Here is a 57,009-nt window from a genome sequence, read left to right as displayed (position 1 = left end):
GCGAGCAGGGCAGCGGCACCGATCAGGCGCAGACGTTTCATGTGAGTTGCTCCGAACGAAGTCAGCGTAGACGGCCGCATCCGCGCGGCCGTGTCAACGCTGAGACTAACCAACTGTGCGCCACGTCACCAGCGGCTCAGCGCCAGAAAGGTTTCGAAATCTCTACGTAGCGTTCGCTCGGGCTGATCGCCAGGTCGGCGAGGTCGTGTTCGGACATTTGCGCAAGATGCTTGCGCGATTGAGCGTTTTGTCGCCAGGAATTCAATTTTTCCAACAGGGCGGCGAGATGTGGATGGGCGGCCGGGAGACCGCTGGAACTCCCGGCGTGCGGGTGCGGGGATGTCCTCATCGTGCGTTCCTTCCCATCCCGGGGATGGGGGCGGGGTGTGGAACCTCATGATGCGCCGGGACCGCTGGCTTGCTCAGGGGCAACCACGCGGGAGTTGGACGGAACAGTTCGGTGGCCCCGGCAACTGTTCCGCCCGGCTGTAGCGGAACTGTTCCGGTGTTTCTACGCCTGGGCGGGCTTGCGCGCGATGATCACCTGGCTCTTGGCGACCACGGCGTCCAGGGCCTGCTTGATGGCCGGGCCGCGCGGCGAGTCGAGCAGCGCCTGCCAGGTCCTGGCCCAGTGTTCGAGGAGGGGATGGTCGGGATTGCCGAAATCGACCTTGGCCTCCCAGAACAGCAGCATCCACAGCGACCAGTAGAAGCCGTAGCGGCTGTGGCTGAGGATTTCCAGGCCGGCTTCGCGCACCAGTGCGGCGAACTGCTCCTCGCCGAGCACGCGGATGTGGTTGGGCTTGCGGAAGTATTCGTCGGCGGCGAAGTCTTTCTGCAGGTCTTCCGACGTGGGATGCGGCACGCTGAGCAGATAGAGTGCGCCGGGCTGGCCGACCCGTACCAGCTCGGCGAGGAACTGCCGCGGATCGTCGACGTGCTCGATGACCTCGGTGGAGACCACCCGGGTGGCCGTGGCGTCAGCCAGGGGCAGCGGGTCGCAGTCGCTGACCAGGCATTCCAGTTCGCGGGCCGGGGTATCGGCCAGGCGCTCGCGGGTCCTGGCGATCTTTTCCGCGTCGATGTCGGCGATGATGATGCGAGCGCCGCGCATGGCGCAGAAATGAACGTTGCCGCCGTCGCCGCACCCCACGTCGAGCACGGTGTCCTCGGCGGAAATCGGAAAGCCGCTGAACAGCTCGTCGGTCTCCTGGTTGAACCAGCCGCTGAGCACCGCGTCGCGCAACCCGAGCATGTACGGGTCGACCGGCGCGGGGGCGGGTGGCGCGGCGACGGGCTCGGTGGCGGGGCTGGGCGGCGAGACGATCTTCTTGAGGAAGTTCAGCATGAGGTGGCTCCGGAAGTGGTGGCGACGCGGCGGGCGGCGCTCAGGCGCTTGACCAGGCGGGAGCCCAGGTCGCGGCAGGGGCTCTCGACGAAGCGGTAGTTGAGCTCGCTGAGTACGACGATCAGGACCAGGCTGGTGCCGAGCAGCGACAGGGGCCGCTCGCCGGCGTCCCAGCCCAGGCGGAAGCAGAGTTCGCGACTGAGATAGAACGCCGGGATGTGGATCAGGTAGATCGCATAGGAGCGCGCGCCGACCCAGACCAGCAAGCGCTTCAGCGGCCCGTTGGAGAGCAGGTAGTCGCGGTCGTAGGAGGCTATCCACACCAGCAGTCCGCACAATAGCGCGATGGCGCCGATCCGCACGGCGACCAGGCTGTACGCTTCGCTGGCCAGCACGCCCAGGGCCGCGGCCACGGCGGCCAGCAGCAACGGCCCGCTCCAGGCGCGGCCCAGCAGGGTGGGGTTCCAGCGGGCATAGCCAGGCTGCAGGGAGGCGAGGGCGAGTAGTACGCCGATGGCCAGGGCGTCGGTGCGCAATACCATCAGCAGCGGCGTGCGCAGGCTGAAGAACTGGACCAGCACCAGCGCCAGGAGGGCCCAGCCTAGGTAGCGACGCAGGCAGAGGATCAGCAGCGGCAGCAGGAGGTAGAACTGTTCCTCCAGGGAAAGGCTCCAGTAGACGAAGCTGGCACCGTATTCGTAGCGGTAGAAACTGTCGGCGAAGCGGAAGTTGGCGACCTGGAGGAAACCGGCGAGGCTCGCCGCGAGGTTGGCCGACAGGCTGCCGAAGGCTCCGGAGCGGTTCAGCAGCAGGCAACAGGCCAGGATCAGCGCCAGCCACAGCCAGGCCGAGGGCAGCAGGCGGAAGGCGCGGCGGATCCAGAAGTACCGCGCCTGTTCCCAGAATGCCTGGCGTGTGGGCGCCTCGCGCAGTTGCGGGATGAGGGTGCGGGCGATGACGAAGCCGGAGATGGCGAAGAACAGGTCCACGCCCCACCAGAACTGGACGCGCTGGTTGATGCCGTCCAGCAGTGCCGGGGAGCCGCTGAACAGGTTGCCGTGCAGATGGTGGAATACCACGCCGAGCACGGCCAGCCCGCGCAACAGTTCGATGTCGAGGATGCGTTTGCCGCTCATGTCCGCGACGATCCGGGGTCGAGCGGCTTGCGCGCGATGATCACCTGGCTCTTGGGCATGAAATGGTCGAGCAGGTGCTTGATCTCCAGACCGTCGGGGCGGGCCAGGAGGTTTTCCCAGAGCCGTGCCCAGTCTTCCATCAGCGCCGGGTAGGGCGGCTGGATACGGTCGCGGACGGCGCCGCCGAGCTCACGGCCGGCGGCCCGTTCGCTGGCCCAGAAGAAGATCATGCCCATCACCCAGAAGAAGCCGCTGGCCTGGCGGTGCTCGATGACCAGCCCGGCGTCCTGCACCAGGCGCGCGAAGTCGTCACGGGAAAAGATGTGGATGTGGTTGGGCGCCCGGAAGTAGTCGGCCGGGGCGATGCCCTGCTGCAGGTGTTCGCCGACCGGGTCCGGCACGCTCAGCAGGTACTGCGCGCCAGGGCGGCCGAGACGCACGAGTTCGGCCATCACCCGCGCTGGGTTGGCCACGTGTTCGAGCACTTCCATGCACACCAGCTTGTCGGCGCAGGCGTCGCGCAGCGGCAGCGGGTCGCTGTCGCTGACCAGGCCGGTGAAGGGCCGCCGGGCCACCGCCTCGACCTGCTGCGCCAGGCTCCGCACCTTGTCCTCCTCGCTGTCGGTGAAGATCACCGAAGCGCCCTGGCGGGCGGCGAAGAGGGTGGCGACGCCTTCGCCACAGCCGAGATCGAGCAGGGTGTCCTGGGCGCCGATGGCGAAGCCGGCGAGCAGTTCGCCGGTTTCGCTGCGGAACCAGCCATCCAGCACCGCATCGCGCAGACCGCACATGCGTGGAGACACCGGTTCGCTCGCCGCAGCGGGACGGGTACGCCAGCGTTGGAGCAGGGCGCGGATCATGCCGGGATGCTTTGCAAGGCGGCGGGGTCGCCTTGTGCCGCTTCGTCGAGGAAGCGACGCAGGCGCTCCACGGCCAGCTTGCGGCTGCAGAAGCGTTCGAGGCTGGCGCTGGCATGCGCGGACATGCGTGCGTAGCGCTCCGGCTCCTGGCGAGCGACCTCGAAACTGGCCCGGTAGGCCCGGCACAGCGACTCCCAGTCGGTGATGTAGCGCAGCGTGCGGTAGGCCGCACGCGGGTCGTGGGGCCAGGCGGTGGCTTCTTCCGAGGAGTCGACGATGAAGGCGTTGTCGGCGTCGATGTAGTCGATCATCGCGGTATTGCGCGGAGCCACGGCCGGCTTGCCGCTGGACATGAATTCCATCAGCGGCAGGCATTGGCCTTCGCCGTAGGAGGTGTTCACCACGTAGCTGGTGGCCTCGACCAGCCGCTCGTAGTCCGGGTCGGCGAGGTAGCCGTGGATCAGCACGATGCGGCAGCGGTAGGACTGGTTCTTGTACAGGTGGTGAAGCATGTCGGCCAGCGCTTCGCCGACGTTGTGGTGGGTCAGTTTCAGCACCAGGGTGGCGTCGGGCTCGTCGCGGAAGGTGGCGCAGAACGCGCTGATCATGTCCTGCCAGTTCTTGCGCCCGTCGTAGGGGTTGAACACCGAGGTGTAGATGACCCCGTCGAGGCTCAGCTCGACCTGTTTCGCCGCGCGGTCCGGCAGGGCCAGGACCTCCGCCGACGGCTCGGGGTCGGCATGGACGGCCAGGTCCAGCTGGCGGCTGTCCACCAGCAGGCCGTCCAGGCGCAGGCGCACATCCCGGGCTTCGGGACGGCCCGCCTGCTGCGAGGCGCGGTTGGCAAAGCGATCCCAGACCGGCGCCGGCACGCTCAGTACCGGGTAGTCGCGACCCATGGCGGCGCGCACCACGTCGACCGTGAAGCTGGAGTGGGTGATGGCCCGTCCGCTGTGGCGCAGCACATGTCGCCAGTCGTGGCGCGGTTCGCCGTGCCAGGTTTCGCTGGGGAGGGTGCTGAACTCCCAGGCGAACACCGGGATGGTCGGGCAGGCATGGTGGATCGGCGTGCGATGGGGCGGCGAGAAGGAGAGGAAGACGCAGGGTTCGCCGCGCTTGCGGCAGTCGTGGTAGAGGCGGTCCACCAGTTCGTCGGGATCGCTGACTTCGACCACCTGGCCGATCTCTTCCAGCAGCGGACGGAATTCCTTGAGGACGAAGTAATAGCTGTACTCCGGGCGCCCGAGGTTCTGCCGGATGGTGGTCTTGTTGGTCTCGGAGTGGATGATGATCAGCATGGAACGTTGCCTGTGGCGGTGGCCGCCAGTTCGACGCCGGGCGCAGGGGTTGCCTTGCGGGCGGAAAGGAAGGGTTCCAGGCGCTGGCGGACCACGTCGCCGGCGCAGTAGCCGCGCATGCGTTGGTTGGCCGCGGCGGACAGTTGCCGATAGCGCTCCGGCTGTTCCCGGGCTACCCGGTAGCTCTCCAGGTAGGCCTCCTTCAGGGACTCCCAGCTCGGCCGGTAGCGCCGGGTGCTGTACAACCGGCGCGAATCCTGCGGCCAGGCCGCGGGCTCCTGGCTGGAGCGGACCACGAAGCCCACCTGGGCGTCCATGTAGTCGGCCATCGCCGAATGGTCCGGAGCGATCGCCGGGGTGCCGCAGGACATGAATTCCATCAGCGGCAGGCACAGGCCCTCGCAGCGCGAGGCGTTCACGTAGTAGCTGGCGGCTCCGTACAGGCGGGCGTACTCCGCGGCATCGAGATAGCCGTGCAGGGCGATGACCCGGCAGGCGAATGGCGACAGTTGGGAAAGCAGGGTGAGCAGTTCGACGTGGTAGGTCGTCAGGTCGCTCTGGGTCATCTTCAGCACCAGCGTGGCATCGCTGGTGTCGCGGAATGCCCAGCAGAAGGCGGTGATCAGCTGATGCCAGTTCTTGCGCCCGTCCAGCGGATTGAACACCGAGACGTAGACCACCCCGTCCACGACGACCTGCTGGTGCTGGTCGACGTCCGGCAACAGCGCCGGCGGATGCTCGGGCTCGGCGGGCGGCATCGGCTCGATGGCCTGGGGCAATGGCTCCGGCAGCGTTTCCAGCGCCGTTGGCGGGGGCGGCAGCGGCCGGCGCAGGTGACGGAACAGCCAGCGGCGTACCGGTATGGGTACCAGGTCGCTGACGGCTTCCCGGTACCACAGCAGCAGGTAGTGCTTGCTGATGACCAGTCGGCGCCTCCAGTCGAGAGGAACCGGCTCTGGCTCTGGCTCTGGCTCAGGGACCGGTTCGGGCTCGGGCTCGGCGGGCGTCTCGGGGAGGACCTCGAGGATCTCGTCCTCGGTCTCTTCCCTGATCGGTGCGATGAGGCCGTCGGCGGAAAGGCCCAGCAGGCGGCTGTCGATGACGCAGCCCTTGAGTTGCAGGGTCTCGCCGGACTTGACCGGATTCCGTTCGCCTTGCTGGCGGATCGCGGCGAAGTCCTCCCAGATCGGCGTCGGCAGCGCCAGCACTGGAAAATCTTCGCCCAGCACCCGGCGAACCGCGCGGGCAGTCTGCTCGGAGAGGGTGATGGCTGCGCCATGGCCGGCCAGGACCTGGCTCCAGTCCTGCGCCGGATCGCCGTCCCACGCCACGTCGGGAATCGACTCGAACTCCCAGGCGACCACGCACAGCATCGGGCATTGCAGGCCCCGCGCCGCCTTGTGCGGCGGGGTGAAGGAGAGGAACAGGCAGTCTTCGCCCTGTTCATGCAGTTGCCGGTAGAGCGGGTCGACTTCGTCCGTGCTCTGTACCAGGTGGACCTGTCCCAGCGATTCGAGGATTGGCCGGTAGGCCTTGAGGACGAAGTAGTAGCTGTATTCGGGGCGACCGAGGTTGTGGCCGATCGAGCGCTCGTTGATATCCGAGTAAAGGATGAAATTCATGGCATCTCGTGATGAAACTGCCCGTTCGACAGCTTGGTGGTGATGAGCGAGGCCAGGCGCTGCTTCGTTGTCCGGAAGCCTTCCCGGCGGACTGGTCGACCCATCGTGTTCTTGTTCTGTTATCGCGACCGCGACCTGTTCGATCAACAGAACAGGAGGCAGTCAAGCACGAAATCGAGAGGCATTCTAAACATACCTTTCGCAAAAACGTGAAGGCTGACGGAGAAAACGTCATGCCGTTCGAATGAGAACCTACCGGTCACGAATAAGCGGTTGAAATCGGCGCATTCTTGGCACAGATTGGAGCGCGATAATCAGAACAACACGCTATCCGGCATGACCTCTGGAACGTCGTATTCCTAGGAAGAGCGTCGCCGAGCGTAGCATCAGATAAAAGGCCCGCTTCCTTGACTCAGCGTCTGTTCGTCACCGGGCTCTCCGGTTTCGTAGGCAAGCATCTTCAAGCTTATCTGGCAGCGGCCCACACGCCGTGGGCGCTCCTTCCCGTACCGCATCGTTACGACCTGCTGGAGCCGGATTCGCTGGGCGACCTCTGGCCGGAGCTGCCGGATGCGGTCATCCACCTGGCCGGGCAGACCTACGTGCCGGAGGCCTTCCGCGATCCTGCGCGGACCCTGCAGATCAACCTCCTTGGCACCCTGAACCTGCTCCAGGCGCTTAAGGCGCGGGGTTTCTCCGGTACCTTCCTGTACATCAGCTCCGGCGACGTCTACGGCCAGGTGGCCGAGGCGGCGTTGCCGATCCACGAGGAACTCATCCCCCACCCGCGCAATCCCTATGCGGTCAGCAAGCTGGCGGCCGAGTCGCTGTGCCTGCAGTGGGGTATCACCGAAGGCTGGCGGGTGCTGGTGGCGCGACCGTTCAACCATATAGGGCCGGGGCAGAAGGACAGCTTCGTGATCGCCAGCGCCGCGCGGCAGATCGCCCGGATGAAGCAGGGCTTGCAGGCCAATCGGCTGGAAGTGGGGGACATCGACGTCAGCCGTGATTTCCTCGATGTCCAGGACGTGCTGTCAGCCTATCTGCGCCTGCTCTCCCACGGCGAGGCGGGCGCCGTCTATAACGTCTGTTCCGGGCAGGAGCAGAAGATTCGCGAGCTGATCGAACTGCTGGCGGACATCGCCCAGGTCGAGCTGGAAATCGTTCAGGACCCTGCCAGGATGCGCCGGGCGGAACAGCGGCGGGTTCGCGGCAGCCATGCGCGACTGCATGACACCACGGGCTGGAAGCCTGAAATAACCATAAAACAGTCCCTGCGGGCGATCCTGTCCGACTGGGAGTCACGGGTACGAGAAGAATGACAAGAAGTGCACTGGTAACTGGGATCACCGGTCAGGACGGAGCGTACCTGGCCAAGCTGCTGCTGGAGAAGGGCTACCGGGTCCACGGCCTGGTGGCGCGGCGCAGCAGCGACACGCGCTGGCGCCTGCGCGAACTGGGGATCGAAGGCGATATCCAGTACGAGGACGGCGACATGGCCGATGCCTGTTCGGTGCAGCGCGCGGTGATCAAGGCGCAGCCGCAGGAGGTCTACAACCTGGCGGCACAGAGCTTCGTCGGGGCTTCCTGGAACCAGCCGGTGACCACCGGCGTCGTCGACGGCCTGGGCGTGACCCACCTGCTCGAGGCGATCCGCCAGTTCAGCCCGGAAACGCGCTTCTACCAGGCTTCCACCAGCGAGATGTTCGGCCTGATCCAGGCCGAGCGCCAGGACGAGAACACGCCGTTCTACCCGCGCAGCCCCTACGGCGTGGCCAAGCTCTATGGCCACTGGATCACCGTCAACTATCGCGAGAGCTTCGGCCTGCACGCCTCCAGCGGCATCCTGTTCAACCACGAATCGCCGCTGCGCGGCATCGAGTTCGTCACGCGCAAGGTTACCGACGCGGTGGCCCGCATCAAGCTCGGCAAGCAGCAGGAATTGCGCCTGGGCAACGTCGACGCCAAGCGCGACTGGGGCTTTGCCGGGGACTACGTCGAAGCCATGTGGCTGATGTTGCAGCAGGACAAGGCCGACGACTACGTGGTGGCCACCGGTGTCACTACCACCGTGCGCGACATGTGCCAGATCGCTTTCGAGCATGTGGGCCTGGACTACCGCGACTTCCTCAAGATCGACCCGGCGTTCTTCCGGCCCGCCGAGGTCGACGTGCTGCTGGGTAATCCGGCCAAGGCCCAGCGTGTGCTCGGCTGGAAGCCCAGGACCAGCCTGGACGAGCTGATCCGGATGATGGTCGAGGCGGACCTGCGACGCGTTTCCCGGGAGTAAGCCATGCTGATTCCCGTGGTGCTTTCCGGCGGCGCCGGTACCCGCCTTTGGCCGGTGTCGCGTGAAGGACAGCCGAAGCCGTTCATGCGCCTGCCCGATGGCCAGACCCTGCTGGGCAAGACCTACCGACGTGCCGCCGGGCTCCTGGCCGGGCATGGCGAAATCGTCACGGTGACCAACCGCGAGCATTACTTCCAGAGTAAGGACCAGTTCCAGGCGGCCCGCCTGGGGCGGCATCGGGGATATTTCATCCTCGAGCCGACCGGGCGCAACACCGCTCCGGCGATTGCCGTCGCCGCCCTGGCGCTGCAAGCCGAACATGGCGACGCGGCGGTACTGGTGGTGATGCCGGCGGATCACCTGATCCGCAACGAGGAGGCCTTCCGCGAGGCGGTAGGGCATGCCGCGCGTCTCGCCGTCGCCGGGCACCTGGTTACCTTCGGCGTGGTGCCGGACGCAGCGGAAACCGGTTTCGGCTATATCGAGCTGGGCGACCGGCTGGACGAGCAGGGGGCGGCCAAGGTGCGCCGCTTCGTCGAGAAACCCGATGAGGAAACCGCCCGTCGCTACGTGGAAAGTGGCGGTTTCCTGTGGAACTCCGGGATGTTCTGTTTCACGGCCTCGACCCTGGTCGACGAGCTGGCGCAGCATGCCCCGGCCCTGCTGGAGCAGGCCAGGGCCTGCCTGGCCGCCAGTGCGGCGGTGAAGATGGCCGATGGCATCCAGCATGAGCTGGCGGGCGAAGCCTTCGCCGCGCTGCCGGACATTTCCATCGACTATGCGCTGATGGAGCGCTCCGCGCGGGTCGCCGTGGTGCCGGCGGCCTTCGACTGGAGCGATATCGGTTCCTGGGGCGCGATGAGCGCGCTGCTCGACGCGGACGCAGAGGGCAATCGCGGCAGCGGCGACACCCTGTTCGTCGACACCCGTAACACCTTCGTGCAGAGCGACGGGCGCCTGGTCGCCACGGTCGGGGTCGACGACCTGGTCGTGGTGGATACTTCCGATGCGCTGCTGATCGCCCGCGCCGACCGGGTCCAGGAGGTGCGCAGGGTGGTGCAGCGGCTGAAGGACGAGCGGCACGAGGCCTATCGGCTGCATCGGACCGTCAACCGTCCCTGGGGCAGCTATACCGTCCTCGAGGAGGGGCCGCGCTTCAAGATCAAGCGAATCGTGGTCAGGCCGGGAGAGCGCTTGTCGCTGCAGATGCACCATCACCGCAGCGAGCACTGGATCGTGGTGCAAGGCATGGCCAGGGTCACCAATGGCGATGGCGCGCGGCTGGTCAACAGCAACGAGTCGACCTACATTCCCGCGGGCCACCGGCATCGCCTGGAAAACCCGGGGGTCATCGACCTGGTGATGATCGAGGTGCAGAGCGGCGAATACCTGGGAGAGGACGACATCGTCCGCTTCGAGGACCAGTACGGCAGGGTGGTCTGATGCTTCTTGGCTTGTCTCGTTCCTTGTGGGGCTATCGTGGCTTCGTTCTCGGCAGCGTCAAGCGCGAGTTCCAGTCGCGCTACCGCGGGTCGCTGTTCGGCGCGTTGTGGACGGTGCTCAATCCGCTGTCGATGATCGTCGTCTACACGGTGATCTTCTCCCAGGTGATGCGCGCGCGCCTGCCGGGGGTCGACGACGGCCTGGCCTACAGCGTCTATCTCTGCGCCGGCCTGCTGACCTGGGGCCTGTTCGCGGAAATCACCTCGCGCAGCCAGAGCATGTTCATCGAGAACGCCAACCTGCTGAAGAAGATCAGCTTCCCGCGCATCTGCCTGCCGGTCATCGTACTGCTCAACGCCGGGGTCAATTTCGCCATCATCCTCGCCTTGTTCCTCGGCTTTCTCGCCCTCAGCGGGCGCCTGCCGGGCGCGGCATTGCTCGCGCTGGTGCCGCTGCTGGCGATCCAGGTGCTGTTCGCGGCGGGACTGGGGATGATCCTCGGGGTGCTCAACGTGTTCTTCCGCGACGTCGGCCAGTTGTTCGGCATCTGCCTGCAGTTCTGGTTCTGGCTGACGCCGATCGTCTATCCGATCGGCATCCTGCCCGAGGGTATCCGCTCGCTGATCGAACTCAACCCGATGACCGCGCTGATGCGCAGCTACCAGCAGCTGTTCCTCCACGGGCAATGGCCGGACTGGCCTTCATTGCTGCCGATCACCCTGCTGGCGCTGCTGCTGTGCGCGCTCGGCCTGCGTCTGTTCCGCCAGCGGGTCGGCGAAATGGTGGATGAACTCTGATGGGACAGATACGCGTATCCGGCCTCGGCAAGGCCTACAAGCAGTATCCCAATCGCTGGAGCCGGTTGTTCGAATGGCTGGTGCCTTTCAGTCCTTCGCGCCACCACCTGCACTGGATCCTGCGCGAGGTCGAGTTCACCATCGAGCCGGGCGAAGCGGTCGGCATCGTCGGGGTCAACGGCGCCGGCAAGAGCACCTTGCTGAAGATGATCGCCGGCACCACCCAGCCGACCTGCGGTGAGATCCGCGTGGCCGGCCGGGTCGCCGCGCTGCTCGAGCTGGGCATGGGCTTCCACCCGGACTTCACCGGCCGGCAGAACGTCTTCATGGCCGGGCAACTGCTGGGCATGCAGGTCGAGGAAATCCAGGCGCTGATGCCGGATATCGAGGCCTTCGCCGAAATCGGCGAGGCCATCGAGCAACCGGTGCGCACCTACTCCAGCGGCATGCAGATGCGCCTGGCGTTCAGCGTGGCGACTGCCCGGCGGCCGGACATCCTGATCGTCGACGAGGCCCTGTCGGTCGGCGATGCCTATTTCCAGCACAAGAGCTTCGAGCGCATCCGCAGTTTCCGCAAGGCCGGCACCACCCTGCTGATCGTCTCCCACGACCGCTCGGCGATCCAGTCCATCTGCGACTCCGCGATCCTCCTGGAGCAGGGACGGATGGCCATGCGCGGGCGGCCGGAAGAGGTGATGGACTACTACAACGCCCTGCTCGCCGAGCGCGAGGGGCAGACCGTGCGCCAGGAAATGCTCGCCGACGGCCAGGTGCGGACGATTTCCGGCACCGGCGAGGCAGCGATCCTCGACGTACGGATGGTCGACCAGCGGCAGCGCGCGCTGGAGGTGGTCGAGGTAGGCCAGGCGGTGACGCTGGAAGTCGAGGTCGAGGTTCGCCAGGACATCGAGCGGCTGATCCTCGGCTTCATGATCAAGGACCGCCTCGGCCAGCCGATGTACGGGATCAATACCCACCGCCTGGACAAGGCGCTCACCGACCTGAAGGCCGGCGAGCGCATCACCTACCGCTTCGCCTTCGACATGCGCCTGGGCAAGGGGCACTACTCGGTGGCGCTGAGCCTGTCGCGGCTGGACTCGCACCTGGACCGCAACTTCGAATGGCGCGACTACGGCCTGGTCTTCCATGTCATCAACAACCGCCAGGAAGACTTCGTCGGTTGCTCCTGGCTGGGCGCCGAAACCCATATCAGCCGCTTCGGCGAGGCGGCTCTGGACCCCACTTCCGCGGAGAGCACTCCATGACGCGTCTGTTGGTCGAATGCACCTATGTGTTCGAGCATCCCAAGGTCAATTCCGGTATTCAGCGGGTGGTGCGCAACGTCATCCGCGAGTTGCCGGAAGCCGACGAGACGGTGGAGTGCATCCCGGTGGCAATGCTCGACGGCACCCTGTATCAGGTCCACAGCCTGGCGCCGCTGGACCCGCGGCCGCATTCGCCGCTGGTACGCCTGCGCATCCTGGTGGAGCGAGCCGCCAACTACTTCTGGCTGGGCCAGCGCACCCTGGAAAAGCGCCGCCCGTTCCGTTCCTCGCCGTGGGCCCGGCGCCTTCTCTATGTAGCCTGCCGCCTGTTCGCCTTCGCCTTCCTCAGCATTCCGCTGCGCCTGCTCGACCGCATCCTCGGCAAGCAGCAGCCTGCACCCGTGCGCGCGACCCCGCTCGAACATCGGGCCGGCGACCAACTGGTCTTGCTGGACTCCTCCTGGCACGCCGATTTCTTCCCGCTGGCGGAACGCCTCAAGAGCGAGGGCGTGGGCATCGTCTCGGTGATCTACGACCTGATTCCCCTGACCCATCCGCAATTCTGCGATGCCGGACTGGTCAAGGTGTTCAACCACTGGTTCGACTGGATCGCGGCCACCGCCGACGGCTACGTCGCGATTTCCGAGACCATCCGCGACGAAGTGCGCGCGGAGATGCTGCGGCGCATCGGCCCGGAGAAGGTCGCGCAACGCTGGTTCGATTATTTCCACCTGGGTTCGGAGCTGGACCTGGTGGAGGACGGCGCCTCCGTCGAGCCCGATCTGCTGCGCATGTTCAAGGCCAAGGCGCCGGTATTCCTGATGGTCAGCACCATCGAGCCGCGGAAGAACCACGGTTACCTGCTGGATGCCTTCGAGCGTGCCTGGGCCCAGGGTTCGCAGGCGCGGTTGTGCATCGCCGGACGCATCGGCTGGAAGTGCGAGGCGCTGGTGGAACGGGTGCGGCAGCATCCGGAGCTGAACAAGCGCCTGTTCATGTTCAACGACCTCTCCGACAAGAGCCTGGAGTACGCATACTCCCATGCCGCATCGCTGGTCTTCCCGTCCTATGTGGAAGGTTTCGGCCTGCCGCTGGTGGAGGCCATGCAGCGCGGCCTGCCGGCGATGGGCAGCGACATCCCGGTGTTCCGCGAGATCGGCGGCGAATTCATGGCCTACTTCGACCTCGCCGATCCGCAGACCCTGGCGAACCTGGTCACCCGCTTCGAAGCCACGGGCGAGTTCCCGGCCGAGCGACCGGTCGGCGAATGGCGCTGGATCGGCTGGCACGAGGCGAGTCGGCAACTGATCGCGCGGATCCTGCTCGCCCTCGGCAAGGCCCCGGCGCATGGCGAGGCAGTACATGCGGATTGCGGTTAACGCGCGGATTCTCCAGGCGCCGCGGACCGGCATCGGGCATTACCTGGTCGAGTTGCTGGGCGCGTTGCAGGCGCACGCGGACTTCGAGTTTTCCCTGTTCCATGGCTGGGGCTGGAGCGGCGACCTGCCGGCGGCGGCGCTGCCCGGCTATTCGCGTCTGTCGCCCTGGCTGCGCAACCTGCCCGGAGCCTACCGGGCACGACGCTGGCTGGAGCAGCGGCGTTTCGATAGCGGTCGGCCGCCGGTCGATCTCTACCATGAGCCCAGTCTCTGGCCGCTGGACTTCGACGGGCCGATGCTGATGACCCTGCACGACCTGACCCACCTGCATTATCCGGCGACGCAACCCGCCGCCCGCTTGCGCGAAATAGAACGCCGGCTGGCGCGCGGGATGGAAAAGGCGCGGTTGATCCTGACCGACTCGCAGGCGATCGCCGACGAGGCGCAGGCGTATTTCGGCCTGCCGCGCGAGCGCTTCGTGGTGGCGCCCCTTGGCCATGCCGCGCGGTTCCGTCCGCGGGACCGGGAGTCCCTGCGCGAGCCCTTGCGCGCGCATGGCCTGGTGCCGCGCGGGTATTTCCTCTGCGTAGGAACCCTCGAACCGCGCAAGAACCTGTCGCTGGCCCTGCGCGCCCATGGGCAACTGCCGGCGGCGGTCCGCCAGCGTTTTCCGCTGATGATCGTCGGCATGCCGGGATGGGAAAGTCGCTCGCTCGACGACGAACTGCGCCAGGCGCTGGCTTCGGGAACGGTGCGGCTGCTCGGCTACCTGCCGGACGAGCGGGTCGCCGAGTTGATGTCGGGCGCTCGGGCGCTGGTCTTCCCCTCGATCTACGAAGGCTTCGGCCTGCCTGTGCTGGAAGCCATGGCCAGCGGCACGCCGGTATTGCTCACGCGACTCTCCGCAATGCCGGAGGTGGCCGGCGAGGCGGGCAGCTATATTGACCCGGATGATGCCAATGGGCTATCTGACATGCTGGTCCGCATGACCGAGGATACCGTCTACTGGGAGTGCTGCCGGGAAGCCGGCCTGCGACGGGCGGAGCAGTTTTCCTGGAAGCGTTGCGCGAATCTCACCGCTGCAGCCTATCGTCGTGCCGTGGAGGGCTGAATGCGGGTACTGCACTTCTACAAGACCTACCTGAGCGAAACGGTAGGCGGGATCGAACAGGTGATCTTCCAGCTTTGCGAGAGCAGCGGGTCGTGGGGGATCGACAACCACGTCCTGACCCTGAGCAGCGACCCGCATCCGCCTGTCGTGCCCTTCGGCGGACATGTGGTGCATCGCGCCAGGCTCGACCTGCAGCTCGCTTCCACCGGGTTTTCCCTGAGCGTGTTCAAGCAGTTCCGCGAGCTGGCGGCGGAGGCGGACGTGGTCAACTACCACTTCCCCTGGCCGTTCATGGACCTGGTGCATTTCCTCACCGGTATGAACAAGCCGAGCGTGGTCACCTACCATTCGGACATCATCCGCCAGCGCGTCCTGTTGAAACTGTACCGGCCGCTGATGAGTCGTTTCCTCCACAGCGTGGATCGCATCGTCGCAGCCTCGCCCAACTACTTCAGTACCAGCGACGTGCTCCGCCAGTACCGAGAAAAGACCCGGGTGATCACCTACGGCCTGGACAAGGACGGCTACCCGAAGCCTGCGACACAGCGTCTGGAGCACTGGCGAGAGAAACTCGGGCCGCGGTTCTTCCTGTTCGTCGGGGTGATGCGCTACTACAAGGGCCTGCATATCCTGCTGGATGCGTTGCAGGGCACCGATTACCCGGTGGTGATCGTCGGTGCCGGGCCGTTGCAGGCCGAGCTGTATGCCCAGGCCGCGGCGCTGGGGTTGCGCAACGTGCACTTCCTCGGGCGGGTGGACGACGAGGACAAGGTCGCCCTGCTGCAACTCAGCTACGCCATGGTCTTTCCGTCGCACCTGCGTTCCGAGGCGTTCGGCATCTCCCTGCTGGAGGGCGCGATGTACGGCAAGCCGATGATCTCCAGCGAGATCGGCACCGGCACCAGCTACATCAATATCCATGGCGAGACCGGCCTGGTCGTGCCGCCCAGCCAGCCGGCCGCGTTTCGCCAAGCGATGCGCTGGCTCTGGGAGCATCCGCAGCAGGCGGAGGAAATGGGCAGGAACGCGGAGGCCCGCTATCGGCAACTGTTCACCGCCGAAGAGATGGGGCGTCGCTGGAGCGAGCTGTACCGTGAACTGCTGGAGGAAAAGGCTTCTTCCAGATACGTGAAGGCCGCTCGGTAAGGAGCGGCCTACGGTACAGTTCAGGCTGGGCCGAACCGGGGCGTTACAGTATCGCTTAGCGCCAGAACGGCTTGTTCAGCTCGGCGTAGCGCTGGGCTTCGCTGATGCCGGCGTCGGCGAGCAGGCGGGAGTCCAGGCGGGCCAGCTGGCGACGGCTCTGGATGCGGCGCTGCCACAGTTTCATGGTGCCCAGCAGGCTGCTGCTGCGGCGGTTGGAGCGAGCGATGTCGAAAGTGTTGGAACCGAGGGTACGTTCCATGATGTGTCGATCCTTCCCACTTGTGGTGGGTAGTCAGGTTGCTAGTGATTAACTGAGCAATATGATCTGACTAACAGGTCAACAAGAACAGGAACAGTTGCGGAGAATTGCGTTGGATCACCGGGGTGTGTTTCCGAACTGTATGGGTTGTTTCGGTGCGTAACTGTACCGCTCTGCACCGTCATGGTGCGTTACCGAAAGAAACAACGAAGTGTTACAGCAGGAAAAGCGGAAGGGCCGAGTCGGCGTGTTGCGATGGCGGCAAGAGAAAAGGCCGCCGAAATATGTTTTTACGTGGTTTTTTCTGCCCTGTCCAGACGCCCGGAAGAATTAATCGTCCGGGCGCTGGAAATAGTTGCGGATGAAACGGTTCAGCCTCAGCCGGCCAGCATGTGTCCGCGTTCTTCCAGGTTCAGGTGCCAGGCCAGCGCCTCGCGCAACAGATGCGGCGTGTGGCCGCCTTTCGCGCAAGCCGCCTCGAAGTAGTCCAGCAGCGGTGCCTGGTAGGACGGGTGGACACAGTTCTCGATGATCACCCGGGCCCGTTCGCGAGGCGCCAGGCCGCGCAGGTCGGCGAGGCCCTGCTCGGTGACGAGGATGTCGACGTCGTGCTCGGTGTGGTCGACGTGGCTGACCATCGGCACCACGCTGGAAATGTTGCCGCCCTTGGCGATCGACTTGGTGACGAAGATCGCCAGGTGCGCGTTGCGGGCGAAGTCGCCGGAGCCGCCGATGCCGTTCATCATCTTGGTGCCGCCGACGTGGGTCGAGTTGACGTTGCCGTAGATGTCGAACTCCAGCGCCGTATTGATGCCGATGATGCCCAGGCGACGGACCACCTCGGGGTGGTTGGAGATTTCCTGCGGGCGCAGCACCAGCTTGTCCTTGTAGCGCTCCAGGTTACCGAACACGTCGGCGTTGCGCCGCGGCGACAGGGTGATCGAGCTGCCCGAGGCGAAGCGCAGCTTGCCGGCGTCGATCAGGTCGAAGGTCGAGTCCTGCAGCACTTCGGAGTACATGGTCAGGTTCTCGAACGGCGACTCGATCAGGCCGCACATCACCGCGTTGGCGATGCTGCCGATACCGGCCTGCAGCGGGCCGAGGCTGTTGCTCATGCGCCCGGCGTCGACCTCGCGCTTGAAGAAATCGATCAGGTGGTTGGCGATGGCCTGGGTCTCGCCGTCCGGCGGCAGCACGGTGGATGGCGAGTCCGGCTGGTCGTTGATGACGATGGCGACGATCTTCTCCGGCGGGATCGGGATCGCCGTGCTGCCGATGCGGTCGTCGACGCGGGTCAGCGGGATCGGCGTGCGGGTCGGCCGGTAGGTCGGGATATAGATGTCGTGCAGGCCTTCCAGGTTGGTGCTGTGGGCCAGGTTGATCTCGACGATGACCTGCTTGGCGAAGATCGCGAAGCTCGCCGAGTTGCCCACCGAGGTGGTCGGCACGATGTGGCCCTGCTCGGTGATCGCGGCGGCTTCGATGACGGCGATGTCCGGCAGCTTCAGCTGGTGGTTGCGCAACTGCTCGACGGTTTCCGAGAGGTGCTGGTCGATGAACATCACTTCGCCGGCGTTGATCGCCTTGCGCAGGGTGCTGTCGACCTGGAACGGCATGCGCCGGGCGAGCACGCCGGCCTCGGTGAGCTGCTTGTCGAGGTCGTTGCCGAGGCTGGCGCCGGTCATCAGGCTGATACGCAGCGGACGTTCCTTGGCGCGCATGGCCAGCGCCTGGGGTACGGCCTTGGCCTCGCCGGCGCGGGTGAAACCGCTCATGCCGACGGTCATGCCGTCCTGGATCAGGTCGGCGGCTTCGGCCGCACTCATCACCTTGTCGAGCAGGGAGGGCAGGCGCACGCGATCACGGTACATGGAACGAACCTCAGACGACGAATTATTAGAGGCCGCCAGTCTAGGGTTTCCGCGATTTTTCGCCTTTATACCAAGGTCGAAGCGCCATTCAGCTGGCTTATGGGCGGATTGCCAGGACCACCACGCCCGCTGTCACCAGGGCTACGCCGAGCCATTGGCGCAGGTCCAGGCGTTCGCCGAGGAAGGCCACGCCGAGCAGTGCCACCAGCACCACGCTGAACTTGTCCAGCGGCGCCACCAGCGACGCCGGGCCGAGCTTGAGGGCGCGGAAATAGCAGATCCAGGAGGCACCGGTGGCCAGCCCGGAGAGCACCAGGAACAGCCAGCTGCGCGGCAGGATGCTGCCCGGGGCCTGGAACTTGCCCAGGACCGCGAGGATGCCGCCGAGGGTGACGAGGATCACCAGGGTGCGGATGAAGGTGGCGAAGTCCGAATCGACCCGGTCGAGGCCGATCTTGGCGAAGATCGCGGTCAGCGCGGCGAACAGCGCCGAAAGCAGTGCCCAGAAGGCCCAGGATGCCAGCATGTCGTCCTCCTCCGGGCCTTCTCCACCGGCTGCGCCGCTACAGGGCTTCCAGCTTGGCGTAGCCGAGCATCAGCCACTTGCTGCCTTCGCTCTCGAAATTCACCTGCACCCGGGCCTGGGCGCCGGCGCCTTCGAAGTTGAGGATAGTCCCTTCGCCGAACAGCGCGTGGCGCACCCGCTGGCCGAGGGAGAAGGGCGTCTCCGGCACCCCGGCGCCGCTGAAGAGGTTGCCGCCGGCACTGCGCGAGGTGCCGCCGTAGGGGCGGCTGACGGTATTGGACAGGCGCACTTCCTGGATCAGCGCCGGCGGGATCTCGCGGATGAAGCGCGAAACCTTGTTGTAGGTCTCGCTACCGTAGAGCCGGCGGGTCTCCGCGTAGGTCAGGACCAGTCGCTGCATGGCGCGGGTGACGCCGACGTAGGCCAGGCGGCGTTCCTCTTCCAGGCGGCCGGATTCCTCCAGGCTCATCTTGTGCGGGAACAGCCCTTCCTCCATGCCGACCAGGAACACCAGCGGGAACTCCAGGCCCTTGGCGCTGTGCAGGGTCATCAGCTGGACACTGTCCTCGTGGGCGTCGGCCTGGGTTTCCCCGGCCTCCAGGGAGGCGTGGCTGAGGAAGGCCTGCAGCGGGGTGAGGTCTTCCTCTTCCTCGCTGTTCTCGAAGGCGCGGGCGGCGCTGACCAGTTCCTCGAGGTTCTCCACCCGGGCCTGGCCTTTCTCGCCTTTTTCTTCCTTGTGGTAGCTGATCAGTCCGGACTGCTCGATCACCGTCTGGGTCATCAGGTGCAGCGGCATGTCCATGACCTTCGCCGAAAGATTCTCGATCAGCTCGACGAAGCCGGTCAGGGCGCTGGCGGCGCGGCCGGGCAGGACCTTGTTGGCGATCATCAGGCGGATCGCCTCCCACATCGACACATCGTTGCCGCGGGCGAATTCGCGGATGCTCTCCACGGTCTTCTCGCCGATGCCGCGTGCCGGCACGTTGACCACCCGTTCCAGCGCCGCGTCGTTGCCGCGGCCGTCGAGCAGGCGCAGGTAGGCCATGGCGTTCTTGATCTCGGCACGCTCGAAGAAGCGCTGGCCGCCGTAGATGCGGTAGGGAATCTTCTCCCGCAGCAGGGCTTCCTCCAGCACCCGCGACTGGGCGTTGGAGCGGTAGAGGATGGCGATCTCGCTGCGCGCCAGGCCGCCCTTGAGCGCGCTCTCGATCGACTCGACCACGTAGCGCGCCTCGTCGTGCTCGTTGAACGCGGCGTACAGGCTCAGCGACTCGCCGTCCTCGCCGTCGGTCCACAACTCCTTGCCCAGGCGTCCCTGGTTGTTGGCGATCAGGGCGTTGGCGGCCTTGAGGATCGACGCGGTGGAACGGTAGTTCTGCTCCAGGCGGATCACCTCGGCGTCGGCGAAGTCGTCGCTGAACTGCTGGATGTTCTCGATCCGTGCGCCACGCCAGCCGTAGATCGACTGGTCGTCGTCGCCGACCACCATCAGGCTGTCGCCGCCCTTGGCGAGAATCCGCAGCCAGGCGTACTGCACGGCGTTGGTGTCCTGGAACTCGTCCACCAGGATATGGCGGAAGCGCCGCTGGTAGTGCTCGAGCACGCCGGGATGGTCGCGCCAGAGGTCCAGGGCGCGCAGCAGCAGCTCGGAGAAGTCGATCACCCCGGCGCGGGCGCAGGCCGCCTCGTAGGCTTCGTAGATCTTCAGCATGGTGGCGAGGAACAGGTCGCCGCCGGGCTGGATGTGTTGCGGCCGCAGGCCCTCGTCCTTCTGCCCGTTGATGAACCACTGGGCCTGGCGCGCCGGCCAGCGCTGCTCGTCGAGGCCGAGTTCGCGGATCACCCGCTTGACCAGGCGTTGCTGGTCGTCGCTGTCGAGGATCTGGAAGTTCTCGCTCAGCCCGGCCTCGCGCCAGTGCGCGCGCAGCAGGCGATGGGCGAGGCCGTGGAAGGTGCCGACCCACATGCCCGCCGGATTGATCCCGAGCAACTGCTCGATGCGGTGGCGCATCTCCGCCGCCGCCTTGTTGGTGAAGGTCACCGACAGGATGCTGTAGGGCGAGGCGTGCTCGACCTGGATCAGCCAGGCGATCCGGTGCACCAGCACGCGGGTCTTGCCCGAGCCGGCGCCGGCGAGGACCAGTTGGCGGCCCAGCGGCGCGGCCACGGCCTGGCGCTGCGGGTCGTTGAGGGAGTTCAGCAGGAGGGAGAGGTCGTCGTTCATCGCGGCATTCTACCGGGGCGGGGAAAAGCCGGGCAAACCGGGCCGCCATTCGGCGCAGGCCGGCGCAGCGTCGGGCCTGGCCGCGGAAAAATGCTCTATCCCGGCCTTGGGCAGCCTGCCCCTGCTCGGTTATGCTCCGGCCACTTCAAGGCAAACCACTACAAGAACAAGCGCCTATGACCGTCCATGTCGAGCCCTTGGCGCTGCCGGGCGGCAGCACCGATGTACTGCGGCTCTACGCCCGCGAAATCGCCATCGAGCGTACCCGGCTCCTTTATCTCGGCTCGCGCACGCCGACCCTGCTCATGCTGCTCGGCGGCGTGACCAGCGCCTGCCTGGTGTGGGGCAAGGTCAGCAGTTGGCTGCTCGGCGGCTGGCTGGTCTGGCTGGTGTTGCTCGCCGTCCTGCGCCTGCTGCAGGTCGCCGCCTTCCAGCAGGCCGACAGCCGTCGCCAGGCCAGCCGCCACTGGCGGCGGACCTTCCTGTGCGGCGCCGGCGCCTCGGGCCTGACCCTGGCGTTCGCGGTGATCATGCTGGTCCCGGCCGATGCCTTCCTCCAGCAGGTGCTGGTGTTCGGCCTGGTGGCGGCGGCGATCCTCTCCGCCAGCGTCGCCTATGCGGTGAGCCTGCCGGCCTTCCTCACCTTCGCCTTGCCGGGCCTGCTGCCATCCATCGTTTTCCTGCTGTTGCAGCCGCATAGCCTGTTGCAGGGCTGGGGCGTGCTCGGCCTGATCCTGCTGGTGGCGCTGCTGGTGGTCGCCGGGCAGATCCACCGGCTGGTGCAGGGCGCGCTGCTGCGACGCTTCCAGACCCAGGCGCTGAACCTGCACCTGGAACGCGTCAATGCGGAGGCCGAAGCGCTCAATCGCAAGCTCGCCCAGGAGGTCGGCCAGCGGCGCCTGGTCGAACGCGAGCTGCGCGCCGCCCGCGACGCCTTGCAGCGCCGGGTGGAGGCGCGCACCGAGGAGCTTGGCGCGACCAGCCAGGCGCTCAGCCAGAGCGAGGCGCGCCTGGCCATGGCCCTGGAGGCCAGCGAACTGGGGTTGTGGGACTGGGACCTGGAGAGCGGCCGGGTCCAGCATTCCTATCTCGAGGCGGTCTTCAGCGACGCCGGGGACGGTCCCGAGGACTATCGCAGGCTGATCGAAAGCATCCACCCCGGCGACCTGCCGCGCATCCGTCGCGCCCTCGCCGAACATCTCAAGGGGCGCAGCGAGCTGTACCGGGTGGAGTACCGCGTGCGCGACCGGGAGGGCGGCTGGCGCTGGCTGGAGGATCGTGGCCGGGCCATGGCTCGCGACCCGCGGGGACGGGTGACGCGGATGCTCGGCACGCGCAGCGACATCAGCGCGCGCAAGCGCCTGGAAGAGCAGCAGCAACTGGCCGCGACAGTGTTCGAGGCGGCCAGCGAGAGCATCGTGATCCTCGATCCGGCCTACAACCTGCTGGCGGTCAACCAGGCCTTCAGTCGCATCACCGGCTATCGCCGCGAGGACGTGGTCGGGCGCAACGCCAGCCTGCTGGTGAATACCCCCGAGGCCCAGCGCCACTACCGGCAGATCCGCGCCGAGCTGCGCCAGCACGGGCAGTGGCAGGGCGAACTGGTGGATACGCGGAAGAATGGCGATCCCTATCCCCAATGGCTGCAGCTCAACCTGCTGCGCGACGGCAATGGCGAGGCGACCCACATCGTCGGTTTCTTCACCGATCTCAGTGCCCGCCGCGACGTCGAGGAGCGCCTGCGTCACCTGCTGCACTACGACGAACTGACCGGCCTGGCCAACCGCCGGTTGTTCCGCGAGCGGCTGCACGAGGCGGCCCAGCGGGCGCGCCAGGAGGAGGGCGGGCTGGCCCTGCTGCTGATCGACCTGGACCGCTTCAAGCTGCTCAACGACAGCCTCGGCCACGAGGTCGCCGACCAGTTGCTCAGGGAGATGGCCCAGCGCCTGCGGCGCACCGCGCCGGAAGCCAACACCCTGGCGCGTCTGGCCGGCGACGAGTTCGCCATTCTCCTCGATGGCGGCACCGGCACCGCGGCCCTGTCGCGCCTGGCCGAACGCCTGCTGGTCCAGTTGCGCCAGCCGGTGAGCGTGCTCGGCCACGAGCTGATCCTCGGCGCCTCGCTGGGGATCAGCCTGTTTTCCGAGCAGGCACGGGAAATCTCCGTGCTGATGAGCCAGGCGAACCTGGCGATGCAACATGCCAAGCAACTCGGCGGCAATACCTTCCAGTTCTTCCGCGACAACCTGCAGGACAGCACCCTCGAACGCCTGCGCCTGGAAACCCGGTTGCGCAAGGCGGTCGAGGAGGGCCAGCTGGACGTGCATTACCAGCCCAAGCTGTGCCTGGCCAGCGCCCGCCCGGACTCGGTCGAGGCGCTGGTGCGCTGGCACCATCCGGAGGAGGGCATGATCCCGCCGTCGACCTTCATCGGCCTCGCCGAGGAGTGCGGGTTGATCGGCGAGATCGGTGAATTCGTCCTGCGCCGGGCCTGCCTGCAGGCCGCCGAGTGGAGCCAGCGGGGCCTGAACCTGCGGGTCTCGGTGAACCTCTCGGTCCACCAGTTGCGCCAGGGCGACCTGCTCGACGTAGTGCGCTCGGCGCTTGCCGACAGCGGCCTGCCGGCGGCGCAACTGGAGCTGGAGTTGACCGAAAGCCAGTGGCTGGACGCCCTCGATAGTGTCCTGGCGACCTTCCGCCAGTTGCGCGAGATGGGGGTGAAGCTATCGGTCGACGACTTCGGCACCGGCTATTCCTCGCTCAGCTACCTGAAGCGCCTGCCGCTGGACTACCTGAAGATCGACCAGTCGTTCGTCCGCGACCTGACCCAGAACAGCGAGGATGCGGCGATCATCCGGGCGATCATCGCCATGGCCCACAGCCTCGACCTGAAGGTGGTCGCCGAAGGCGTGGAAACCATCGAACAGCGGGACTTCCTGGTGGCCCAGCGTTGCGACGAGCTGCAGGGCTACCTGATCGGCCGGCCGTTGCCGGCCCATGCCCTGGAGGAAGGTTTGCGCCAGGCTCGTTGAACGCGATCCGGCGGAGTATGCTGTAGCACTTTCGACTCCCACGAATTAAGGACGATTCATGCGCTCGAAGCCGCTTCTTCCCGCCCTCCTGCTGGTGGGCGCCGGTCTCTCCCCGCTGGCCCAGGCCAGCAGCGACGACTCCTGCTATCCCGATTGGTCGCTGGTCGGCGGCGGTGTCTGCGATACCCTGCCGTTCCTCGCCCCGGGCAACGACACCCGCGCCAACCTGCGCCTGCTGCTGGCCGACGCCGGCCACTGGCGGCTGGTGGAGGCGCCGCCGTCGGAGGAAGAGAAGCTCGAAGGCTACGGCCTGGTACCGTTCGGCCTGTTCCGCCTGCTGCCCGGCGACGGCAGCCAGCCGCCCGCGCCGCCGGCGGCGAGCGAGGCCGAGACACCGCCGCCTGCGCCAGCGCCCTCGCCGCTCGCCGAACTGGCCCGGCAGATGGGCGCCGAAGCGCTACCGGAAAAGATCGCCGGCGCCGAATTCTTCGAGGGCGAGGGCAGCCGCTGCCGCAGCAACGACCAGGACAGCGCGCTGGCGTTTCTTCGCCAGGTGCGTGACGCCGGGCTGGGCGAGGCGGAGACCAAGGCCCTGGCCAACAGCCGCCTGGACCTGCTCGGTGCCTGCGGCTGGGAACAAGAGGAACTGGGCGGTGTGCTCGCGCAAGGCGTCGAGTCGGCCGCAGGCAAGGCCTTCGCCACGTACCTGGAGGCTGCGGCCAACTTCTACAGCGGTCGCTTCGACGAAGCCGAACAGGGCTTCAAGGCGTTGCAGGACGTGTCGCAGCCCTGGCTGAAGGAAACCGCCCTGTACCTGCAGGCGCGCACCCTGCTCAACGCCGCCCAGCAGAACGCCTTCGACGACATGGGCTTCCCCGAGCTGCAGAATGTCGACAAGGCTCGCCTGGAACAGACCCGCAGCGCCCTCGAGGCCTACCTGCAGGCGTATCCGAAGGGGCTCTACGCCGCCTCGGCCAAGGGCTTGCAACGGCGCGTGCATTGGCTGGCCGGCGACCAGAAGCTGCTGGCCCAGGACTATGCCGCGCAATTCGCCGAAGCTGAGCAAGGGCAGCGCAACATGGCCCTGGAAGACCTGGTCCAGGAGGTCGACAACAAGCTCCTGACCGGTATCCAGCTCGGCGACATCCAGACTCCGCTGCTGCTGGCGGTGGCCGACCTGGTGCAGATGCGCGCCCACGATCCGTCGACCCCGCGCAGCTTCACCTGGGAAACGCTGCAGGCCCAACAGGCAAGCTTCGCCGCGCATCCCGAACTGTTCGCCTACCTGCAGGCGGCCTATCGCTTCTATGTCGACCAGGATCCGGCGAAGACCCTCGAAGCGCTGCCGCAAAAGGTCGGCAGCCTCGACTACGTCGGCTTCAGCCAGCAGACCCTGCGCGGGCTGGCGCTGGAGCAGCAGAAGGACTGGAAAGCCGCCGAGGCGCTCTGGCTGGAACTGTTGCCGCAGGCCGCGCAGCCGTACCAGAAGGGCCAGTTGCAGCTGGCCCTGGCGCTCAACTACGAGCGCAGCGGCCAGTTGGAAAAGGTCTTCGCCGAAGGTTCGCCGGTCCAGGAGCCGCTGCTGCGCAGCATCCTCCTGCGCAACGTCGCCGACGCCGCGCTGTTGCGCCGCCAGGCCAAGCAGGGCGCGACGGCGGAAGAGCGCGATACCGCGCTGTTCACTCTCCTTTACAAGGACCTGCGCCGCAGCCGCTTCGCCGACTTCGGCAAGGACTTCGCGCTGCTCGGCGAAACCCCCTCGCAGACCAAGCTGGGCACCAGCCTCGGCTATGTCTACGGCGCCGGTAACAGCCTGGAGCTGTTCCGCTGGAAGGGCGACAAGGCCGAGTCCGGCTACGTTTGCCCGGCCATCGCCGAGTCGGCCGCGGCGCTGGCCGCCGATGACAAGGACCCGAAGGGCCTGAACTGCCTGGGCGAATTCATCCTGCGCAACGGTCTCGACGGCATGCCGCTGGACAGCCAGCCCGAGGCCAACGAGCTGGGCGGCACCCCGAGCGGCTTCAAGGGCGAGGTGTACTCCCGGCTGGATGGCTATCGCCTGGTCATGGACAACCCCAAGGCTCCGCGCGAAGACAAGGCCTACGCGCTGTTCCGCGCGATCAACTGCTTCGCCCCGGCCGGCTACAACACCTGCGGCCAGCAGGACATCCCGCAGGCCGAGCGCAAGCAATGGTTCCGTACGCTCAAGTCGACCTACGCCGACAGCTCCTGGGCCAAGGAACTGAAGTACTACTGGTGAGGCGCTGGCGAGCCTGGCTGGCGGGCCTGTTGCTGGGCCTGCCGCTGTTGCCGTCCGTCGAGGCCGCGGTGCGCGCCGAGGACTACGGCGCCTTCTGGCTGTGGAGCGGCGTCGCGCCGCAGCCGGTGCTGGCGCGGGCCGAGACGCTGTACATCCTGCAGGGACAGATCAGCCAGTCGCGCCGTCGCCCCGGCGAGGGCGTGCGGCTGATCGCCCAGGGCATCTCGGTGCCGCGCCTGGCGCGGGGTGAGGTCTGGGTGGTGTACCGCGCCCATACCCTGCGCTGGACGCCGCAGATCTACCAGGCCGTGCTGAACCAGGTGCAGCGCTGGAAGCGTGCCGGCAACCCGGTGGTCGGCATCCAGATCGACTTCGATGCGCGTACCCGCTACCTCGACGAGTACGTCGATTTCCTCCGCGACCTGCGCCGGCGCCTGCCCCGCGAATACCGCTTGAGCATCACCGGGTTGCTCGACTGGGGCAGCAACGCCGAGCCGGCGGCGATCAACCGGCTCAAGGGCGTGGTCGATGAAGTGGTGGTGCAGACCTACCAGGGGCGCCACAGCATTCCCAACCACGCCGCCTACCTCCCGCGGGTCAGCCGCCTGCAGCTGCCGTACCGGATCGGCCTGGTCCAGGGAGGCGACTGGCAAGCCCCCGACTACCTGGAAAAGAGCCCCTGGTTCAGGGGCTACGTGGTGTTCCTGCTCAACCCTCAGTGAGCGCAGCCGCAAGCGCCCTTGCCGGCACACCCTCCGCTGCGTTCGGCCTGCGGCTGGCGGGTATCCTGGCCGGGCTGGAGATCGCGCATCAGTAGCGCGTAGCACAGGTCCAGGCCTTCCGGCAGCGCCAGGTAGACCACGTGGCCATTGCCCGGCGCCACCTCGATGGCCTCGCCGGCGGCGTTGCGCAGGTCCTCCACGCGCAGGCTCAGGTTGCCTCGCGGAGTCATCAGTTCGACGCTGTCGCCGCGCTGGAAGCGGTTCTTCACCTCCACCTCGGCCAGTCCGTCGCGGCGTTCGCCGGTGAGTTCGCCGACGAACTGCTGGCGCTCGGACAACGAATGGCCGTGCTGGTAGTTCTGGTACTCGTCGTGCACGTGGCGGCGCAGGAAGCCCTCGGTGTAGCCGCGGTGGGCGAGGGACTCCAGGGTGTCCATCAGGCCGCGGTCGAACGGCTTGCCGGCCGCCGCGTCGTCGATCGCCTGGCGGTAGACCTGGGCGGTGCGCGCCACGTAGTAGTGGGATTTGGTGCGGCCCTCGATCTTCAGCGAGTGCACGCCGATCCGCGCCAGCCGCTCGACGTGCTGCACGGCGCGGAGGTCCTTGGAATTCATGATGTAGGTGCCGTGTTCGTCCTCGAAGGCGGCCATCGGTTCGCCGGGACGGTTGCCTTCCTCGAGGAGGAACACCTGCTCGGTCGGCGCGCCGCGTCCCAGGGTCGGCTCCCGCGCCACCACGTTGCCCAGCTCGTCCTCGCGGCCCTCCACCGCCTTGTATTCCCAGCGGCAGGCATTGGTGCAGGTGCCCTGGTTGGGGTCGCGGCGGTTGATGTAGCCGGACAGCAGGCAGCGCCCGGAATAGGCCATGCACAAGGCGCCGTGGACGAACACTTCCAGCTCCATGTCCGGCACCTGCTGGCGGATTTCCTCGATCTCCTCCAGCGACAGCTCGCGGGAAAGGATCACCCGGGTCAGGCCCTGCTGCCGCCAGAATTGCACCGCGGCCCAGTTCACCGCGTTGGCCTGCACCGACAGGTGGATGGGCATCTGCGGGAAATGCTGGCGAACCAGCATGATCAGGCCGGGATCGGACATGATCAGCGCATCCGGACCCATGGCGACCACCGGCTCCAGGTCGCGCAGGAAGGTTTTCAGCTTGGCGTTGTGCGGGGCGATGTTGACCACCACGTAGAAGCGCTTGCCAAGTGCGTGGGCCTCGGCGATGCCTTCGGCCAGTTGGGCGTGGTCGAAATCGTTGTTGCGCACCCGCAGGCTGTAGCGCGGCTGCCCGGCGTAGACGGCATCGGCGCCGTAGGCGAAGGCATAGCGCATGCTTTTCAGGGTGCCGGCGGGGCACAGCAGTTCGGGGCGGAGGGTGGTGGCGGTCATGGTTCGGGCTCGCAACGACGTGGGCGCGCGACTCTAGCCGAGCGCGCGCCGGGCGATCCTGAGCCGGATCAATGTCCGCGTCATTCCAGCCAGCGTCGACCCTGCAGTTCCAGCAGCAGTTGCGCCTGTTCCGGGCCGTTGCTGCCGGCCGGGTAGGGCCGCGGGCTCTGGTAGTGCTCGCGCCAGCCGGCGAGGATCGGGTCGACCCAGCCCCAGGCGGCCTCTACCTCGTCGCGGCGCATGAACAGCGTCGAGTCGCCCTCGATCACGTCCAGCAGCAGGCGCTCGTAGGCGTCCCAGCGCCGCTTGTTGCGGCTGAGGGCCTCGGCCAGGTTGAGGTCCAGCTCCACCGGTTCCAGTTGCATGCCCTTGCCCGGGGTCTTGGCCATCAGTTGCACGCTGATCCGCTCCTCCGGCTGCAACCTTATCCACAGGCGGTTGGCCGGCCCGCCGCCGCCGTCGATCAGGCTGTGCGGCACCGGCTTGAACTGGATGACGATTTCCGAGCACTTGCGCGCCATGCGCTTGCCGGTGCGCAGGTAGAACGGCACCCCGGCCCAGCGCCAGTTCTCGACCTCGGCCTGGAGCGCGACGAAGGTCTCGGTATCGCTGTCGTTGTCGACGTTCTTCTCGAAGTAGTACGCCGGCACCTCCTGGCCGCCGATCCTGCCGGCGGCGTACTGGCCGCGTACCGTCTTGTCCTGCACGTCGAGCCCGGAGATCGGCTTCAGCGCCTGCAGCACCTTGAGCTTCTCGTTGCGCACAGCCTCGGCGTCGAAACGCACCGGCGCCTCCATCGCCACCAGGCAGAGCAACTGGAGCAGATGGTTCTGCACCATGTCGCGCATCGCCCCGGCGTGGTCGTAGTAGCCGCCACGGTTCTCCACGCCAAGGGTCTCGTTGACGCTGATCTGCACATGGTCGATGTGCGCCGCGCGCCAGACCGGCTCGAACAACGCATTGGCGAAGCGCAGGGCCATCAGGTTCTGCACGGTTTCCTTGCCCAGGTAGTGGTCGATGCGGAACACCCGCGACTCGTCGAACACCCGGCCGATGGACTGGTTGATCGCCCTCGCCGAGTCCAGCGAATGGCCCAGCGGTTTTTCCAGCACGATGCGCGCTTGCGGCCCGGCGAGGCCGGCGATGGAGAGGTTCTGCGCGATCGGCGCGAACAGGCTCGGCGAGGTCGCCAGGTAGTGCACCAGCACCCGGCCCTCGCTGCTCTTCAGGTGCCGCGCGAGACGGCCGAAGTCGGCGCTCTGCGAGGCGTCCATGGCCAGGTAGTCGAGGCGCGCGGCGAAGCCTTTCCATTGTTCGGCGGCGAACTCGCTGCGCGCCACCACCGCGCGGACGTTGCGCTCGGCGAGGGCGAGGAAGGCGGCGTTGTCCAGCGCGCTGCGGGCGAGGGCGAAGATCCGCGTATCGGCCGGCAGGCGGTCCTCCCGGTGCAGGCGATAGAGCGCCGGCAGCAGCTTGTGCAGGGCCAGGTCGCCGGTACCGCCGAAGACCAGGATGTCGCAGGACGTTGGAGTGGCTGGTGTACTCAAGGCAAGCTCCCGACGGCGTTGGCTGGGCGTGGCTGACTGTTTGTAGTATAACTACAAGGTTACTACAGAGAATCGAGCCCAGCCTGTGAACCTGCTGCAGCACATAGCCCAGTCCCGCCAACAGCTCCGCAAGTCGGAACTCAAGGTCGCCGATCACGTTCTCAACGATCCGGCGTCGGTCATGCACAGCTCCATGGCCGAACTGGCCCATGGGGTCGGGGTCAGCGAGCCGACCATCGTGCGCTTCTGCCGCGCCATCGGCTGCAGCGGCTTCCAGGACCTCAAGCTGAAGCTGGCGCAGAGCCTGGCGGCCGGCGCCAGCTTCGGCCAGTTCTCGATCCATGAGAGCGACTCGGTGGCCGACTTCAGCCTGAAGATCTTCGACACCACGCTGCACAGCCTGATGGAAGTCCGCGAGCACCTGGACACCCACGCCCTGGAGCGCGCCATCGCCGCCATCGCCCACGCCCAGCGCGTGGAGTTCTACGGCTTCGGCGCTTCCGGCGCGGTGGCCTCGGATGCCCAGCACAAGTTCTTCCGCCTGCTGCTGTCGGCGGCGGCCTACTCCGACCCGCACATGCAGGCGATGTCGGCGGTGACCCTCAAGCCCAGCGACGTGGCCATCTGCATTTCCCAGTCGGGTCGCTCGAAGGACCTGCTGATCACCGCCAACCTGGTGCGCGAGGCCGGCGCCACGCTGATCACCCTGTGCCCGAGCCAGACCCCGCTGGCCGACCTGGCCACGGTCAACCTGGCGATCGACGTGCACGAGGACACCGACATCTACACCCCGCTGACCTCGCGCATCGCCCACCTGGTGGTGATCGACGTGCTGGCGATGGGCGTGGCCATGGCCCGCGGCCCGGACCTGGTCAACCACCTCAAGAGCGTCAAGCGCAGCCTGCGCAGCCTGCGCCTGTCGCCGAAGGTGATGAAGAACCAGGAAGAGCGCGGCGAGCCGTCCTGAGGCGCCGCCGGGAAGGCATAACGCAGTCTTCACCGGCTTGCCGCCAAACCGTCACATTGCTGCGCGATGCTCGCGACTCCAGCCAGTCGGCCATGGGAGACGCGAGATGCCCCGTCATAGCGATGCCAATGCCCAGCACGTGGATTCGAAAACCCGCCGCAAGCTCGAAGACCAGCGGCGCATGCAATTCCGCCGGGCGATCGAGGACCACTGCGAAGAACTGCGCCTGCGCCAGGAACTGGCCGACTACCCCGATCTGGTAGCCGCCGCCTACCTCAGCTCGAACCGCCAGGGCCGGCGAAGCGCCCAGCGAGCTGGCTGATCAGCGCCCGCTCCTCGCGGACGAAGGCGACGAACGCCTGGGCCACCGGGCTCAGGCGCTTGCCCTTGGCGTGCACCAGGCACCAGCTGCGATAGAGCGGCAATTCCTCCACCGGTAGTTCGCGCAGCAGGCCGTTGGCCAGTTCCTGGTGCGCCGCATGGCGCGGCAGCAGGGCCAGGCCGAGGCCGGCGATCACCCCTTCGCGCAGGGACTCCAGCGAGGCGATCTCCTGGATCTGCGAGAAGTGCGCGCGGCGTTGCTGGAAGAACTCCTCGCAAGCCTTGCGGGTGCCGGAGCCCGGTTCGCGGACCAGTAGCGGGAAGGGCTCCAGGTCCTTCAGGGCCAGCTTCGCGGCGTTGCACAGCGGATGGTCCGGCGGCGCCACGGCGATGATCGGGTTGTTCAGGAAGGGCAGGAACTCCAGGGCCATGTCCTGCGGTACCAGGGACATGATCACCAGGTCGTCGCGGTTGTCGGCCAGGCGCTTGATCACCTGGGTGCGGTTGACCACCGTCAGGCTCAGGCTGACTTCCGGATGCAGGTTCTGGAACGCCTTGAACAGGTGCGGGGTGATGTACTTGGCGCTGGACTCCACCGCCAGGCGCAACTGGCCCTGCAGCGAGCCCTTCAGGTCCGAGAGCTGCATGTCCAGGCTTTCCAGGCGCTGGAACAGGTCGGTGCTGGTCTTCAGCAGGGCTTCGGCGGCATCGGTCAGGTAGAGCTTCTTGCCGACGTACTCGAACAGCGGCTGGCCGACCAGCTCTTCCAGTTGGCGGATCTGCAGGCTGACCGCCGGCTGGGTCAGGGCCATTTCCTCCGCCGCCCGGCTGTAGGAGCGGCTCTCGCATACGGCACGAAAAACCTGAAGCTGCCGTAATGTCATACGCATCAACGACTTACGCATTCCAGTCACACTCTGACCGAGATCGGTCGGGCGACTATAAAGCTTTTCTAATGGCTATCCCAATAATTATTGATTTTTGTTAATCACCCTCACGGGGGTAGGGTAAAAGCGCGACCGGGAGCTGCCTGCCGGTCATGCAGCGACCGGAATATCCGGATCGACCGTACCAGGTTCCCAACCCCGAAGAGGGAGACCTCCGTGATCAAGAAGATCCTGATCGCCAACCGCGGCGAGATTGCCGTCCGCATCGTGCGCGCCTGCGCCGAGATGGGCATCCGCTCGGTGGCCGTCTACTCCGAGGCCGATCGCCACGCGCTGCACGTCAAGCGCGCCGACGAAGCCCACAGCATCGGCGCGGACCCGCTGGCCGGCTACCTCAACCCGCGCGCCCTGGTGAACCTGGCGGTGGAAAGTGGCTGCGACGCCCTGCACCCCGGCTATGGCTTCCTCTCGGAAAATGCCGAGCTGGCGGAAATCTGCGCCGAGCGCGGTATCAAGTTCATCGGCCCGTCGGCGCAAGTGATCCGCCGCATGGGCGACAAGACCGAAGCCCGCCGCAGCATGATCGCCGCCGGCGTGCCCTGCACCCCCGGCACCGAAGGCAACGTCGCCGATCTCGCCGAGGCCCTGCGCGAAGCCGAGCGGATCGGCTACCCGGTGATGCTCAAGGCCACCTCCGGCGGCGGCGGTCGCGGCATCCGTCGCTGCAACAGCCGCGAGGAGCTGGAACAGGCGTTCCCGCGGGTGATCTCCGAGGCGACCAAGGCCTTCGGCAGCGCCGAGGTATTCCTCGAGAAGTGCATCGTCAATCCCAAGCACATCGAGGCGCAGATCCTCGCCGATTCCTTCGGCAACACCGTGCACCTGTTCGAGCGCGACTGCTCGATCCAGCGCCGCAACCAGAAGCTCATCGAGATCGCCCCGAGCCCGCAGCTCACCCCCGAGCAGCGCGCCTATATCGGCGACCTGGCGGTGCGCGCGGCCAAGGCGGTGGGCTACGAGAACGCCGGCACCGTGGAGTTCCTGCTCGCCGACGGCGAGGTGTACTTCATGGAGATGAACACCCGGGTCCAGGTGGAGCACACCATCACCGAGGAAATCACCGGCATCGACGTGGTCCGCGAGCAGATCCGCATCGCTTCCGGGCTGGAGCTGTCGGTCAAGCAGGACGACATCGTCCATCGCGGCTACGCCCTGCAGTTCCGCATCAACGCCGAGGACCCGAAGAACAACTTCCTGCCCTCGTTCGGCAAGATCACCCGCTACTACGCCCCCGGCGGCCCCGGCGTGCGTACCGACACGGCGATCTACACCGGCTACACCATCCCGCCGTACTACGACTCGATGTGCCTGAAGCTGATCGTCTGGGCGCTGACCTGGGAAGAGGCCCTCGATCGCGGCCTGCGCGCCCTCGATGACATGCGCGTGCAAGGGGTCAAGACCACCGCGCCGTACTACCAGGAAATCCTCCGCAACCCGGAATTCCGCAGCGGCCAGTTCAACACCAGCTTCGTCGAAAGCCACCCGGAACTGACCCAGTACTCGATCAAGCGCAACCCGTCGCACCTGGCCATCGCCATCGCCACCGCCATCGCGGCCCACGCCGGCCTGTAAGGGAAGGAGCAGAACATGAGCAACACCATCCAAGCGAAGAAGACCGGCGTCACCGATACCATCCTGCGCGATGCCCACCAGTCGCTGCTGGCGACCCGCATGCGCACCGAGGACATGCTGCCGATCTGCGACAAGCTCGACCGCGTCGGCTACTGGTCGCTGGAAGTCTGGGGCGGCGCCACCTTCGACGCCTGCGTGCGCTTCCTCAAGGAAGACCCGTGGGAGCGTCTGCGCAAGCTCAAGGCGGCGCTGCCCAACACCCGCCTGCAGATGCTCCTGCGCGGGCAGAACCTGCTCGGCTACCGCCACTACAGCGACGATGTGGTGCGCGCCTTCGTGGCCAAGGCGGCGGTCAACGGCATCGACGTGTTCCGCATCTTCGACGCGATGAACGACGTGCGTAACCTGCGCGTCTCCATCGAGGCGGTGAAGGCCGCCGGCAAGCACGCCCAGGGCACCATCTGCTACACCACCAGCCCGGTGCACACCATCGAGGCCTTCGTCGCCCAGGGCAAGGCGATGGCCGACATGGGCGTCGACTCCATCGCCATCAAGGACATGGCCGGCCTGCTCACCCCCTATGCCACCGGCGAGCTGGTCAAGGCCCTGAAGGACGCCCTGCCGCTGGACGTGGTGGTGCATTCCCACGACACCGCCGGCGTCGCCAGCATGTGCCAGCTGAAGGCCGTGGAAAACGGCGCCGACCGTATCGACACGGCGATCTCCAGCATGGCCTGGGGCACCAGCCACCCGGGCACCGAGTCGATGGTCGCGGCGCTGCGCGGCACCCCCTACGACACTGGCCTGGACCTGGAGCTGATCCAGGAGATCGGCATGTACTTCCACGCGGTGCGCAAGAAGTACCACCAGTTCGAGAGCGAATTCACCGGCGTGGATACCCGCGTGCAGGTCAACCAGGTGCCGGGCGGGATGATTTCCAACCTGGCCAACCAGCTCAAGGAGCAGGGAGCGCTGAACCGTATGGGCGAGGTGCTCGAGGAAATCCCGCGGGTCCGCGCCGACCTCGGTTTCCCGCCGCTGGTGACGCCGACTTCGCAGATCGTCGGCACCCAGGCGTTCTTCAACGTGCTCGCCGGCGAGCGCTACAAGACCATCACCAACGAGGTGAAGCTGTATCTGCAAGGCCGCTATGGCAAGGCTCCCGGCGAGGTCAACGAGCAACTGCGGCGCCAGGCCATCGGCAGCGAGGAAGTCATCGACGTGCGCCCGGCCGACCTGATCAAGCCGGAGCTGAACAAGCTGCGCAGCGAGATCGGCAACCTGGCCAAGTCCGAGGAAGACGTACTCACCTACGCGATGTTCCCGGACATCGGGCGCAAGTTCCTCGAAGAGCGTGAGGCCGGCACCCTGAAGCCCGAGGAACTGCTGCCGATTCCCACCGGCAAGGGCGTCGCCGCCGCTGGCGCGGAAGGCACCCCGACCGAGTTCGTCATCGACGTGCACGGCGAGACCTACCGCGTCGACATCACCGGGGTCGGCGTGAAGAGCGACAACAAGCGGCACTTCTACCTGTCCATCGACGGCATGCCGGAAGAAGTGGTGTTCGAGCCGCTCAACGAATATGTCGCCGGCTCCGCCAGCGGCCGCAAGCATGCCAGCGAGCCGGGCCACGTCAGCACCACCATGCCGGGCAACATCGTCGACGTGCTGGTGAAGGAAGGCGATAGCGTCAAGGCCGGCCAGGCGGTGTTGATCACCGAGGCGATGAAGATGGAAACCGAGGTCCAGGCCGGCATCGCCGGTACGGTCAAGGCGATCCACGTGGCCAAGGGCGACCGGGTCAACCCGGGCGAGATCCTGATCGAGATTGCGGGCTGACCGCGACAGACGGTTAAAGTCCCTGGGGGAGCATGATGCTCCCCTTTTTTTATCGGCATCGGTTGCCGCGTCGGCCGGCTGTTCGCCCTGCCAGGGTGCGCCCGGCGCGCGCGCCGCCTAGAATGCCGCCTCTGCCCAACGGCGCGTCGCGCCGCAGGCGCTGACTATCGGGAAGTCCAGGTGTCGTCCTCTCCAGCTCAAACGCCCAGCCGCCGGCCCTCGCTGCTCGGCGGTTCGATGATCATCGCCGGCACCGCCGTCGGCGCCGGAATGTTCTCCCTGCCCATCGCCATGTCCGGCATCTGGTTCGGCTGGTCGGTGGCGGTGTTCCTGCTCACCTGGTTCTGCATGCTGCTGTCGGGGATGATGATCCTCGAGGCCAACCTCAACTACCCGGTGGGCTCGAGCTTCTCGACCATCACCCGCGACCTGCTCGGCCAGGGCTGGAATGTGGTCAACGGGCTGAGCATCGCCTTCGTCCTCTATATCCTCACCTATGCCTATATCTCCGGCGGCGGCTCGATCATCGGCTACACCCTGTCCAGCGGCCTCGGCGTGACCCTGCCGGAAAAGCTCGCCGGGCTGCTGTTCGCCCTGGCGGTGGCGCTGGTGGTGTGGTGGAGCACCAGCGCGGTGGACCGCATCACCACGCTGATGCTCGGCGGCATGATCATTACCTTCGGCCTCTCCATCAGCGGCCTGCTCGGGCGCATCCAGCCGGCGATCCTGTTCAACAGCGGCGAGCCGGACGCGGTCTACTGGCCCTACCTGCTGGCGACCCTGCCGTTCTGCCTGACTTCCTTCGGTTACCACGGCAACGTGCCGAGCCTGATGAAGTACTACGGCAAGGACCCGCAGCGGATCAGCCGTTCGTTGTGGATCGGCACCCTGATCGCCCTGGCCATCTACCTGCTGTGGCAGGCCAGCACCCTGGGCACCATCCCGCGCGAGCAGTTCAAGGGCATCATCGCCGGCGGCAGCAACGTCGGCACCCTGGTGGAATACCTGCACCGGATCACCGCGTCGGATTCGCTGAACGCGTTGCTCACCACCTTCTCCAACCTGGCGGTGGCCAGCTCCTTCCTCGGCGTGACCCTCGGCCTGTTCGACTACCTGGCCGACCTGTGCAGGTTCGACGACAGCCACTTCGGGCGCTTCAAGACCGCGTTGCTGACCTTCGTCCCACCGACCATCGGCGGGCTGCTGTTCCCCAACGGCTTCATCTACGCCATCGGTTTCGCCGGGCTGGCCGCGGCGTTCTGGGCGGTGATCGTTCCGGCGCTGATGGCGCGGGCCTCGCGCAAGCGCTTCGGCAGCCCGCTGTTCCGCGCCTGGGGCGGCACGCCGGCGATCGTGCTGGTGCTGCTGTTCGGCGTGGCCAACGCGGTCGCGCACATCCTGGCCAGCCTGCACTGGCTGCCGGAGTACCGTTGAGCGACCGGCAGTCCCTGCCAGGGGCTAGTCGCGCAGCGCCTCCAGCGTCTGCCGCTGGCGGCCTTCGGCGTCGAAGTTGGAAGGATCGAGCCAGCGCTCGAACGCCGCCTGTCGCGCCGGCCATTCGCTGTCGAGCAGGGAGAACCAGGCGGTGTCGCGGTTGCGCTGCTTGACCACCATGTGCTGGCGGAAGGTGCCTTCGTAGGTGAAGCCCAGGCGCTCGGCGGCGCGCATCGAACGGGCGTTGCCGGCATTGCACTTCCACTCCAGGCGGCGGTAGCCGAGGCGGCCGAGGGCGAGTTCGGCGAGCAGGTAGACCGCCTCGGTAGACCCCGGTGTGCGCTGCATCGGCGCGCCGAAGGCGATATGGCCGATTTCGATGACGCCATCCTTCGGCGTGATCCGCAGGTAGCTGAGCAGGCCGACGGCGCGCTGCGTGCGCCGCTCGCGCACGGCGAAGAACAGCGGGTCGCGGCTGGCCGCCTGGCCGGCCAGCCAGGCGTCGAACGCCGGGCGCTCGGCGAACGGGCCGTAGGCCAGGTATTCCCACAGCAACGGGTCGGCGCCAGGCCCTTGCAGGGCGTCCCACAGGTCGTCGCCGTGGCGTTGCGGATCGAGCGGTTCGAGCTTGACGAAGCGGCCGTCGAGCGGGGCGTGGGGTGGAGTGGCGACGGGGCGCCAGTTCAAGGGTTCGCGCATGGTGGGCCTCAGAGAATCCTGCGGTACTGAAGGAAACCGGACTTGTCGGCGATGCGCTCGTACAGCTTCATCGCGTCGCTGTTGCTCTCGTGGGTCAGCCAGTGCACCCGCGAACAGCCAGCGGCGCCGGCCTCGGCGTAGACATGCTCGATCAGCCGGCGCCCTATGCCTTCGCCGCGCAGGCCCTCGGCGACGAACAGGTCCTGCAGGTAGCAGTAGTCGCCGACGGTCCAGCAGGAGCGGTGGTAGATCCAGTGCACCAGGCCCACGGCGCGCTCGTCGAGCCAGGCGAGGGCGGCGTTCATCGGTTCGTCGGCGTCGAGGAAGCGCTGCCAGGTGGCGTCGCTGGTAGCGGCGGCGATCTCGGTCTTGTAGAAGCGCTGGTAGCCCTCCCACAGCGGCAGCCAGGCGGCGTGGTCGCCGGCGCCGACGGGGCGAATCTGCAGGGACGTGCTCATGGCTCGGTTCCATGTCCGGGTAAAGGTGCCTCCAGACTAGGCCGGGAAATGGTCCGCTAGAAGATCCATTGCTGGTCAATTCCACAGGTCCAATCCACACTGGCGCTTTCTTCCCTCCGAGACCGCCATGGCCACCGTACTGCCCTTCGACGCCGCCGGCATCCACCTCGACCCCGCCCAGGGCCTGGCCCGCCAGCTCTACGCCGCGCTGCGCGAACGGATCCTCGACGGCCGCCTCGGCAGCCGCACGCGGATGCCCGCCAGCCGCGAGCTGGCCCAGGCCCTGAAGGTCTCGCGCAACACCGTGGTGCGGGCCTATGAACAGTTGCACGCCGAGGGCTATATCGACGGGCGCACAGGCGACGGCACCTACGTTGCCGAGTTGCAGGAAATCCCAGGCAGGGCCCCCGCCGTCGCCCCGAGCGCTCCCGCGCCGCGCGGCCCGGCGGCCCTGGCGCCGCCACCGGAAGGCGCGCCGCGAGCGTTCCGCGTCGGCGTGCCGGCCTTCGACCTGTTCCCCTTCGACACCTGGGCGCGGCTACAGGCGCGCTTCTGGCGCAACCCGCCGGCGGACTGCCTGGGCTACGGCGACCCGGCCGGCGAGGCGCGCCTGCGCGAGCTGATCGCCGCCTACCTGCGCAGCGCGCGCGGCCTGCGCTGCGAGGCGGAACAGGTGATCGTCACCCATGGCGCGCAGCAGGCCATCCGCCTGTGCGCCCAGGTGTTGCTCGAGAACGGCGATCCGGTGGCTGTGGAAAACCCTGGCTACCGCGCGGCGCGCCTGGCCTTCGCCGCGACCGGCGCGGTACCGCACGGGATCGACCTCGACGCCGAGGGCCTGCGCAGCGACCGGCTCGCGGGCATTGCCGGCTGCCGCCTGGCCTATGTCACGCCGTCGCACCAGTACCCCACCGGCGTCACCCTGTCGCTGGCGCGGCGCCTGGAGCTGCTGGAGTGGGCCGAGCGCGCCGACGGTTGGATCGTCGAGGACGACTACGACGGCGAGTATCGCTACAGCGGTACGCCGCTGGCGCCGCTGGCCGCGCTGGACCGACAGGGCCGGGTGCTCTACGTCGGGACCTTCTGCAAGATCGCCTTCCCGGCGTTGCGCCTGGGCTACCTGGTGGTCCCGCCGGCGCTGGTCGAGCGCTTCCGCCAGCGGCGGGCCATCGAGGTACGCCATTCGGAGGTGGGCACCCAGCGGGTCATGGCCGACTTCATCGCCGAGGGGCATTTCCAGCGCCACGTCCGCCGCATGCGCCGCGCCGCCCGCGCCCGCCGCGACGCCTTGCTGCGGGGCTGGCCAGAGGCGCCGGGTTGCCAGCCGTTGCCGGCGGTGGAGGCGGGGCTGCACCTGTGCGTGCGGGTCGACAGCCTGGCGCGCGAGCGGGCCCTGATCGCCGCGGCGGCAGCCGCCGGGGTGGAAGTCAGCGCCTTGAGCGACTACTGGATGGACGACTCCAGCGTTGCGCCAGACGACCGCGCGGGCCTGGTGCTGGGCTTCGCGGCAGTACCCGAGGCGCGTATCGATGAGGCGCTGCGGGCGTTGCGCAAGGCCTGGCGGCGGGAGGCCCTGGTTGGACCCGTCGTCGCGACTGACTAGAATGCCCCCGGATCACCCTCGCGCCCAGGAGTAGCCATGAGTGTCGCCCTTTCCGCCGCGCCCGAGCGCAAGCTCGCCGCCCCCCTGATCGCCTTCGCCCTGCTGGTGCTCGGCGGGCTGTTCCTGTTCAACGCGGTCAGCGCGCGCCAGGCCATCCTCTTCATCGTCGGCGGCGCCCTGGGCCTGACCCTCTACCATGCCGCCTTCGGCTTCACCTCCGCCTGGCGGGTATTCATCCGCGAACGGCGCGGCGCCGGGCTGCGTGCGCAGATGGTGATGCTGGCGCTGGCGGTGCTGCTGTTCTTCCCGGCGCTGGCGGCGGGCAGCCTGTTCGGCCAGCCGGTGAGCGGTTTCGTCTCGCCGGTTGGCACTTCGGTGATCGTCGGCGCCTTCATTTTCGGCATCGGCATGCAACTGGGCGGCGGCTGCGCCTCCGGCACCCTGTTCACCGTCGGCGGCGGCAACGCGCGGATGCTGGTGACCCTGCTGTTCTTCATCCTCGGCTCGCTGATCGCCACCCAGCATGTCGGCTGGTGGTTCGCCCTGCCGTCGCTGCCGCCGATCTCGCTGGTCGCCGAACTGGGCCTGGCACCGGCGCTGGTGTTGAGCCTGGCGGTGTTCATCGGCATCGCCGGGGTCACGGTACGCATGGAGAAGGCCCGCCACGGCACCCTGGAAACCCCGCCGAGCGCCGAATGGCGGGGTTGGCGGCGCTTCCTCCGCGGCCCCTGGCCGCTGGTCTGGGGCGCGTTGGCGCTGGCGCTGCTCAACTTCCTCACCCTGTACCTCGCCGGACGCCCCTGGGGCATCACGTCGGCCTTCGCCCTGTGGGGCGCGAAGATCGCCCAGGGCGTGGGCCTGGACGTCGGCGCCTGGGCCTTCTGGCAGACGCCGGCGAACGCCAAGGCGCTGGCCGCGCCGCTGTGGGAAGACATCACCAGCGTGATGGACATCGGCATCGTCCTCGGCGCGCTGCTCGCCGCCGGCCTGGCCGGACGCTTCGCGCCGAACCTGGACATCCCGCGCCGTTCGCTGGCGGCGGCGGTGATCGGCGGGCTGCTGCTCGGCTACGGCGCGCGCCTGGCCTATGGCTGCAACATCGGCGCGTATTTCAGCGGGATCGCGTCCGGCAGCCTGCATGGCTGGTTGTGGTTGGTGGCGGCGTTTGCCGGCAACAGCGTCGGGGTACGGGTATTGAGGCCCTATTTCTTCCCGGAGGAGCGGCGGGAGCAAGGGTTGACGGGGTGTTGAGAGGGGATATGCCTTCGTAGGACGTATGACGCGGACGTTATCCACAGGTGAGCGCAGCCACACAACACCTCGGCAACGGGGAAGATCTGCGGGCCGTCTTGAGCGGTGAAAAAAAGAAGGGACACCGCAGGTCGCCGTGTCCCTCAGAGTGTAGAGAGGGAAAGTTGGTATCCCTCTCGACCGGTGAGCGTGGCGCCGCGGCTGGGCCGGGGCGCCGGGTATAAAAGAAGGGATGAAGGGTATCCATCCCTAAAGGTCGAGGGGGTAGTACTCCCCCTCTACCGGTGAGCCTTCTTCGATCGGCTGCGCTGCGGCCCGGCTGCGTCGATAGCCGGACCTGGGCGCGCTCGATCTCGTATCGGATCAGGCGCGCAGTGGAATCAGGCGCGGCGCGATCATGTTTTCCGGCAGCAGGATGTCGGCCAGGGTGGCTTCGTCCAGCAGCTTTTCCTCGCGTACCAGTTCCAGTACGCCGCGGCCGCTCTCAAGGGCGGTCTTGGCGATCCGCGTGGAGTTCTCGTAGCCGATGTACGGGTTCAGCGCGGTGACCAGGCCGATGCTGTGCTCGACCAGTTCGTGGCAGCGCTCGACGTTGGCGGTGATGCCGGTGATGCAGTGCTCGCGGAGCATGTCCATGGCGCGTTGCAGCAGGCGGATCGAGTCGAAGATCTTGTAGGCGATCAGCGGCTCCATCACGTTCAGTTGCAACTGGCCGCCTTCGGCCGCCAGGGTCAGGGCGAGGTCGTTGCCGATCACTTCGAAGGCGACCTGGTTGACCGCTTCCGGGATCACCGGGTTGACCTTGCCCGGCATGATCGAACTGCCCGGCTGGCGCGGCGGCAGGTTGATCTCGTTGATGCCGGTGCGCGGGCCGCTGGAGAGCAGGCGCAGGTCGTTGCAGATCTTCGACAGCTTGACCGCGGTGCGCTTGAGCATGCCGGAGAACAGCACGAAGGCGCCCATGTCGGAGGTGGCTTCGATCAGGTCGGCGGCCGGCTTCAGCGGCTGCCCGCTGATGGCGGCCAGGCGCTCGACGGCGAGCTTCTGGTAGCCGGGGTCGGCGTTGATGCCGGTGCCGATGGCGGTGCCACCGAGGTTCACTTCGGTGAGCAGCTCCGGCGCCAGGCGACGCAGGCGGTCGAGGTCTTCGCCGAGGGTGGTGGCGAAAGCGTGGAATTCCTGGCCGAGGGTCATCGGCACGGCGTCCTGCAACTGGGTGCGGCCCATCTTCAGTACGCCGGCGAATTCGACGCCCTTGGCGGCGAAGGCCTGGATCAGGCTGTCGAGGCTGGCCAGCAGGGTGTCGTGGCCGAGCAGCAGGCCCAGGCGGATGGCGGTCGGGTAGGCGTCGTTGGTCGACTGCGCCATGTTCACATCGTTGTTCGGGTGCAGGTACTTGTACTCACCCTTGGTGTGGCCCATGGCTTCCAGCGCGATGTTCGCGATCACTTCGTTCGCGTTCATGTTGGTGGAGGTGCCGGCGCCGCCCTGGATCATGTCCACCACGAACTGCTCGTGGAAATCGCCGCGGATCAGGCGGGCGCAGGCCTCGCTGATGGCGGCGTGCTTGTCTTCCGGGAGATGGCCGAGCTGACGGTTGGCGTCGGCGGCGGCCTGCTTGACCATGGCCAGGGCAACGACCAGCTTCGGGTAGTGCGACAGCGGCACCCCGGAGAGGCGGAAGTTGTTCACGGCGCGCAGGGTCTGGATGCCGTAGTAGGCGTCAGCGGGCACTTCGAGGGTGCCGAGCAGGTCTTTCTCGATACGGGAAGATGCAACGGGGGACATGACGGGATTTGTCTCAGAGGGACACGGCCAGTGCCGCGATGCCCACTAGACTAAGGATGTGACGATTTCGTGGCCAATGCTGTTAAACGCTGCCTCATGCACAAACGGCATAATGTTGGATGTGACGCTGGTATGATGGCGGACGTGTCATCGCATTACCGGAGCCTTTCCCGTCGTGAACCTCGAACTGAAGTGGCTGGAGGATTTCATCGCCCTGGCCGGCACCCGCAGCTTTTCCCAGGCGGCGGAGAAACGCTTCGTCACCCAGCCGGCCTTCAGCCGGCGCATTCGCAGCCTGGAGGACGCCCTCGGCCTGACCCTGGTGAATCGCCAGCGCACGCCGGTGGAACTGACCGAGGCCGGGCAGCTGTTCCTGGTCACCGCGCGCAGCGTGGTCGAGCAGCTCGGCCAGGTGGTGCGCCACCTGCACCACCTGGAAGGCGGGCAGGGCGAGGTGCTGCAGTTCGCCGCCGCCCACTCGCTGGCGCTGGGCTTCTTCCCGCAGTGGATCGCGCGGCTGCGCAACGAGGGGCTGAACATCGCCAGCCGGCTGATCGCCACCAACGTCGGCGAGGCGGTGCATTCCCTGCGCGAGGGTAGCTGCGACCTGATGCTGGCGTTCTACGACCCTGACGCCGCGTTGCAGATGGACCCGGAGATCTTCCCCTCGCTGCACCTGGGGCGCACCGAGATGCTGCCGGTTTGCGCGGTGAACGCCGAGGGCCAGCCGCTGTTCGACCTGGAGAACGGCCAGAGCGTGCCGCTGCTCGCCTACAGCGCCAGCGCCTTCCTCGGCCGCGGGGTCAACCTGCTGCTGCGCCAGCGCAACCTGCGCTACACCACGGTCTACGAGACGGCGATGGCCGACAGCCTGAAGAGCATGGCGCTGCAAGGCATGGGCGTGGCCTGGGTGCCACGGCTGAGCGTGGTCAACGAACTGGAGCGCGGTGAGCTGGCGATCTGTGGCGGGCCGCAATGGTTCGTGCCGCAGGAAATCCGCCTGTACCGCTGCGCGCTGGTACGCAAGGCGGCGATCCGCCTGCTCTGGCGCAAGCTGGAAGGCGGGCTGGGCAGCGTCGAGTAGACAGGCAAGGGCGGCGCCGGGACGCCGCCCCGCAGGTCACATCTCGAGGACGATGCGCCCCTCGATCTGCCCGGCGCGCATCTGGTCGAGGATCTGGTTGATGTCGTCCAGCTTGCCCGGATGGATGGTCGCCTTGACCAGGCCTTCGCCGGCAAAGTCGAGGGCTTCCTGAAGGTCCGCGCGGGTGCCGACGATGGAGCCGGCGATGTGCAGGCCCTTGAGCACCACGTCGAAGATCGGCGTCGGGAAGTCACCCGGCGGCAGGCCGACCAGGGCGATGGTGCCGCCGCGGCGCGCCATGCCGATGGCCTGGCCGAAGGCGCTGTTGGATACCGCGGTGACCAGCACCCCGTGGGCGCCGCCGATGTCGCGCTGGAGCACCTCCACCGGGTCTTCCTGCCGGGCGTTGACCGTCAGGCTGGCACCGAGCTTGCGCGCCAGTTCCAGCTTGGCGTCGTCGATGTCGATGGCGGCGACGTGCAGGCCCATGGCCCTGGCGTACTGCACGGCGACGTGGCCGAGGCCACCGATGCCGGAGATCGCCACCCACTGGCCGGGGCGCGCGTTGGTCTGCTTGAGCCCCTTGTAGACGGTGACGCCGGCGCAGAGGATCGGCGCGATTTCAGCGAATTCGACGTTTTTCGGCAGAATTCCGACGTAGTTCGGGTCGGCCAATACGTATTCGGCATAGCCGCCGTTCACCGAGTAGCCGGTGTTCTGCTGGCTCTCGCAGAGGGTCTCCCAGCCGGTCAGGCAGTGCTCGCAGCAGCCGCAGGCGGTGTACAGCCAGGGGATGCCGACCCGGTCGCCTTCCTTCACCCGGGTCACTCCGCTGCCCACCGCGGCGACGTAGCCGACGCCTTCGTGACCGGGAATGAACGGCAACGGCGGCTTCACCGGCCAGTCGCCCTCGGCGGCGTGCAGGTCGGTGTGGCAGACGCCGGAGGCTTCGATCTTCACCAGTACCTGCCCGGGGCCGGGCAGCGGAACCTTGACTTCCTCGATCCGCAGCGGCGCGCCGTAGGCGTGCACGACCGCGGCTTTCATGGTCTGTGGCAGGGTCATGGTCATCTCCTTGGACGGGGCTGAGCGCCTGTCGCGGCGCCTTTGACGGGCACCGCGACAGGCTGCGGAACCGGCGCGGCCGCCGCTCCCTCGGAGCGCGCCGCGACAACCAGTCTGGCCGCTCGTGGCAGGCGCGCATTGAGTTGCGGCAAGTTTCCCGCCATGGCGCGAAAAAACGGGACGGACGGTAGCCCCCGGCGCGCGCCCGGCCTGCCTTTGCGGTATACTGCGCCGCCTTCGAACCGGCACTGCCCGCCGGCTCGGCCCAGTACAAGCCACGCCCCTCGACGAAGCGTGGCTTGTTGGTTTCTGACGCGCCGGACGGCGCATTTGAGAGAGGCACGACGATGAGCGCACTGGTTGGCGTGATCATGGGTTCCAAATCGGACTGGAGCACCCTCAGTCACACCGCGGACATGCTGGACAAGCTGGGCATCCCCTACGAAGTGAAGGTGGTTTCCGCCCACCGCACCCCGGACCTGCTCTTCCAGTACGCCGAGGAAGCCGAAGGCCGCGGCCTCGAAGTGATCATCGCCGGCGCTGGCGGCGCCGCCCACCTGCCGGGCATGTGCGCGGCCAAGACCCACCTGCCGGTACTCGGCGTGCCGGTACAGTCGTCGATGCTGTCGGGTGTCGACTCGCTGCTCTCCATCGTGCAGATGCCCGCCGGCGTACCGGTCGCCACCCTGGCCATCGGCAAGGCCGGCGCGGTCAACGCGGCGCTGCTCTCGGCGAGCATCCTCGGCGCCAAGCACCCGCAGTACCACGAGGCGCTGAAGCAGTTCCGCGCCAACCAGACCGAAACCGTGCTGGACAATCCCGACCCGCGCGATGCGTGAGACAGGCTCTGAGAAGGTAAGGCTCGAACCATGAAAATCGGTGTCATCGGTGGCGGCCAGCTGGGCCGCATGCTGGCCCTGGCGGGAACCCCGCTGGGCATGAACTTCGCTTTCCTCGACCCGGCGCCGGACGCCTGCGCGGCCTCTCTGGGCGAGCACATCCGCGCCGACTACGGCGACCAGGAGCACCTGCGGCAACTGGCCGACGAGGTCGACCTGGTGACCTTCGAGTTCGAGAGCGTGCCGGCGGAAACCGTGGCCTTCCTCTCCCAGTTCGTGCCGGTCTACCCGAACGCCGAGTCGCTGCGCATCGCCCGCGACCGCTGGTTCGAGAAGTCGATGTTCAAGGACCTCGGCATTCCCACTCCGGACTTCGCCGACGTCCAGTCCCAGGCCGACCTCGATGCCGCCGCAGCCGCCATCGGCCTGCCGGCGGTGCTCAAGACCCGCACCCTGGGCTACGACGGCAAGGGCCAGAAGGTCCTGCGCCAGCCGGCCGACGTGCAGGGCGCGTTCGCCGAACTGGGCAGCGTGCCGTGCATCCTCGAGGGCTTCGTGCCGTTCACCGGGGAAGTCTCGCTGGTGGCGGTGCGCGCTCGCGATGGGGAGACGCGTTTCTACCCGCTGGTGCACAACACCCACGACAGCGGCATCCTCAAGCTCTCCGTGGCCAGCAGCGCGCATCCGTTGCAGGCGCTGGCCGAGGACTACGTCGGCCGTGTGCTGGCCCGGCTCGACTACGTCGGCGTGCTGGCCTTCGAGTTCTTCGAGGTGGACGGCGGCCTGAAGGCCAACGAGATCGCCCCGCGCGTGCACAACTCCGGGCACTGGACCATCGAAGGCGCCGAGTGCAGCCAGTTCGAGAACCACCTGCGCGCCGTCGCCGGCCTGCCGCTGGGCTCGACCGCCAAGGTCGGCGAGAGCGCGATGCTCAATTTCATCGGCGCGGTGCCCCCGGTGGCTCAGGTGGTCGCCGTCGCCGACTGCCACCTGCATCACTACGGCAAGGCCTTCAAGAACGGCCGCAAGGTTGGCCATGCCACCCTGCGCTGTGCCGACCGGGCGACGCTGCAGGCGCGCATCGCCGAGGTCGAGGCGCTGATCGAGGCGTGAGCGATTGCCGTCCGCCCATCCTTGGGTTGGCGGGCGGCACTGAACCCAAGGCTTTTCTACACTGTCCCATGGCAGGCGCAATACATGCGCATACACCCGTAAGGAGGGACTGTCATGGGATTAATCGGAACCATCATCGTCGGACTGATCGTTGGTCTCGTTGCACGCTTTCTGAAGCCAGGTGACGACAGCATGGGCTGGATCATGACCATCCTGCTCGGCATCGGCGGTTCGCTGCTGGCCACCTACGGCGGCCAGGCGATCGGCTTCTACCAGGCCGGTCAGGCGGCCGGTTTCATCGGCGCGGTGGTCGGCGCCGTCGTACTGCTGGTCATTTACGGCCTGATCAAGAAGAATTGATGGCTCTGGCCGGCCCCCGCGGGGGCCGGCGTTTCCTCACTTCGCCGGTATTCCCGCCATCATGCGCCGCTTCCCGTTCGCCCGCCTGTTGCTGCTCGCCCTGTTGTCCTCACCCCTGGCCCACGCCGAACTGCCCGAGACCGACTGGCTGGAACTGATGCCGCCGGCCGACCGCAAGGCGCTGGAAGAAATGCCCGACATCATCCACGACACCCCGGAGGCCGCCGGCACCTTCACCAGCAAGGGGGGCCTGAAGCAGTCGGACCGAAAGATGCCGGCGGTGATGTATTCGGCCAAGACCGTCGCCAGCCTGGATGGCAAGGCGATCCGCCTCGGCGGCTACCCGGTGCCGCTGGAGAACGACGCCAAGGGCCGCGTCACCGAATTCTTCCTGGTGCCCTATCCGGGCGCCTGCATCCACGTGCCGCCGCCGCCGCCGAACCAGATCGTCCTGGTGCGTTATCCACAGGGGCTGAAGCTGACCGATATCTACACCCCGCTGTGGGTCAGCGGCACGCTGAAGATCGAGCAGGTGAGCAATGACCTGGCCGATGCCGCCTACGCCATCGACAAGGCGCGGGTGAAGGTGGTGGAGGAAGCGGACCTGTAGGGCCGGCACCTGCGCAACGGTCCATGGCGGACGATGCGAGCCGCGCCGTCCGCTCGCCGACCCGCTCAGGGTCGTTTCAGCGGCTCGCTCCAGATCTGCACGCCAAAGCTTTCGTTGCGCCCGGGGGCGACCACCATGAGGTCGTTCCAGACCCGCCCGGTCTCGATGCAGAGCATCTGCTGCCAGGCGTCGTCGGCGAACTGCGAGAGACGCCGGGACTTGTCCACCCAGGGGTTCCAGACCACCGCCGAGCGCGAGTCGAGGGCGTGCAGGTGGATGCTGCGTTCCCAGCGCGGGTCCTTGATCAGCAGGTCGCGTTCGAGACCGAGGTAGATGCGATCCAGTTCGCCCTTGACCCGTACCGCGCCGTGCTGAGTGCGTTCTTCCCAGTTCTCCAGGGTCTCGATGTAGCGCGCGCCTTCCAGGCCCTCGATGGCGATCTCGCGGCTGTCGCTGACCGCGAAGTAGGTGTGCAGTGCCTGGCTGAGCACCAGCGGCTTGCTGCCGAGGTTCTCGCTGGTGAGTCGCAGGGTCAGGCGCTCGCCGAAGCGGAACAGCATGCGCAGCGCCGCCGGGTGCGGCCAGCCGGGGAGGCCATCGGGGGCGTCGAGACGGAAGCTGACGCAGAGGTCGCCGTCCTCCTCGGCGATGTCGTCGATTTCCCAGTCGACCGCCCGGACCAGCCCGTGGGCGGGCGCCTTCAGGCCATCTTCCACCTGGCCGCGGACTTCCTGCGGGTTGCGCTCCAGCGGACCGAACCACGGCCAGCACACCGGCACCCCGCCGCGTACCGACTGCCCGCGCCGGTAGCCGGCCTCGTCGCTGAGCCAGACCAGCGGCGGCTGTTCGTGGGGCTGGTAGCTGAGCAGTTGCGCGCCCTGCTGGGCGATCAGCGCCTCGCCATGGGCGGTGTGGATGCGCCAGCAGGCCAGGTCGTCGACCTGTACCTGTTCGACGCGGTTGATCGGGCTATCGGTGTTCATGGCGGTCTCCGGGAGGCGAATGGATGGCAGCAGTATCACCGATCCATTTTATCGCCGGCAGTTCCCCCGGATAGCGCCAACGAAGACGCGGCCCGTAGGCCGCGTCGGTTGTTGCCGGTGGTTCAGGCCGCGCGGAACAGGTTGTGCGGGTCGATGACGAATTTCTTCGGCACCCCGGCGTCAAACTCGCCGTAGCCTTTCGGCGCATCGTCGAGGGTGATGACTTCCACCCCGACGATGTCGGCGATCTTGATCCGGTCCCACATGATCGCCTGCATCAGCTGGCGGTTGTACTTCATCACCGGGGTCTGGCCGGTATGGAAGCTGTGCGACTTGGCCCAGCCCAGGCCGAAGCGGATGCTCAGGGCGCCGTGCTTGGCGGCCGCGTCCACCGCGCCCGGGTCTTCGGTGACGTACAGGCCGGGGATGCCGATCTTGCCGGCGACCCGGGTGATGCCCATCAGCGAGTTGAGCACGGTGGCCGGGGCTTCCTGCTGCGAGCCCGAATGGCCGTGGCCGCGCGCCTCGAAACCGACCGCATCGACCGCGCAGTCGACCTCCGGCTCGCCCAGTAGAGCGGCGATCTGTTCGTGCAGCGGGGTGTCCTTGGACAGGTCGGCGATCTCGAAGCCCTGTTTCTTGGCGTGGGCCAGGCGGGTCGGGTTGACGTCGCCGACGATCACCACCGCCGCGCCGAGCAGGCGTGCCGAGGCCGCCGCGGCCAGGCCGACCGGACCGGCGCCGGCGATGTAGACCGTGCTGCCCGGGCCGACGCCGGCGGTGACCGCGCCGTGGTATCCGGTGGGGAGGATGTCCGAAAGGCAGGTCAGGTCGCGGATCTTCTCCATCGCCGCTTCGCGGTTGGGCAGTTTCAGCAGGTTGAAGTCGGCGTAGGGCACCAGCACGTATTCGGCCTGGCCGCCGACCCAGCCACCCATGTCGACGTAGCCGTAGGCGCCGCCGGCACGCGCCGGATTGACCGTCAGGCAGACGCCGGTGTGCTGTTCCTTGCAGGTACGGCAGTGGCCGCAGGCGACGTTGAACGGTACCGAGACCAGGTCGCCGATCTTCATGGTTTCCACGCCACGCCCGATCTCCACCACCTCGCCGGTGATCTCGTGGCCCAGCACCAGGCCTTCCGGCGCGGTGGTACGGCCGCGCACCATGTGCTGGTCGGAGCCGCAGATGTTGGTGGAGACCACCCGCAGGATCACCCCGTGGTCGATCTGCCGGCCCTGCGGGTCCTGCATCTTCGGATAGGGAATGTTCTGCACCTCGACCTTGCCCGGGCCGAGATAGACCACACCACGATTGCCAGACATACGCGTTTCCTCTTTGTCGTTGTGGGTACAAATGCGCGGCGTCCACGGCCGCGCGGCTTTGCACTGGAAAGTCGTCTGTTGCGCGACAGGGCCGGAGAATGCTGGCAGCCGGCGGGCTGTCGGTGTTGCTCGGGACGCGAGGCCGTGGGAAGCGCCCCTCTCCCTGGCCCTCTTCCTTCAGCGAGGGTTGGGAAGAGAGGGCGCGCTTACAGCACCACGGTCCGATTGGCGTTGAGGAATACCCTCCGCTCGATGTGGTAGCCCACCGCCCGCGCCAGGGTCAGGCACTCGATGTCGCGGCCCTTGGCGATTAGGTCCTCGGGGTAGTGGGCGTGGTCGACCGTCTCGACGCCCTGGGCGATGATCGGCCCTTCGTCGAGGTCGTTGTTGATGTAGTGGGCGGTGGCGCCGACCAGCTTCACGCCCTTCTGGTAGGCCTGGTGGTACGGCTTGGCGCCCTTGAAGCCGGGCAGCAGGGAGTGATGGATGTTGATCGCCCAGCCGTCCAGGCGCCGGCACAGTTCCGGCGACAGCACCTGCATGTAGCGAGCGAGGATCACCAGCTCGGCGCCACTCTCTTCGAGCACCTGCCAGACCCTGGCTTCCTGGGCCGGCTTGTCGTTCGGGTCGAGCGGGAAGTGGTGGTAGGGAATGCCGTGCCAGCGCGCCAGCGGCTCCAGGTCCGGGTGATTGGAAATCACCGCCACCACGTCCATCGGCAACTGGCCGATGCGCTGGCGGTAGAGCAGGTCGTTCAGGCAGTGGTCGGCCTTGGAAACCATGATCGCCACCTGGCTGCGGTAGCCCGGCGCGGTCAGCTCGGTACGCATGCCGAACGGTGCCACCCGTTCGGCCAGTCCGGCGCGGAAGGAGGCTTCGTCGAAGCCGTCGCCGGCGCGGAACTCCACGCGGATGAAGAAGCGTTGCGCCAGGCGGTCGTCGAACGAGTGGTGCTCGGTGACGTAGCAGCGCTGCTCGAAGAGGTAGCGCGTCACCACGTCGACGGTGCCCAGCAGGCTGGGACTGTCGGCGGTGAGGATCCAGGTGTCGGGGGTACGGCTCATCGCGAGGCTCCGGGTCCGGTATCCCCTCTCGGGGAGAGGGGAAGGCTGCTCATGCCGCTACCTGCAGGCCGTATTCGGCGCTGGCGTCCTGCAACCAGAGCCAGAAGTAGTCGGCGAAGCTGCGGCGCACGACCAGCTCCCAGGTGTCCTCGCCGGTATGGCGGATCACGCATTGCGACTTGGCGAAGATGCTGCCGACCGCCTTGCCCACCGGGAAGTTGCTCGGATGCACGTCGTAGCTGGTGGATTTCATCAGCAGTTCGCGGACGTTCGCTCCGCTCAGTTCGAGCAGCGTCTGCCCGCCGCTGACGTTGACCACCGCGTAGTGCAGCTCCTCGCCCAGGGCCTGGCGCAGGCGCTGTTCGACGGCGTATTCCTCGCCGCCGGGGACGATCAGCAACCATTCGTCCGGGGCCAGCCATTGCAGCGAGGTCTCGCCGCTGGCGACCAGGGTCAGGGCCACCGGCAGTTCCAGGCCGAGGGCCTGGTGCACGGCGGCGGCGAAGGCCGGGTCGGCGGCATCGCCGCGCAGCACCAGGTGGCCGAGCAGCTTCTTCTCGCGCAGGACGATACCGGCCTTCGCGGCGGTCTTGCCGGCGAGCTTGTGCAGCTCGGCATGGTGCAGCGGCGATTCGGCGTGGACGCCGGGTTCGGGGCGTTGCTGGTAGACGTTTGCCTTGCTCATTCGTTTTCACCTTGGGGCGCCGCGCGCCCTGGTAGCCTGTCTGCCTTCTCCCTTCGGGAAGAGGGCCGGGGAGAGGAGCGCATCCCTCTCCGGTCAATCCACGTTCTGCCGCTCCCCTTTGGGGTCGTAGAACACCGAGGAGCAGATCTCCGCCTCGATGAAGCGGCCGTCCGCCAGCGGCGCGTAGACCTTCTGGCCCATGCGCTTGAGGCCGCCTTTCACCACCGCCAGGGCGAAGCCGTGGCCGAGGCTGGCGCTCATGTAGCTGGAGGTGACGTGGCCGACCATCTTCATCGGGATCGCCTGCTGGGTGTCGAACACCAGTTGCGCGCCTTCGGGCAGTACCTCCTGCGGGTTGCTCGGCCTGAGTCCGACCAGTTGCTTGCGATCCTCGCGCAGGCAGTCGGCGCGGTTCATGCCGCGCCAGCCGATCCAGGAGAACGGCTTGCTGCGGCCCACCGCCCAGCCCATGTTGAGATCGTCCGGGGTGACCGAGGCATCGGTGTCCTGGCCGACGATGATGAAGCCCTTCTCGGCGCGCAGGACGTGCATGGTCTCGGTGCCGTAGGGCGTCAGGCCGTACTTCGCGCCGTGCTCGGCGAGCGCTTCGAGCACGCCCATGGCGTAGTCGGCCTGGACGTTCACCTCGTAGCTCAGCTCGCCGGTGAAGGAGATGCGGAACACCCGCGCCGGCACCCCGGCGACCTTGCCTTCCTTCCAGGTCATGAAGGGGAAGGCATCCTTGTCCAGGTCGATGTCGGTGACTTCGGCGAGCAGCTTGCGGCTGTTCGGGCCGGACAGGGTGAGGGTCGCGTAGTGGTCGGTGACCGAGGTGAAGTACACCTTCAGCTCCGGCCATTCGGTCTGGTGGTACAGCTCCAGCCACTCCAGTACGCGGGCGGCGCCGCCGGTGGTGGTGGTCATGACGAAGTGGTTGTCGGCCAGGCAGGCGGTCACGCCGTCGTCGAAGACCATCCCGTCTTCCTTGCACATCAGGCCGTAGCGCGCCTTGCCGACGTCGAGCTTGGTCCAGGCGTTGGTGTAGACCCGGTTGAGGAACTCCCGCGCGTCCGGGCCCTGGATGTCGATCTTGCCCAGGGTCGAGGCGTCGAGCAGGCCGACCGCCTCGCGCACCGCGCGGCATTCGCGGGCCACGGCGGCGTGCATGTCCTCGCCGCGGCGCGGGAAGTACCACGGCCGCTTCCACTGGCCGACGTCTTCGAACTCGGCGCCGTTCTTCACGTGCCAGGCGTGCAGGGCGGTGAAGCGCACCGGTTCGAACAGGTGCCCGCAGTGGCGGCCGGCGACGGCGCCGAAGGTCACCGGGGTGTAGTTCGGACGGAACATGGTGGTGCCGGTGTCGGCGATGCTCTTGCCCTGGGCCCGCGCGGCGATCGCCAGGCCGTTGATGTTGCCCAGCTTGCCCTGGTCGGTGCCGAAGCCCAGCGCGGTGTAGCGCTTGACGTGCTCGATGGACTCGAAGCCCTCGCGGCAGGCCAGTTCGATGGCGGCGGCGGTGACGTCGTTCTGCGGATCGACGAACTGCTTCGGTGCGCGTGCCGTGGGCTTCTCGTGGGGCACCTGGAACAGCGCGACGGACGCTTCCTCGCGGCGCGGCTGGACCTTCGGCAGGCTGCCGGCGGTGGTCTTGTAGCCGGCGTCGAGGGCGGCGCGACTCCCGGCCTGGTAGCCGTCGGCGAGCACCTCGGCGAGCCCGAACACGCCGTTCACGGCGCCGGCGCAGATGCGCTTCTGCAGGCCTTCGCCGGGGACGAAGGCGAGGATTTCCTCGCGCCATTCCGGCTTGCCGCCCAGGTGCGAGGCCAGGTGCACGACCGGGCTGTAGCCGCCGGAGCTGGCGATCAGGTCGCAGTCCAGCCATTCGCCGCCGCTGGCGCGCATGGCCTGCAGGTCGATCCGGGCGACCTTGGCGCCGCTGACCCGCTTGCCGCCGCGAGCCTCGATCACCGAACTGCCAGTGATCACCCGCATACCGCGTTGGCGTGCTTCCTCGATCCACTCGCCGCGCGGATTGGCCCGGGCGTCGGCGATGGCCACCACTTGCAGGCCGGCTTCCTGCCAGTCGAGGGCGACGCGGTAGGCGTAGTCGTTGTTGGTGGCCAGCACCAGTTTCTTGCCCGGTGCCACGCCGTAGCGCCGTACATAGGTGGAAACCGCGCCGGCGAGCATGTTGCCGGGCAGGTCGTTGTTGCCGTAGACCAGCGGCCGCTCATGGGCGCCGGCGGCCAGTACCACGCGCTTGGCGCGTACGCGGTGCACGCGCTGGCGGACCTGGCCGAGCGGGGCGACCTCGCCGAGGTGGTCGGTGCGCCGCTCGTGGATGGTGAGGAAGTTGTGGTCGTGGTAGCCGTTGACCGTGGAGCGCGGTAGCAGGATGACTTCCGGCAGGCCTTGCAGCTCGGCCACGGCGTCCGCGACCCACTCGGCGGCGGGCTTGCCGTCGAGGGTCTCGCGGGTGTCCAGCAGGCTGCCGCCGAACTCTTCCTGCTCGTCGGCGAGAATCACCCGCGCGCCGCTGCGAGCGGCGGCGAGGGCGGCGGCCAGGCCGGCCGGGCCGCCGCCGACCACCAGCACGTCGCAGTGGTGGTTCATCCAGTCGTAGCTGTCCGGATCGACCTCGGTCGGCGCGCGGCCCAGGCCGGCGGCCTTGCGGATGTACTTCTCGTAGGTCATCCACATCGACTGCGGGTACATGAAGGTCTTGTAGTAGAAACCAGGCGGCATCAGCTTGCCGCCGACCTTGCCGAAGATTCCCATCAGGTCGTTCTGCACGTTCGGCCAGCCGTTGGTACTGGTGGCCACCAGGCCGCCGTAGAGGGCCTGCTGGGTGGCGCGTACGTTGGGGATGTGGGTGGCTTCGCGGGAGCCGATCTGCAGGATCGCGTTGGGCTCCTCGGCGCCGGCGGCGACGATGCCGCGCGCCCGCGAGTACTTGAAGCTGCGGCCGACGATGTCGACGCCGTTGGCCAGCAGCGCGGCGGCCAGGGTGTCGCCGGCATAGCCCTGGTAGTGCTGGCCGTTGAAGCTGAAGGTCAGCGGGCGGTTGCGGTCGATGCGGCCGCCGCTGGACAGGCGATTGATCTGGCTCATGCCGGTTCCCCTTGTACGGCGGGTTTCTTCTCACCGTCGGCGACGACGCTGGGCTGCTCGCCGATCAGGTAGGTCTCGAGGATCTCGTAGGTCACCGTATGGCGGGTGACGTTGAAGTACTTGCGGCAGCCGGCGGCGTGCACCCACAGCTCGTGATGGAGGCCGCGCGGGTTGTCGCGGAAGAACATGTAGTCGCCCCATTCCTCGTCGCTGCAGGCGTTCGGGTCGAGCGGGCGCGGGATGTGGGCCTGACCCTTGGCGTGGAATTCCTCTTCGGAACGCAGTTCGCCGCAGTGGGGGCAGAAGATATTCAGCATTTTGTAGCCTCCGGAAACTGTTCTTGCCGGTTGACCGGCACCCTCTCCCTGAAGGGCGAGGGGCAGCGGATTTCGCCCTTCGGGCGGCTTTTGTCAGTGCGCCACTGCCGCCGCGCCGTGCTCGTCGATCAGCGCACCGCTGTGGAAGCGTTCGATGGAGAAGGGCGCGGCCAGCGGATGCGGTTCGCCCTTGGCCAGGGTGGCGGCGAAGACGTTTCCGGAGCCGGGAGTGGCCTTGAAGCCGCCGGTGCCCCAGCCGCAGTTGAAGAACAGGTTCTGCACCGGAGTCTTGCCGATGATCGGGCAGGCGTCCGGGGTGGTGTCGACGATGCCGCCCCACTGGCGGTTCATGCGTACCCGCGAGAGCACCGGGAACATCTCGACGATGGCTTGCAGGGTGTGCTCGATCACCGGGTAAGAGCCGCGCTGGCCGTAGCCGTTGTAGCCGTCGATGCCGGCGCCGATGACCAGGTCGCCTTTGTCCGACTGGCTGATGTAGCCATGCACGGCGTTGGACATGATCACGCTGTCGATGATCGGCTTCAGCGGCTCGGAGACCAGCGCCTGCAACGGGTGCGACTCCAGCGGCAGGCGGAAGCCGGCGAGCCTGGCCATGTGCCCGGAGTTGCCGGCGGTGACCACGCCGACACGGCGCGCGCCGATGAAGCCGCGGTTGGTCTCGACGCCGATCACCGCGCCGTCCTGCTTGCGGAAGCCAGTGACTTCGGTCTGCTGGATCAGGTCCACGCCGAGGGCATCGGCGGCGCGGGCGAAGCCCCAGGCCACCGCGTCATGGCGGGCGACGCCGCCGCGACGCTGGATGGTCGCGCCCATGATCGGGTAGCGGGTGTTCTTGCTGCAGTCCAGGTAGGGAATCTCCTCCGCCACCTGCTGCGCGTTCAACAATTCGCCGTCGACGCCGTTGAGGCGGTTGGCGCTGACCCGGCGCTCGCCGTCGCGCATGTCCTGGAGGGTGTGGCAGAGGTTGTAGACCCCGCGCTGGGAGAACATCACGTTGTAGTTGAGGTCCTGGGACAGGCCCTCCCACAGCTTCATCGCGTGTTCGTAGAGCAGCGCGGACTCGTCCCACAGGTAGTTGGAGCGCACGATGGTGGTGTTGCGCGCGGTGTTGCCGCCGCCCAGCCAACCTTTCTCGACTACCGCCACGTTGCTGATGCCGTGTTCCTTGGCCAGGTAGTAGGCGGTGGCCAGGCCGTGCCCGCCGCCGCCGACGATGACCACGTCGTAGACCGGCTTCGGCGTGGGCGTGCGCCACATGCGTTGCCAGTTCTCGTGATGGCTCAGTGAATGCTTTAACAGGCCGAAGCCGGAGTAGCGTTGCATGTGGATGCTCCTGAACTGTTGCTCCCTCTCCCGCGGAGAGGGTTGGGCCGGGGCGCGTCGGGCTCCCCGACCGTCTTCGGGGGGGCTCAGCGATAGACCGGGAAGTCCGCGCAGAGACCGGCGACCTGGGTGGCGACCTTGGCCTCCACGTCGGCATCGCCGAGGTGGTCGAGGATGTCGCAGATCCAGCCAGCCAGTTCGCGGCTCTGCGCTTCCTGCAGCCCGCGGGTGGTGATGGCCGGGGTGCCGATGCGGATGCCGGAGGTGACGAACGGGCTCTGCGGATCGTTCGGCACGGCGTTCTTGTTCACCGTGATGCCGACCCGGCCGAGGGCGGCGTCGGCTTCCTTGCCGGTCAGGCCCTGGCGCACCAGGCTGATCAGCATCAGGTGGTTGTCGGTGCCACCGGAAACCACGTCGTAGCCGCGCCCGATGAACACCTCGGCCATCGCCTTGGCGTTGCGGATCACCTGCGCCTGGTAGTCCTTGAAGCCCGGCTCCAGCGCTTCCTTGAAGCACACCGCCTTGGCCGCGATCACGTGCATCAGCGGGCCGCCCTGGGCGCCGGGGAATACCGCGGAATTGAGCTTCTTCTCGATCTCCTCGTTGGCGCGCGCCAGGATCAGGCCGCCGCGCGGGCCGCGCAGGGTCTTGTGGGTGGTGGTGGTGACCACGTCGGCGAAGGGGATCGGGTTCGGGTAGAGGCCGG

At 67.3% G+C, this 57,009-nt stretch carries 48 protein-coding genes and 1 pseudogene (1 of these 49 only partly in view); 23 read left to right on the top strand and 26 right to left on the bottom strand.

The genetic code is table 11. The features are described 5' to 3' along the window. The 7 genes from LJF27_RS15040 to LJF27_RS15010 all read right to left on the bottom strand — a co-directional run. Positions 1–41, bottom strand: partial view of a DUF2388 domain-containing protein gene (locus LJF27_RS15040; RefSeq protein WP_003096907.1) — the 5' end (the start) only. It extends 277 nt beyond the left edge of the window; the window shows 41 of its 318 coding nt (coding positions 1–41); it begins with the start codon at positions 39–41; its stop codon lies off the left edge, out of view. A gap of 95 nt (positions 42–136) precedes the next feature. Further along, positions 137–349 carry a DUF1127 domain-containing protein gene (locus LJF27_RS15035; protein WP_003121364.1) on the bottom strand — a complete coding sequence of 71 codons (213 nt, stop codon included), beginning with the start codon at positions 347–349 and terminating at the stop codon, positions 137–139. A gap of 162 nt (positions 350–511) precedes the next feature. Further along, positions 512–1,348 carry a class I SAM-dependent methyltransferase gene (locus LJF27_RS15030; RefSeq protein WP_003096902.1) on the bottom strand — a complete coding sequence of 279 codons (837 nt, stop codon included), beginning with the start codon at positions 1,346–1,348 and terminating at the stop codon, positions 512–514. Then, entirely contained in the window at positions 1,342–2,484 is a 1,143-nt protein-coding gene (locus tag LJF27_RS15025) for an acyltransferase family protein (protein WP_003114111.1), read from the bottom strand. The genes LJF27_RS15030 and LJF27_RS15025 overlap by 7 nt, the downstream gene beginning before the upstream one ends. After that, complete coding sequence (locus LJF27_RS15020) at positions 2,481–3,344, bottom strand: class I SAM-dependent methyltransferase (RefSeq protein ID WP_023116843.1); 864 nt, start codon at positions 3,342–3,344, stop codon at positions 2,481–2,483. Before LJF27_RS15020 ends, LJF27_RS15025 begins: the two co-directional genes overlap by 4 nt. Further along, on the bottom strand, positions 3,341–4,642 hold the full coding sequence (locus tag LJF27_RS15015) for a glycosyltransferase (protein ID WP_003125903.1): 1,302 nt from the start codon (positions 4,640–4,642) through the stop codon (positions 3,341–3,343). The genes LJF27_RS15020 and LJF27_RS15015 overlap by 4 nt, the downstream gene beginning before the upstream one ends. Next, positions 4,636–6,264 carry a glycosyltransferase gene (locus tag LJF27_RS15010; RefSeq protein ID WP_128653653.1) on the bottom strand — a complete coding sequence of 543 codons (1,629 nt, stop codon included), beginning with the start codon at positions 6,262–6,264 and terminating at the stop codon, positions 4,636–4,638. Before LJF27_RS15010 ends, LJF27_RS15015 begins: the two co-directional genes overlap by 7 nt. 407 nt (positions 6,265–6,671) lie before the next feature. On the opposite strand from LJF27_RS15010, the gene rmd reads away from it, so the two are divergent. Genes rmd through wbpZ form a run of 8 tightly spaced genes read left to right on the top strand, consistent with a single transcriptional unit; the run spans position 6,672 to position 15,695 of the window. Beyond that, positions 6,672–7,586 carry a GDP-6-deoxy-D-mannose reductase gene (gene rmd / locus LJF27_RS15005; RefSeq protein ID WP_003114107.1) on the top strand — a complete coding sequence of 305 codons (915 nt, stop codon included), beginning with the start codon at positions 6,672–6,674 and terminating at the stop codon, positions 7,584–7,586. Further along, complete coding sequence (gene gmd / locus LJF27_RS15000) at positions 7,583–8,554, top strand: GDP-mannose 4,6-dehydratase (RefSeq protein ID WP_003096890.1); 972 nt, start codon at positions 7,583–7,585, stop codon at positions 8,552–8,554. Before rmd ends, gmd begins: the two co-directional genes overlap by 4 nt. Before the next feature lie 3 nt (positions 8,555–8,557). Then, on the top strand, positions 8,558–9,997 hold the full coding sequence (locus LJF27_RS14995; RefSeq protein ID WP_003161109.1) for a mannose-1-phosphate guanylyltransferase/mannose-6-phosphate isomerase: 1,440 nt from the start codon (positions 8,558–8,560) through the stop codon (positions 9,995–9,997). After that, a complete protein-coding gene (locus tag LJF27_RS14990; protein ID WP_003096887.1) occupies positions 9,997–10,794 on the top strand; it encodes an ABC transporter permease in 798 nt (265 codons plus the stop codon). Before LJF27_RS14995 ends, LJF27_RS14990 begins: the two co-directional genes overlap by 1 nt. After that, on the top strand, positions 10,794–12,059 hold the full coding sequence (locus LJF27_RS14985; RefSeq protein WP_023116842.1) for an ABC transporter ATP-binding protein: 1,266 nt from the start codon (positions 10,794–10,796) through the stop codon (positions 12,057–12,059). The genes LJF27_RS14990 and LJF27_RS14985 overlap by 1 nt, the downstream gene beginning before the upstream one ends. Continuing rightward, positions 12,056–13,438 (top strand): glycosyltransferase family 4 protein, encoded by a 1,383-nt coding sequence (locus LJF27_RS14980; RefSeq protein WP_003096882.1) that lies wholly within the window; start codon positions 12,056–12,058, stop codon positions 13,436–13,438. Before LJF27_RS14985 ends, LJF27_RS14980 begins: the two co-directional genes overlap by 4 nt. After that, complete coding sequence (locus LJF27_RS14975) at positions 13,422–14,549, top strand: glycosyltransferase family 4 protein (protein WP_003102573.1); 1,128 nt, start codon at positions 13,422–13,424, stop codon at positions 14,547–14,549. The genes LJF27_RS14980 and LJF27_RS14975 overlap by 17 nt, the downstream gene beginning before the upstream one ends. Next, positions 14,550–15,695, top strand: a complete 1,146-nt coding sequence (wbpZ, locus tag LJF27_RS14970; RefSeq protein WP_003114105.1) for a D-rhamnosyltransferase WbpZ — start codon at positions 14,550–14,552, stop codon at positions 15,693–15,695. A 55-nt stretch (positions 15,696–15,750) separates the two neighbouring features. On the opposite strand, the gene LJF27_RS14965 is transcribed toward wbpZ, so the two are convergent. The 4 genes from LJF27_RS14965 to uvrD all read right to left on the bottom strand — a co-directional run bounded on the left by LJF27_RS14965 (position 15,751) and on the right by uvrD (position 20,575). After that, positions 15,751–15,954 (bottom strand): DUF1127 domain-containing protein, encoded by a 204-nt coding sequence (locus tag LJF27_RS14965; protein WP_003096877.1) that lies wholly within the window; start codon positions 15,952–15,954, stop codon positions 15,751–15,753. 377 nt (positions 15,955–16,331) lie between these two features. Next, complete coding sequence (locus tag LJF27_RS14960; protein ID WP_003096875.1) at positions 16,332–17,825, bottom strand: acetyl-CoA hydrolase/transferase family protein; 1,494 nt, start codon at positions 17,823–17,825, stop codon at positions 16,332–16,334. 97 nt (positions 17,826–17,922) lie between these two features. Next, positions 17,923–18,351, bottom strand: coding sequence for an EamA family transporter (locus LJF27_RS14955; protein WP_003114104.1), 429 nt, complete (start codon positions 18,349–18,351; stop codon positions 17,923–17,925). Between the two features lie 37 nt (positions 18,352–18,388). After that, positions 18,389–20,575 (bottom strand): DNA helicase II, encoded by a 2,187-nt coding sequence (gene uvrD, locus LJF27_RS14950; protein WP_003096872.1) that lies wholly within the window; start codon positions 20,573–20,575, stop codon positions 18,389–18,391. A 176-nt stretch (positions 20,576–20,751) separates the two neighbouring features. Between uvrD and LJF27_RS14945 the strand changes: the two genes are divergently transcribed. The 3 genes from LJF27_RS14945 to LJF27_RS14935 are packed head-to-tail and all read left to right on the top strand — an operon-like array spanning position 20,752 to position 26,589. Then, positions 20,752–23,607 (top strand): putative bifunctional diguanylate cyclase/phosphodiesterase, encoded by a 2,856-nt coding sequence (locus LJF27_RS14945; RefSeq protein WP_003096868.1) that lies wholly within the window; start codon positions 20,752–20,754, stop codon positions 23,605–23,607. 58 nt (positions 23,608–23,665) lie between these two features. Then, positions 23,666–25,867, top strand: a complete 2,202-nt coding sequence (locus LJF27_RS14940) for a hypothetical protein (RefSeq protein WP_003158567.1) — start codon at positions 23,666–23,668, stop codon at positions 25,865–25,867. Continuing rightward, on the top strand, positions 25,864–26,589 hold the full coding sequence (locus tag LJF27_RS14935) for a DUF3142 domain-containing protein (protein ID WP_003096864.1): 726 nt from the start codon (positions 25,864–25,866) through the stop codon (positions 26,587–26,589). The genes LJF27_RS14940 and LJF27_RS14935 overlap by 4 nt, the downstream gene beginning before the upstream one ends. Here the strand turns inward: LJF27_RS14935 and yegQ are convergent. Next, on the bottom strand, positions 26,583–27,977 hold the full coding sequence (gene yegQ, locus LJF27_RS14930) for a tRNA 5-hydroxyuridine modification protein YegQ (protein ID WP_003105560.1): 1,395 nt from the start codon (positions 27,975–27,977) through the stop codon (positions 26,583–26,585). The genes LJF27_RS14935 and yegQ overlap by 7 nt on opposite strands. 80 nt (positions 27,978–28,057) lie before the next feature. Continuing rightward, complete coding sequence (zwf, locus tag LJF27_RS14925; RefSeq protein ID WP_003096859.1) at positions 28,058–29,524, bottom strand: glucose-6-phosphate dehydrogenase; 1,467 nt, start codon at positions 29,522–29,524, stop codon at positions 28,058–28,060. Between the two features lie 85 nt (positions 29,525–29,609). Between zwf and hexR the strand changes: the two genes are divergently transcribed. Next, entirely contained in the window at positions 29,610–30,491 is an 882-nt protein-coding gene (gene hexR / locus LJF27_RS14920; protein WP_003096857.1) for a transcriptional regulator HexR, read from the top strand. 106 nt (positions 30,492–30,597) lie between these two features. Further along, a complete protein-coding gene (locus tag LJF27_RS14915) occupies positions 30,598–30,813 on the top strand; it encodes a PA3496 family putative envelope integrity protein (protein WP_003117619.1) in 216 nt (71 codons plus the stop codon). On the opposite strand, the gene pycR is transcribed toward LJF27_RS14915, so the two are convergent. Further along, positions 30,767–31,702 (bottom strand): LysR family transcriptional regulator PycR, encoded by a 936-nt coding sequence (gene pycR, locus LJF27_RS14910; RefSeq protein ID WP_003121355.1) that lies wholly within the window; start codon positions 31,700–31,702, stop codon positions 30,767–30,769. The two genes, LJF27_RS14915 and pycR, sit on opposite strands and share 47 nt — an antisense overlap. A gap of 213 nt (positions 31,703–31,915) precedes the next feature. On the opposite strand from pycR, the gene LJF27_RS14905 reads away from it, so the two are divergent. From LJF27_RS14905 to mtr, 3 genes are all read left to right on the top strand, one after another. After that, positions 31,916–33,331 (top strand): acetyl-CoA carboxylase biotin carboxylase subunit, encoded by a 1,416-nt coding sequence (locus LJF27_RS14905; RefSeq protein ID WP_003096848.1) that lies wholly within the window; start codon positions 31,916–31,918, stop codon positions 33,329–33,331. 15 nt (positions 33,332–33,346) lie between these two features. After that, positions 33,347–35,170 (top strand): sodium-extruding oxaloacetate decarboxylase subunit alpha, encoded by a 1,824-nt coding sequence (oadA, locus tag LJF27_RS14900; RefSeq protein ID WP_023098255.1) that lies wholly within the window; start codon positions 33,347–33,349, stop codon positions 35,168–35,170. Between the two features lie 180 nt (positions 35,171–35,350). Then, complete coding sequence (gene mtr / locus LJF27_RS14895) at positions 35,351–36,604, top strand: tryptophan permease (protein ID WP_025297629.1); 1,254 nt, start codon at positions 35,351–35,353, stop codon at positions 36,602–36,604. A gap of 24 nt (positions 36,605–36,628) precedes the next feature. Here the strand turns inward: mtr and LJF27_RS14890 are convergent, their stop codons facing one another. Both LJF27_RS14890 and LJF27_RS14885 read right to left on the bottom strand, forming a co-directional pair. Beyond that, on the bottom strand, positions 36,629–37,303 hold the full coding sequence (locus LJF27_RS14890) for a GNAT family N-acetyltransferase (protein WP_003096837.1): 675 nt from the start codon (positions 37,301–37,303) through the stop codon (positions 36,629–36,631). A gap of 8 nt (positions 37,304–37,311) precedes the next feature. Next, positions 37,312–37,761 (bottom strand): GNAT family N-acetyltransferase, encoded by a 450-nt coding sequence (locus tag LJF27_RS14885; RefSeq protein ID WP_003096834.1) that lies wholly within the window; start codon positions 37,759–37,761, stop codon positions 37,312–37,314. Positions 37,762–37,888: 127 nt separating this feature from the next. Here LJF27_RS14885 and LJF27_RS14880 point away from each other — a divergent pair, with 127 nt between their 5' ends. After that, positions 37,889–39,364 (top strand): PLP-dependent aminotransferase family protein, encoded by a 1,476-nt coding sequence (locus LJF27_RS14880; RefSeq protein ID WP_003136388.1) that lies wholly within the window; start codon positions 37,889–37,891, stop codon positions 39,362–39,364. A 36-nt stretch (positions 39,365–39,400) separates the two neighbouring features. Continuing rightward, positions 39,401–40,615 (top strand): YeeE/YedE family protein, encoded by a 1,215-nt coding sequence (locus LJF27_RS14875; RefSeq protein WP_003106317.1) that lies wholly within the window; start codon positions 39,401–39,403, stop codon positions 40,613–40,615. A 363-nt stretch (positions 40,616–40,978) separates the two neighbouring features. On the opposite strand, the gene aspA is transcribed toward LJF27_RS14875, so the two are convergent. Further along, positions 40,979–42,403, bottom strand: coding sequence for an aspartate ammonia-lyase (gene aspA, locus LJF27_RS14870; protein WP_003096822.1), 1,425 nt, complete (start codon positions 42,401–42,403; stop codon positions 40,979–40,981). Between the two features lie 175 nt (positions 42,404–42,578). Here aspA and LJF27_RS14865 point away from each other — a divergent pair, with 175 nt between their 5' ends. Beyond that, a complete protein-coding gene (locus LJF27_RS14865; RefSeq protein ID WP_003096819.1) occupies positions 42,579–43,487 on the top strand; it encodes a LysR substrate-binding domain-containing protein in 909 nt (302 codons plus the stop codon). Positions 43,488–43,523: 36 nt separating this feature from the next. Here LJF27_RS14865 and adhP read toward each other — a convergent pair whose 3' ends face one another. Then, entirely contained in the window at positions 43,524–44,552 is a 1,029-nt protein-coding gene (adhP, locus tag LJF27_RS14860) for an alcohol dehydrogenase AdhP (RefSeq protein ID WP_003096816.1), read from the bottom strand. A 347-nt stretch (positions 44,553–44,899) separates the two neighbouring features. Here adhP and purE point away from each other — a divergent pair, with 347 nt between their 5' ends. The 4 genes from purE (at position 44,900) to LJF27_RS14840 (ending at position 47,474) form a co-directional block, all read left to right on the top strand. Further along, positions 44,900–45,391 (top strand): 5-(carboxyamino)imidazole ribonucleotide mutase, encoded by a 492-nt coding sequence (purE, locus tag LJF27_RS14855; protein WP_003106314.1) that lies wholly within the window; start codon positions 44,900–44,902, stop codon positions 45,389–45,391. 30 nt (positions 45,392–45,421) lie between these two features. Then, entirely contained in the window at positions 45,422–46,504 is a 1,083-nt protein-coding gene (locus tag LJF27_RS14850; RefSeq protein WP_003117624.1) for a 5-(carboxyamino)imidazole ribonucleotide synthase, read from the top strand. Positions 46,505–46,618: 114 nt separating this feature from the next. Next, positions 46,619–46,864, top strand: a complete 246-nt coding sequence (locus tag LJF27_RS14845) for a GlsB/YeaQ/YmgE family stress response membrane protein (RefSeq protein ID WP_003096795.1) — start codon at positions 46,619–46,621, stop codon at positions 46,862–46,864. Positions 46,865–46,925: 61 nt separating this feature from the next. Next, the gene (locus LJF27_RS14840) at positions 46,926–47,474 is read left to right on the top strand and encodes a DUF3299 domain-containing protein (RefSeq protein WP_003117625.1); all 549 of its coding nucleotides are present in this window, start codon (positions 46,926–46,928) and stop codon (positions 47,472–47,474) included. Positions 47,475–47,539: 65 nt separating this feature from the next. Here LJF27_RS14840 and LJF27_RS14835 read toward each other — a convergent pair whose 3' ends face one another. The 8 genes and pseudogenes from LJF27_RS14835 to glyA form a co-directional block, all read right to left on the bottom strand. Continuing rightward, positions 47,540–48,496: a D-hexose-6-phosphate mutarotase gene (locus LJF27_RS14835; protein ID WP_229601853.1), complete on the bottom strand. Its 957-nt coding sequence runs from the start codon at positions 48,494–48,496 to the stop codon at positions 47,540–47,542. Positions 48,497–48,579: 83 nt separating this feature from the next. After that, positions 48,580–49,779 carry a formaldehyde dehydrogenase, glutathione-independent gene (gene fdhA, locus LJF27_RS14830; protein WP_003096788.1) on the bottom strand — a complete coding sequence of 400 codons (1,200 nt, stop codon included), beginning with the start codon at positions 49,777–49,779 and terminating at the stop codon, positions 48,580–48,582. A 206-nt stretch (positions 49,780–49,985) separates the two neighbouring features. Next, a complete protein-coding gene (locus tag LJF27_RS14825; RefSeq protein WP_003096786.1) occupies positions 49,986–50,843 on the bottom strand; it encodes a formyltetrahydrofolate deformylase in 858 nt (285 codons plus the stop codon). Positions 50,844–50,892: 49 nt separating this feature from the next. Continuing rightward, positions 50,893–51,528: a sarcosine oxidase subunit gamma family protein gene (gene soxG, locus LJF27_RS14820; protein ID WP_003096784.1), complete on the bottom strand. Its 636-nt coding sequence runs from the start codon at positions 51,526–51,528 to the stop codon at positions 50,893–50,895. 93 nt (positions 51,529–51,621) lie between these two features. Further along, positions 51,622–54,639, bottom strand: coding sequence for a sarcosine oxidase subunit alpha (locus LJF27_RS14815; RefSeq protein WP_023116839.1), 3,018 nt, complete (start codon positions 54,637–54,639; stop codon positions 51,622–51,624). Beyond that, on the bottom strand, positions 54,636–54,956 hold the full coding sequence (locus LJF27_RS14810) for a sarcosine oxidase subunit delta (RefSeq protein WP_003096781.1): 321 nt from the start codon (positions 54,954–54,956) through the stop codon (positions 54,636–54,638). Before LJF27_RS14810 ends, LJF27_RS14815 begins: the two co-directional genes overlap by 4 nt. A gap of 93 nt (positions 54,957–55,049) precedes the next feature. After that, a complete protein-coding gene (locus tag LJF27_RS14805) occupies positions 55,050–56,300 on the bottom strand; it encodes a sarcosine oxidase subunit beta (RefSeq protein WP_003096779.1) in 1,251 nt (416 codons plus the stop codon). A gap of 86 nt (positions 56,301–56,386) precedes the next feature. Continuing rightward, positions 56,387–57,009 (bottom strand): annotated as a pseudogene (gene glyA, locus LJF27_RS14800) (serine hydroxymethyltransferase); the annotation flags it as partial.

Source organism: Pseudomonas sp. 203-8 (genome assembly GCF_020708595.1).
Taxonomy (GTDB): Bacteria; Pseudomonadota; Gammaproteobacteria; order Pseudomonadales; family Pseudomonadaceae; genus Pseudomonas; species Pseudomonas aeruginosa.
Note: the sequence above shows the minus strand (reverse complement) of the source record. Positions and strands in the feature narration are given on the sequence as shown.

Bases quoted from the DNA above. Each gene is read 5' to 3' on its own strand.
- LJF27_RS15035 (WP_003121364.1), bottom strand. From the start codon at position 349: ATGAGGACATCCCCGCACCCGCACGCCGGGAGTTCCAGCGGTCTCCCG.
- LJF27_RS15030 (WP_003096902.1), bottom strand. From the start codon at position 1,348: ATGCTGAACTTCCTCAAGAAGATCGTCTCGCCGCCCAGCCCCGCCACC.
- LJF27_RS15025 (WP_003114111.1), bottom strand. From the start codon at position 2,484: ATGAGCGGCAAACGCATCCTCGACATCGAACTGTTGCGCGGGCTGGCC.
- LJF27_RS15020 (WP_023116843.1), bottom strand. From the start codon at position 3,344: ATGATCCGCGCCCTGCTCCAACGCTGGCGTACCCGTCCCGCTGCGGCG.
- LJF27_RS15015 (WP_003125903.1), bottom strand. From the start codon at position 4,642: ATGCTGATCATCATCCACTCCGAGACCAACAAGACCACCATCCGGCAG.
- LJF27_RS15010 (WP_128653653.1), bottom strand. From the start codon at position 6,264: ATGAATTTCATCCTTTACTCGGATATCAACGAGCGCTCGATCGGCCAC.
- gmd (WP_003096890.1), top strand. From the start codon at position 7,583: ATGACAAGAAGTGCACTGGTAACTGGGATCACCGGTCAGGACGGAGCG.
- LJF27_RS14995 (WP_003161109.1), top strand. From the start codon at position 8,558: ATGCTGATTCCCGTGGTGCTTTCCGGCGGCGCCGGTACCCGCCTTTGG.
- LJF27_RS14990 (WP_003096887.1), top strand. From the start codon at position 9,997: ATGCTTCTTGGCTTGTCTCGTTCCTTGTGGGGCTATCGTGGCTTCGTT.
- LJF27_RS14985 (WP_023116842.1), top strand. From the start codon at position 10,794: ATGGGACAGATACGCGTATCCGGCCTCGGCAAGGCCTACAAGCAGTAT.
- LJF27_RS14980 (WP_003096882.1), top strand. From the start codon at position 12,056: ATGACGCGTCTGTTGGTCGAATGCACCTATGTGTTCGAGCATCCCAAG.
- LJF27_RS14975 (WP_003102573.1), top strand. From the start codon at position 13,422: ATGCGGATTGCGGTTAACGCGCGGATTCTCCAGGCGCCGCGGACCGGC.
- wbpZ (WP_003114105.1), top strand. From the start codon at position 14,550: ATGCGGGTACTGCACTTCTACAAGACCTACCTGAGCGAAACGGTAGGC.
- LJF27_RS14965 (WP_003096877.1), bottom strand. From the start codon at position 15,954: ATGGAACGTACCCTCGGTTCCAACACTTTCGACATCGCTCGCTCCAAC.
- LJF27_RS14960 (WP_003096875.1), bottom strand. From the start codon at position 17,825: ATGTACCGTGATCGCGTGCGCCTGCCCTCCCTGCTCGACAAGGTGATG.
- LJF27_RS14955 (WP_003114104.1), bottom strand. From the start codon at position 18,351: ATGCTGGCATCCTGGGCCTTCTGGGCACTGCTTTCGGCGCTGTTCGCC.
- uvrD (WP_003096872.1), bottom strand. From the start codon at position 20,575: ATGAACGACGACCTCTCCCTCCTGCTGAACTCCCTCAACGACCCGCAG.
- LJF27_RS14945 (WP_003096868.1), top strand. From the start codon at position 20,752: ATGACCGTCCATGTCGAGCCCTTGGCGCTGCCGGGCGGCAGCACCGAT.
- LJF27_RS14940 (WP_003158567.1), top strand. From the start codon at position 23,666: ATGCGCTCGAAGCCGCTTCTTCCCGCCCTCCTGCTGGTGGGCGCCGGT.
- yegQ (WP_003105560.1), bottom strand. From the start codon at position 27,977: ATGACCGCCACCACCCTCCGCCCCGAACTGCTGTGCCCCGCCGGCACC.
- LJF27_RS14915 (WP_003117619.1), top strand. From the start codon at position 30,598: ATGCCCCGTCATAGCGATGCCAATGCCCAGCACGTGGATTCGAAAACC.
- pycR (WP_003121355.1), bottom strand. From the start codon at position 31,702: ATGCGTATGACATTACGGCAGCTTCAGGTTTTTCGTGCCGTATGCGAG.
- oadA (WP_023098255.1), top strand. From the start codon at position 33,347: ATGAGCAACACCATCCAAGCGAAGAAGACCGGCGTCACCGATACCATC.
- LJF27_RS14890 (WP_003096837.1), bottom strand. From the start codon at position 37,303: ATGCGCGAACCCTTGAACTGGCGCCCCGTCGCCACTCCACCCCACGCC.
- LJF27_RS14885 (WP_003096834.1), bottom strand. From the start codon at position 37,761: ATGAGCACGTCCCTGCAGATTCGCCCCGTCGGCGCCGGCGACCACGCC.
- LJF27_RS14880 (WP_003136388.1), top strand. From the start codon at position 37,889: ATGGCCACCGTACTGCCCTTCGACGCCGCCGGCATCCACCTCGACCCC.
- LJF27_RS14875 (WP_003106317.1), top strand. From the start codon at position 39,401: ATGAGTGTCGCCCTTTCCGCCGCGCCCGAGCGCAAGCTCGCCGCCCCC.
- aspA (WP_003096822.1), bottom strand. From the start codon at position 42,403: ATGTCCCCCGTTGCATCTTCCCGTATCGAGAAAGACCTGCTCGGCACC.
- adhP (WP_003096816.1), bottom strand. From the start codon at position 44,552: ATGACCCTGCCACAGACCATGAAAGCCGCGGTCGTGCACGCCTACGGC.
- purE (WP_003106314.1), top strand. From the start codon at position 44,900: ATGAGCGCACTGGTTGGCGTGATCATGGGTTCCAAATCGGACTGGAGC.
- LJF27_RS14850 (WP_003117624.1), top strand. From the start codon at position 45,422: ATGAAAATCGGTGTCATCGGTGGCGGCCAGCTGGGCCGCATGCTGGCC.
- LJF27_RS14845 (WP_003096795.1), top strand. From the start codon at position 46,619: ATGGGATTAATCGGAACCATCATCGTCGGACTGATCGTTGGTCTCGTT.
- LJF27_RS14840 (WP_003117625.1), top strand. From the start codon at position 46,926: ATGCGCCGCTTCCCGTTCGCCCGCCTGTTGCTGCTCGCCCTGTTGTCC.
- fdhA (WP_003096788.1), bottom strand. From the start codon at position 49,779: ATGTCTGGCAATCGTGGTGTGGTCTATCTCGGCCCGGGCAAGGTCGAG.
- LJF27_RS14825 (WP_003096786.1), bottom strand. From the start codon at position 50,843: ATGAGCCGTACCCCCGACACCTGGATCCTCACCGCCGACAGTCCCAGC.
- soxG (WP_003096784.1), bottom strand. From the start codon at position 51,528: ATGAGCAAGGCAAACGTCTACCAGCAACGCCCCGAACCCGGCGTCCAC.
- LJF27_RS14815 (WP_023116839.1), bottom strand. From the start codon at position 54,639: ATGAGCCAGATCAATCGCCTGTCCAGCGGCGGCCGCATCGACCGCAAC.
- LJF27_RS14810 (WP_003096781.1), bottom strand. From the start codon at position 54,956: ATGCTGAATATCTTCTGCCCCCACTGCGGCGAACTGCGTTCCGAAGAG.
- LJF27_RS14805 (WP_003096779.1), bottom strand. From the start codon at position 56,300: ATGCAACGCTACTCCGGCTTCGGCCTGTTAAAGCATTCACTGAGCCAT.